We start from the raw sequence: 54,822 nt of genomic DNA on the forward strand, positions 1-54,822 counted from the left end.
GCGTGCTGCTGGTCAACCTTCGCAGCTTCTCGCTGTACGAGTTCATTGCGAGGTCGCAGCGCGACGCGCTGCCCACCGCCGCCTGGGATCGCGCGCTTTCACTGGCGATGGAGCTGCTGGTCGACGCGAAGTCGATCACCCTCTTCACCCTGCTCTTCGGCGTGGGCTTCGCAATGCGGTCGATCCGCCTCGCCGGCAACACCAACACCGACGGCATGCGCCTGCACGTGCGGCGCATGCTGGTGCTGCTGGCCATCGGCCTGGTGCACGCGTACCTCTTCTGGTGGGGCGACATCCTGCGCTACTACGCGGTGTTCGGCCTGCTGCTGCTGGCGTTCACCCGGCTGCCGGCGCGCACGCTGGCCGTGCTCGGCGTGTGCGTGGCCGTGGTGCTGCCGGTGCTGCTGCAACCGCTGGTGCCCGGCCTGCTGCCGGCGCAGGCCGGCAAGGCCCAGGCCTCGGCCGCCGCATGGAGCGCCTTCGTCAGCGGCGACTGGGCCACGATGCTCCAGGGCAACCTGGCGCGCGACATGCGCATGCGCATCGCCGTGTGGTCGCTGCCGCTGTTCGTGTTCGGCCGGTTGCTGCTCGGCATGGCCATCGGCCGCGCGGGCGTGCTGCGGGAATCGGTCGCGCACCGGCGTTTCTGGGTACGGCTGCTGCGCGCGAGCTTCGCCGTTGCGGTTGCCGCTTCCGCATTGCTGATGCTGCGGGACCATGGCGGCACCGGCGGCACAGGCGGCACCGCCCTGGTGGCCAGTTGGCTGGGTGAAGGCGCGGGCCTCCACGCGACGCGCCTGCTGCGGGAGCTTGCACCGCTGGCGCAAGGCGTGTTCTACATGGCCGCCTTCGTGCTGCTGTTCCAGCATGCGGCGTGGCGGCACTGGCTGCGCAAGCTCGCGCCGATGGGCCGCATGGCACTGACCAACTACCTCGCGCAGACGCTCTTCGGCCTCGGCCTGTTCTACGGCATCGGCCTGGGCCTCGGGCCGCAGTTCGGGATCGTGGGCGTGGTGATCTGCGGCGCCGCGATCTTCGCGCTGCAGGCGCTGTTCAGTTGCTGGTGGCTGGCGCGCTTTCGCTTCGGGCCGGCCGAATGGCTGTGGCGCAGCCTGGCCTACGGCAAGGCCCAGCCGATGCGCCTGCAGGCCACGGCCTGAGGCGCACCGGCGCAGCCCTTCAGGGCAGGACCGTGAGGCGGTCGGTGGCCGGTGGCGCCAAGGGGCTGCCGGCCTTGATGTAGGCCTCCAGGGCGTCCACGTCCTGGTCGCCGCCGAGCGAATCTGTCCCCTGGTTGAAGACGGTGAAGTTGTCGCCGCCCGTCGCCAGGAAGCTGTTCATCGTCACGCGGTAGGTCGTGGCGTCGACCATCGCGGTGCCGTTGAGCGACAGGCCGCTGATGCGCGAGCCGGCGGGCGCCGAGAGGCTGTAGCTGTAGGTGAGGCCCTTGGACGGCAGCAGCACCTTCGGCGCGGCCGCGGTGTTGGCGCCGCTGTTGAACTGCTGCTCCAGCACGGCCTTGATCTGCGCCCCCGTCATCGTCTTCACCACCAGGCTGTTGCCGAAGGGCTGCACCGCGAAGATCTGGCCGTAGGTGACGCTGCCGTCGCCGGCAGGCGCGAGGTCGGCGCGCACGCCGCCCGGGTTCATGAAGGCGATCTGCGCCGCGCCCTTGCCCACCGGGCTGGTGGCGGCGAGTTGCGCGTCGGCGATCAGGTTGCCCAGCACGCTTTCCTTCGACGCGGTCTGCGTGCGCGTGGCCGTGGCGGTCAGCGAGCCCACCACACGCTGCACCAGCGGCCCCGCGATGGTGAGGTACTGGCTGATGAGCGCGGCCACCTCCTGGTTCTTGCCGAAGGTGGGGTACTGGTCGGTCAGCGCGACGGTGGTGGCGCCGCTGGTGTAAGCCTCGCCCTGCACGATCACGTTGTCGGCCGCCTTGGCCGTGACCTTGCGCGTGCGCGTGTCGATGGTCAGGTTGATGTCGGTCAGCAGCGTGCCGTACTGGCCGGCGCTGGTCAGCAGGAAAGGCTTGGCCGGGTTGGTCTTGCCGTAGTCGCACACGTAGGAGCGGTGTGTGTGGCCCGAGATCACGATGTCGACCGAGGCGTCTAGCTTGTCGAGGATCGGCAGGATGTCGCCGCTCAGGCCCGCGCAGCTCTTGTCGTTGTAGCCCACGGTGGTGGTGCCGCCTTCGTGGATCACGACCACGACGGCATCGGCGCCCTGCGCCTTCAGCTGCGGGATCAGCGCGTTGGCCGTGTCCGCCTCGTCCTTGAAGCTCAGGCCCGCAACGCCGGCGGGCGTGACGATGTTGGGCGTGCCCTTCAGCGTCATGCCGATGAAGGCCACCTTCACCGTGGCGCCGTCCTTGGTGAAGGTCTTCATGCCGGTGGCCGGGAACAGCGTGTTGCCGTCGCCCTTCACCGTGTTGGCCGCCAGGAAGCCGAAGTTGGCGCCCGGGAAGCTCTTGTTGACGCGGCAGGGCTCGAGCGCGGTGTTCTTCGCGCAGCCGCCGTTCTTCATGCGCAGCAGTTCGGTCTGGCCCTTGTCGAACTCGTGGTTGCCGACCGCGTTGAAGTCGATCTTCATCGCGTTCACCGCTTCGATGGTCGACTCGTCGAGGAACAGCGCCGACACCAGCGGCGAGGCACCGATCATGTCGCCGGCCGACACCACGGCGTTGTTCGGGTTCTTCGCCTTGAGGTCGGCGATGGCCGAGGCCAGGTAAGCGGCGCCGCCGGCGGGCACCGCCACCGTACCGCCGGCCTTGGCGGGCGCGGTGATCGACAGCTTGGGCGGCTCGAGGTTGCCATGCAGGTCGTTGAAGGCGATGAGCTTCACGTCCACGGTGGCGGGCGCCGGGGCCGGCGGGTTCGACGCGGGAGGCGGCGCGGCGATCGGCAGGAAGCCGTTCGTGTTGTTGCTGCCGCCACAGGCGGTGAGCATGGCCAGGACCGCGCCGGCCAGGGCGGCGTGTTTCGACGATGGATGCATGAACCTCTCCTCTGCTTTGGAATCCAGCGGATGCTGGCCACGGCAGATGACGATGCCGTGACCCCCTCAAGCCCTCTGGGGGTGATCTGCCAGGCGGTCAGGGAAGAAGCACGAGGCGCGTCGCCACACCTTGGCCGAAGGCCGCCTGCAGCAGGGCCCTGGCTTGCGCGCCTTCTGCTTCGCCCAGCTTCGGCAAGTGCGGCACGGCCAGCCAGCCCTCGGCGGGCCGGCGCTGCAGCTGCCAGCCTTCCTGGCCCAGACGGATGAGTTGCGCGAGCGCCGCGGGGTCGGCGACGGCCAGCGCGTCGGGTGTGATGTCGAGCCAGTCGACGACCTGCTCGGTCTCGCCGCCAAGGCGTGCGGCGGCGCCCTCGGCGAGCGCGCGCTGCGTGACGGCGTCGCGCACGGCGCCTTGCAGGATGATCCCGCCGCCGTGCCAGCGGATTTCGAGCGCGGGCGCCGCGGCGGCTTGCGTGGCCTGTGCAACGGGTGCCGCCTGCGCGACCTGCGCGACCTGCGCGTCTTGCACGGACAGCGACCGCCAGGCGGTTGCCGCGGCGACGGACATGACCAACAGGCAGATGGCCGTGATTGCGAGGGTCGTGGATCGCTTCATCGCGCGGAGCATCTTTTCGATCGGCGGGAGGAGAAACAGGAAGGACTGCGAGCGTGCCACGCGGCGCATGACGCCGATGTGACCGCTGCCGGGCACGACGTTGAACAGACCTACACACATCGCCGCAGCGCGATGACCCCGCGCCGCCGCAGGCCGTGTAAGCTGGCATCGAGAACCTGATCCCCCCGACCACTCAACCCGAGGAACGCACCCATGCCAGCGAATGCGAAAGTGACCGGAGATGTCGAATACCGAGCCGGCGACGGCCCCCTGATCCTCATTCCCAGAGGCCCGATCGAAATCGAGCTGGCGCCCGACAGCGCCGTGCTCAGCTGGGGCGATGGCGGCAGCGCGCAGACGACCGCGATCCCGATCGCCGAGTACCAGCGTTATCTGGGCGAAGGCGTGATCGAGCCCGATTGAGATCTGGCTAGACGCTGCCGCTTGCGCAGCGCCCATAAAAAAACGGCCCCGAGGGGCCGTTTTTCTTTGGTGCATGCGCGGCTGCAGGAGCCGCGTCACGTCACTGTCTGCTTACTTCTTCTTGGCTGCTGCTGCCTTCTTGGCGGGAGCGGCCTTCTTGGCGGGTGCAGCCTTCTTTGCTGCAGCCTTGGCGGTCGGCTTGGCGGCGGGCTTGGCGGCGGGCTTGGCTGCGACAGCCTTGCCGTCGGCCTTGCGCTTTGCAGCCTTCGGGTCCACGGCGGCCTTGAAGGCAGCGCCCGGCACGAACTTCGGCACCTTCTGTGCGGCGATCTTGATCTTGGTGCCAGCGCTGGGGTTGAAACCCGAGCGTGCAGCGCGCGCGACTTGCTTGAACGTGCCGAAGCCGACGATCTGCACGGGGTCACCCTTCTTCACTGCGGCGACGATCGAGCTGGTGACAGTCTCGAGGATGCGCGCGGCTTCTGCCTTGCTGACGTTGTGGGCGGTGACGATTTTTTCGACGAGTTCGATGCGGTTCAACTGAGTTTCCTGATAGGTTTGATTTCGCCATGTTGCCTATGGCGGCGCAGCACGATACAAGCTGCAAGCGGTCCGGAGTTTATTCGACTGCGAGAGCCCGGATGTAACGCGGTCGCTTCGGGCCTTCATTGAAGTTGCTCGCCATCAGTCTGCAGCGAGCCCTTCGGCCTCCATCGCGGCACGCACGGCGGGCCTTTCAGTGACCACTTCCATGTACGCGCCGATGGAGGGCCACGCCGAGAAATCGAGTCCTGCCAACCGGCCAAGGCAAAGGATGGGATAGAGGTATGCATCCACGACCGTGAAGCCTTCGCCGAGGATGTACGGCGCCGGCCGCACCATCGATGCGATGCGTTCGAAGATACGCGTGTCGGCGATCGGCTTGCGCTTGTAGCTGGCGGGCACGTCGGGATCGAACATGGGTGCGAAGCCTTTGTGCAGGTCGCTTGCGATGACGCTCGATGCCTCGGCGAGACGATGGCGCGCCATGCTGCCCGCGAGCGGTGCGAGTTGCGACGACCGCGCCAGGTCGGGGAGGTCCTGCAGCACGGCGAGGCCCTCCGTGAGCACTTCGCCGTCGTCGAGTTCGAGCGCGGGCACCTTGCCCATCGCGGTGACCTGGAGGTAGCTGCGACCCGTGGCAAGCAGCGTCTTGCTCTCGAGATCGACGCGAACCAGCTCGGCCCGCAGGCCCGCTTCGCGCAGGACGATGTGGGCAGGCAATGAACAAGCTCGGGGGCTATAGAAGAGTTTCATGATCGGCTCCTGTCGATGGATCACGTTGCGTTGCGAGACGTTGTGCACGTGATGCATGGCGGATGCGAGGAGCTTCATGCAAAAGCAGGTTGGCGGCACAAGACCGATGAACCGCACTCACGAGTTGCCGATCTCGGAGGCGGATGCACGCGTGTTCGTGACCGTGGCCGACGCCGGCAGCTTCACCGCGGCCGCGGCGCTGCATGCGATGACGCCCTCGGCGGTGAGCAAGTCGATCGGCCGGCTCGAGAGCGATCTTGGCGTGCGGTTGCTGGTGCGCACGACGCGGGCGTTGCATCTCACGGAAGAAGGCGCGGCGTTTCACGAACAATGCGCGCGCGCGTTCGAGATGCTGGCCGAGGCCGCGCAGGAAGCGGGCGCGGACACGCATGCGGTGGCCGGCACGGTGCGCGTCGGATTGCCGTCGCTCTTCGGCACTTGCCTGCTCGCACCGCGATTGCCCGCGTTGCTTGCGCGGCATCCGAAGCTGCGCGTCTAGATCGTGTCGACGATGCAGCTGTCCGACGTGTTCGACCGCGACCTCGACGTCGCGATTGCCGCCGGTGCGTTGCCCGACTCGAGCCTCGTCGCACGTCCGCTGGGCCATGGACAGTTCGTGACGGTGGCCGCGCCGGCCTGCTTCGGCGAGATGCCAAGACCTTCTCGACCCGATGAACTTCACAGCCACCGATGCGTGACGTACACGCGACCCGACGGCAGAGAAGAACCGTGGAATTTCGAAACGCAGGAAGGGCCCGTGCAGATCGAGCCGCACGCGTCGCTGCGTTCGGATGACATGCATCACATCATCGCGATGGCCGTCGCCGGATTGGGCATCGCGCAACTTCCGATGTTCGTGATCGCAGCGCATCTGGCTGATGGACGACTCGAACGTTTGTTGCGCGCATGCGAGCTACGCCAAAGCTTGCATCGCTCGTGTACCCCGCCGCTCGCGCGATGCCGCGACGCGTTCGCGTCTTCATCGAGCACTTGCAAGCGGACGAACAGGCACAGCAACTCGCAGGCGTGACACGCGCGAGCGATCGCATCTAAAGACGTCGTGTGGAGGGAAGAGAAAGAAGCCGAGCCAGAAAGTGAAAAGCCCTTGCAACTCTAGAGCTGCAAGGGCTTCTGACTGGCGGAGTGGACGGGACTCGAACCCGCGACCCCCGGCGTGACAGGCCGGTATTCTAACCAACTGAACTACCACTCCTGGTAGACAACGTTCGCTTCTTGCGAAGCCGAGTGTTGACAACTCGTGCCTGCTTCACTTGCGTGAAACTGGCGACCCTACGGGGATTCGAACCCCGGTAGCCACCGTGAAAGGGTGGTGTCCTAGGCCTCTAGACGATAGGGTCAAAACCTTAGGAACCGTGCTGCGATCAGCACTTATCTTCTTCTCTCGACACTTAATGGTGGAGGTAAACGGGATCGAACCGATGACCTCTTGCATGCCATGCAAGCGCTCTCCCAGCTGAGCTATACCCCCTGTGGGTGTCGAGCCTCGAATTATAGCCCGTTTATCAGGCCTTTTTCAATCTTTCGAGAACTTTTTCTTTTGAAAAAATCTCGAGGACTGAATCGAGGGACGGTGTCTGCGATGTTCCCATCACAAGCACTCGTACTGGCATCGCTAACACTGGCATTTTTAATGCGTGTGTCGCAAGCACTTCCTTGATGATACCTGCGATTGAGGGCTTATCCCATGTCGCAGTCATCAATTTTTCTGCAAGCGTTGCAATTGCGGGCTTCACTGCATCGGTGATGTGTTGTGCGCGATCCGCATCGCTCACTTGGATGTCCGCATAGAACGCAGTGGCCCAGTCGGCGAGTGCCACCGTGGTGTCGCAGCGGTCCTTGAACAACGCGCAGATAGCAGGCAAGCGCTCGTCGGCAACGATGCCGCGCTTTTGCAACTGTGCTGCAACAAGCGGCGCGAGCTCGTCACCGCTCTTCGCCTTGATGTACTGCGCATTCACCCACGCAAGCTTCGCAGCGTCCCACTGCGCGGGGCTCTTCGAGAGATGCGAGCCGTCGAACCAGCTCACCATCTGCTCGCGCGTGAACAGCTCGTCGTCGCCGTGGCTCCAGCCCAGGCGCGCGAGGTAGTTCAGCATGGCCTCCGGCAGGTAGCCGTTGTCTTCGTAGGCAGTGACGCTCACGGCGCCGCGGCGCTTCGAGAGCTTCTGACCGTCGTCGCCAAGAATCACCGGCACGTGGCCGAACTCGGGCAGCGATGCACCGAGCGCGCGGAAGATGTTGATCTGCCACGGCGTGTTGTTGATGTGCTCGTCGCCGCGGAACACGTGCGTGATGTTCATGTCCCAGTCGTCGACCACCACCGCGAAGTTGTACGTGGGCACACCGTCGGGTCGCAGGATGATCAGGTCGTCGATCTCGCGGTTGTTGATGGTGATCTCGCCCTTCACGAGGTCGTTCCAGGTCACGTCGCCTTCGGGCGGATTGCAGAAGCGCACCACCGGCGGCACGCCTTCGGGCACGGGCGGCAACGCCTTGCCCGGCTCGGGACGCCAGCGGCGGTCGTACAGCGTCTTCTCGCCGCGCGCGCGTTGTGCCTCGCGCATTTCGTCGAGCTCGGCCGGCGTGCAGTAGCAGTGGTACGCCGTGCCGGCCTTCAACATTTGCGCGATGACTTCGCGGTAGCGCTCCAGGCGCTGCATCTGGTAGATCGGGCCTTCGTTGTAGTCGAGGCCGAGCCAGTGCATCGACGCGAGGATCTGGTCGGTCGAGTCCTGCGTGGAGCGGGCTACGTCGGTGTCCTCGATACGCAAAACGAACTCACCACCGTAGTGGCGTGCGTAAGCCCACGAATACAGCGCGGTGCGCGCCGTGCCGAGGTGAAGGAAACCCGTGGGGGACGGTGCGATGCGGGTGCGTACTTTGCCGGTCATTTTTTATATGGAATTCAGGGTGCCCAGGCCGCGCGCGAGGTCGGCCTTGATGTCTTCGGCATGCTCGAGGCCGACCGCGAGGCGGATCAGTCCCTGGCCGATGCCGGCGGCCTGGCGCTGCGCCTCGGTCAGGCGGCCGTGCGAGGTGGTGCCAGGGTGCGTGATGATGGTCTTCACGTCGCCGAGGTTGGTGGCAACGCTCACCACGCGCGTGCTGTTGATCACGTGGAACGCGTTGGCGCGCGCGGTTTCGGGCGTGTCGCCGACCACGTCGAACGACACCACCGCCCCGCCCTGCCCCGACTGCTGCTGCATGGCCAGTTCATGCTGCGCATGCGAGGCCAGGCCGGGGTAGTACACACGGGCGATGCCGGGCTGCTTTTCGAGCCACTGCGCCACGTCGAGCGCATTGGCGCAATGCGCCTTCATGCGCACGCCGAGCGTTTCGATGCCCTTGAGCACGACCCACGCATTGAACGGCGCCAGCGCCATGCCGGCGGTGCGCACCACGGGGCCGAACACGTCGACGATGAGTTTCGAAGGCCCGCAGATCGCGCCCGCCATCACGCGGCCCTGGCCGTCGAGGTGCTTGGTGCCCGAGTGGATGACGAGGTCGGCGCCCAGCGACGCCGGGCGTTGCAGGATCGGCGTGCAGAAGCAGTTGTCGACCGCCAGCAGCGCGCCCGCGGCGTGCGCCACGTCGGCCAGCGCGCGGATGTCGCAGACCTCGGTCAGCGGGTTGGTCGGCGTCTCGGCGAACAACAGCTTGGTGCTGGGCTTGACGGCCGCGCGCCATTCGGCCACGTCGGTCTGCGACACGAAGGTGGTCTCGACGCCGAACTTGGCGAACTCCTTGCCGAACAGGTTCAGCGTGGAGCCGAACACCGAGCGCGAGCAGATCACGTGGTCACCGGCCTTCAGCAGGCCCATGCACATCATGAGGATCGCGCCCATGCCGGTCGACGCGGCAATTGCCGCCTCGGTGCCTTCGAGCGCCGCAATGCGCTGCTCGAAGCTGGTCACAGTCGGGTTCGAGGTGCGCGAATAGGTGAAGCCCGGCTCCGTGCCCGCAAAGCGGCGCATCGAGGTCTCGGCGTCGGGCTGCACGAAACCGCTGGTCAGGAACAGCGCGTCGGAATGCTCGCCGTACTGGCTGGGCGCGAGGCCGGTGCGCAACGCGAGCGTGTCGGGATGCAGGCCGGGCGGCAGGGTGCGTTCGTCGCTCACAGGTGTTCTCTCCCGGAGTTCATTCGCTGGGGTTGGGCAGCGCGAGACGCGAAGAATCTTCCTCGGTCTCTTCGATGCGGGGGCGGTTGCCGTTCATGCGCGAGATGGCCTCGGTGTCGATGTCGCCCGTCACGTACACGCCGTCGAAGCACGAGGCGTCGAAGCCGGCGAGCTTGGGGTTGAGCGAGCCGATGGCGCGCTTCATGGCGTCGACGTCCTGGTAGATCAGCGCGTCGCAGCCGATGAGTTCGCGGATCTGTTCCACCGTACGGTCGTGCGCGACCAGCTCGCCCTTGGTCGGCATGTCGATGCCGTAGACGTTGGGGTAGCGCACCGGCGGCGCGGCGCTGGCCAGGTAGACCTTGCGGGCACCGGCGTCACGCGCCATCTGCACGATTTCCTGGCTGGTGGTGCCGCGCACGATCGAGTCGTCGACCAGCAGCACGTTGCGGCCCTTGAACTCGCTCGCGATGGCGTTGAGCTTCTGGCGCACCGACTTCTTGCGCACGCCCTGCCCCGGCATGATGAAGGTGCGGCCCACGTAGCGGTTCTTCACGAAGCCTTCGCGGTACGGCACACCCAGCAGGTGCGCGAGCTGCGTGGCGCTCGGGCGGCTGGACTCGGGAATCGGGATGATCACGTCGATCTGGTTCGGCGGCACGGTCGAGACTACGCGCTTGGCCAGCGTTTCGCCCAGGTTCAGGCGCGCCTGGTAGACCGAGATGCCGTCGAGCACCGAGTCCGGGCGCGCGAGGTACACGAACTCGAAGATGCAGGGGTTGAGGCTGGGCGACTCGGCGCACTGCATCGAATGCACCTTGCCTTGCAGGTCGACGAACACGGCTTCGCCGGGCTCGATGTTGCGCTCGAACACATGGCCCGAGCCTTCGAGCGCCACCGATTCGCTGGCGATCATCACGGTGCCGTCGGCCGGATTGCGGCCCATGCACAGCGGGCGGATGCCGTACGGGTCGCGGAAGGCCAGCAGGCCGTGGCCCGCGATGAGCGACACCACGGCATACGAGCCGCGCAGGCGCTTGTGCATGCTCTTCACCGACTCGAAGATCTCGGCCGGATGCAGCGGCACGCCGCGCGACGAGCGCTCGAGTTCGTGCGCCAGCACGTTGAGCAGCACTTCGGAGTCGCTCTCGGTGTTGGTGTGGCGGTGGTCGGTGGACGACAGCTCGTCGCGCAGCGCGTGCGCGTTGGTGAGGTTGCCGTTGTGCACGAGCACGATGCCGAACGGCGCGTTCACGTAGAAGGGCTGCGCCTCTTCTTCGCTGTAGGCATTGCCGGCGGTCGGGTAGCGCACCTGGCCCAGGCCCACGTTGCCCGGCAGCGCGCGCATGTTGCGCGTGCGGAACACGTCGCGCACCATGCCCTTGGCCTTGTGCATGAAGAACTTGCGTTCCAGCAAGGTCACGATGCCGGCCGCATCCTGGCCGCGATGCTGCAACAGCAGCAGTGCGTCATAGAGCAACTGGTTGACGGGTGCGTTGCTGACAACGCCGACGATTCCACACATGAACGATTCCTCTCAGGGCAGGTAGCTTGCCAACTTTTCAGGCAGCGCGGGTTTCAAGCCCTGCAGTGCCGCATCGAGAACAACGGCGCTGCGCGATTCGTGCCACCAGGCACTGTCGCTCAACACCAGCAAATGAACAACGACGGCCAGCACGAGCAGGGCCACCGCACCCCGCGCCGCTCCGAACGCCGCTCCCAAAATCCGGTCCACCGGCCGCAGACCCACGACCGTGATCAACTTGCGCGTCAGCGCGGCCACCAGGCCCACGCCGAACACCACCGCCACGAACACCAGCACGAAGGCCAGCGGGTAACGCCATGCCGCCTGCGGATCGCCGAACGGCAGCCATGCCGCCACGCCGGAAGCCAGCCACTGGGCGGCGACGAATGCGGCCACCCAGCCGATCAGCGAGATCACCTCGAACACCAGCCCGCGCATCAGGCCGAACAGCATCGACACCCCGATGAGCGCGACGGCGATCCAGTCGAGCAAGGCCACGGCGACAGGCAGCGGTACTTACAACGTGAGGATCGCGGCCGACAAAGACAAGCCCTTGACCTTTTCCGCCGCGCGGTCGGCCTCGGCACGCGAGCTGAACGGGCCGACACGCACACGCGTGCGTTCGCCGTCGGCCGTCTTGGCCACGTGCACATAGGTCTTGAGACCGGCGCGCTCGAGCTTCTGGCGCACTTCGCGCGCCTTGTCGGCATCGGCGAAGGCACCGACCTGCACGACGAAGCGCCCGGCAGCGTCGTCGGAAGCCTTGGGGGCCGCGGCGGCTGCGTTGATGGGCTTGCCTTCGAGCAGTGCGCGGGCACGCGCGCCGTCGTCCGCGGAAGCCGTCTTGGGCTTCTGTTCGGGCTTGGGTTCCTTGGATTCCTTGGGTTCAGGCTTCGGCTTGGCCTCGGGCTTCGGCTCAGGCTTGTGCTCGACCTTCGCTTCGGGCTTGGGCTCGGGCTTGGCCTGCGGCTTGGGTTCGGGCTTCGGCTCCGGCTTGCGCTCGGCGGGCGGCGGCGTGGTGGCGGCCGGCTTGCCGGACTCGATCTCCGTGCCGTCGGCGCTCTCGGTGATCATGCCGCCGCTCGACGAGGCCGAGGCCACGCGCGAGCCGGTGTCGGGCGCAGCGGGCGCGCTGCTGGTCGCGGGGGCCGGCGTGGCGGGCACGGGCAGCGGCTTGACCTTGTTGCGGTCGGGAATCTCGATCGGGATGTCGACCGCCACGGGGCGCGGTTGTGTATCGAAGAGCAACGGAAACCCGATCACGCCGAGCAGCACCAGCACCGCGGCGCCGAGCAGCCGGTGGCGCGCACGCCGACGCATGGATTCGACACTTTCCGCCGGCACTGCAGCCGGGGCGCTGCGTCCTTCGTTGCCTTGTGGGCCGCGCGTGCGGAACTTGAAAAACGCCATGAAGTTCGATCCCTGAAGGAGTGCAGCGAGGTGGTGCCCGATGTGCCGGATGGGTGTGTGGACAGCCCGACGATCAGCCGCCTGGCAGCAGGTGTTTGGCTTGCAGCCGGGGGGTGCCGTTTTCGAGCACGCCACCCACGGTGAAGAACGATCCGAAGACGACGATTCTATCAGTGGGGTCCGCGTGCTCGATGGCTGCGCGCAACGCGTCCATGGGGTTCGCATGCACGCTGCCCGAGGCGTCCGTGCGCGTGTTCTGCGCCTGCCAGGCGGCCAGCAGATCGGCCCCCTTGGCGGCGCGCGGCGTGGGCAGGTCGGTGAAGTACCAGCGGTCGATCAGCGGCCCGATGCGCGCCAGAATGGGTGCCAGGTCCTTGTCCGCCATGACGCCGAACACGCCGTGCGTGGTGGGGAAGAAGCCCATCGCGTCGAGGTTCTCGGCCAGCGCGGCGACGGCATGCGCGTTGTGCGCCACGTCGAGCACCAGCGAGGGTTCGCCCGGCACGATCTGGAAGCGGCCCGGCAGCTCGACCATGGCCAGCCCGTTGCGCACGGCCTGCGCCGTGATCGGCAGTTGCGGGCGCACCGCTTCGAGCGCCGCGAGCACGCCCGCCGCGTTGATGAGCTGGTTGGCACCGCGCAGCGCCGGGTATGCCAGCCCGCTGTAGCGCCGGCCGCGGCCCGACCAGCCCCACTGCTGCTTGTCGCCGGAGACGTTGAAATCGTGTCCGAAGCGCCAGAGATCGGCGCCGATGGCGGTGGCGTGGTCGATGACGCTCTGCGGCGGCATCGGGTCGCTCACGATGGCGGGCTTGCCGGCGCGCATGATGCCGGCCTTCTCGAAGCCGATGCTCTCGCGGTCGGGGCCGAGGTATTCCATGTGGTCGAGGTCGATGCTGGTGATGACCGCGCAGTCGGCGTCGATGATGTTCACCGCGTCGAGGCGGCCGCCCAGGCCGACTTCGAGGATCGCCACGTCGGGCTTCTGCTCGATCATGCAATGCAGGATGCCGAGCGTCGTGAACTCGAAGTACGTGAGGCTCAGGTCACCGCGCACCTTCTCCACCACTTCGAAGCTTGCTATCAATTTGGCAGCATCGACCGCTTCGCCCTGCAGCCGCAGCCGCTCTTCGAAGCGCACCAGGTGGGGCGAGGTGAACACCGCCGTGCGGTAGCCGGCATGCGTCAGGATCGATTCGAGCATGGCGCAGGTCGAGCCCTTGCCGTTGGTGCCCGCCACCGTGATGACGGGGCAGTCGAAGCGCAGGCCGAGGCGCTGCGCCATCTCTTTGGCACGCTCGAGTCCCAGCTCGATGTTCTTGGGATGGAGTTGCTCGGCGCGCGCGAGCCAGTCGTTAAGGGTTTCCATGGAGGCGGGCATTGTCGCCGACCTGCCGGCCGGGGCATCATCGCGGCCATGACAACCCTATACGGCATTCCGAACTGCGACACCGTCAAGCGCGCCCGCACCTGGCTCGACGAGCATGGCGTCGCCTACACCTTCCACGATTTCAAGAAACAGGGCGTGCCCGAGGCCGAGCTCGACCAGTGGCTGAAGAAGCCCGGCTGGGAGGCCCTGGTCAACCGCAAGGGCACGACCTGGCGCAAGCTCGAAGAGACCACCCGCGAGGGCGTGGTCGACGCCGCCTCCGCCCGCCCGGTGCTGCTGGCGAACCCCAGCCTCATCAAGCGCCCGGTGGTCGACTGGGGCCCTAAAAAGCCCGTGACCACCGGATTCGACGCCGACGCCTGGGCTGTCAACGCCGTGTAAACCCTGGAACCCGCCCTGTCGGCGGGCGTCAAACCGCCATCTGCAGGAGAGACACACCATGAACAAACACGTTTTTCGCACCCTGGCCGGCCTTTGCGTGACCGGCGCGCTGGCGGCGGGCACCGGGCTCGTGCATGCCCAACAGAACCAGGTGGTTCAGGCCCGCGTGATTTCCGCCACCCCGATCCGCGAAACGACCGGCAGCGACGTCAACTACAACGTCACCTACGAATTCAACGGGCGCCAGTACACCACCCGCATGAACAGCCGGCCCGGCGCGACCATTGCGATCCAGGCCAGCACCTACGGCGTCACCGCCGGCGCGACCGCCTTGCCCGTGGCGCCGCAGTCTCGGGTGCAGACCTACCCGGTCGAGGCCGGCGGCGGCTATCCCCAGCAACCAAGCGGCTCGCCCTGGGACAACGTGGTGCCCGAGCCGGGCGTGGTGGTCTCCAACGCACCCGCGCCGGTCTACCAGCAGGCGCCTGTGTACGCCGCCCCGGTGTACGTGCAACCCGCCTACAGCTACCCGTATGCCTATCCGTACGCCTACCCGCCGGTGGGCATTTCGCTGAACCTCGGCTACTCGCGGGGCTGGGGCGGCGGCGGCTACTACGGCCGTGGCGGCTGGGGTGGCGGCTACCGCGGCTGGCACCGCTGAGCACCGGCCGGCGGCGCGCGCCGGCCAAGCCCCTAAAATCGAGGACTTTTCCAACCCTTGACGGGTGCGCCGCTGGTGCGGTGCGTCCTCGATTCGCCGACCGCCAGCGCGCCGGCGCCACCCAATGACGACGACTACCGACACAATCAACAGCGCCGCAGTGGCCACCAAGGCCAATGTGTACTTCGACGGCAAGTGCGTGAGCCACGGCCTCACGCTCGCGGACGGCACCAAGAAATCGGTCGGCGTGATCATGCCGTCCACCCTCACCTTCAACACCGGCGCCCCTGAAATCATGGAAGGCGCCGGCGGCAGCTGCGAATACCAGCTCGCGGGCACCACCGAGTGGATCGCCTCGGGCCCCGGCCAGAAGTTCAGCATTCCCGGCAACTCGAGTTTCCAGATCCGCGTGAGCGGCGAGCCCTACAGCTACATCTGCCATTTTGGGTAAACCCCCAGGCTTCGCGCACTTCGTGTCGCTTCTCCAAACCCCTTGCAGGGGGCGATACCGGTGGCCCGGCGAAGCCAATTTCACGGCATCCACGGTATCCACGGCACAGAGTCGTGCCACGAATGTCATGAACCATTGAATCGCGCCACCACCAACGGAACTCTCACCATGTCGACCATTCTCCAAAACGTTCCCGCCGGCCAGAAGGTCGGCATCGCCTTCTCGGGCGGCCTGGACACCAGCGCGGCGCTCCACTGGATGCGCAACAAGGGCGCGATTCCCTACGCCTACACCGCCAACCTCGGCCAGCCCGACGAGCCCGACTACGACGAGATCCCGCGCAAGGCGATGCTCTACGGCGCCGAGAACGCCCGCCTGATCGACTGCCGCGTGCAGCTGGCCAACGAAGGCATCGCCGCCCTGCAGGCCGGCGCCTTCCACGTGACCACCGCCGGCGTCACCTACTTCAACACCACGCCGCTGGGCCGTGCCGTGACCGGCACGATGCTGGTGTCGGCCATGAAGGAAGACGACGTCCACATCTGGGGCGACGGCAGCACCTACAAGGGCAACGACATCGAGCGCTTCTACCGCTACGGCCTGCTGACCAACCCCAACCTGAAGATCTACAAGCCCTGGCTCGACCAGGTCTTCATCGACGAACTGGGCGGGCGCGCCGAAATGTCGGCGTTCATGCAGCAGGCCGGCTTCGCCTACAAGATGTCGTCCGAGAAGGCCTACTCGACCGACTCGAACATGCTCGGCGCCACGCACGAGGCCAAGGATCTCGAGCATCTGAACAGCGGCATCCAGATCGTGCAGCCCATCATGGGCGTGGCGTTCTGGAAGGACGAAGTCGAAGTGAAGCGCGAAACCGTGTCGGTGCGCTTCGAAGAAGGCGTACCGGTGGCGCTGAACGGCGTGCGCTACACGAACCTGGTGGAGCTCATTCTGGAAGCCAACCGCATCGGCGGGCGCCACGGCCTGGGCATGAGCGACCAGATCGAGAACCGCATCATCGAAGCCAAGAGCCGCGGCATCTACGAAGCCCCCGGCCTCGCGCTGCTGTTCATCGCCTACGAGCGCCTGGTCACCGGCATCCACAACGAAGACACCATCGAGCAGTACCGCGACAACGGCCGCCGCCTGGGCCGCCTGCTGTACCAGGGCCGCTGGTTCGACCCCCAGGCCATCATGCTGCGCGAGACGGCGCAACGCTGGGTGGCGCGCGCCATCACCGGCGAAGTGACCGTCGAGCTGCGCCGCGGCAACGACTACTCGATCATGAACACCGAGTCGGCCAACCTGACCTACAAGCCCGAGCGCCTGAGCATGGAAAAGGTCGAGGGCGCGTTCACGCCGCTGGACCGCATCGGCCAGCTCACGATGCGCAACCTGGACATCGTCGACACGCGCGAGAAGCTGGCGATCTACACGCAGGTCGGCCTGCTGTCGTCGAACGAAGGCGCTTCGCTGCCGAAGCTCACGAACGACGGCGACGCGAGCTGATCGCGCACCCTGCCCTTCCGGGCAGATGCGAATGACAACGGGCCCCTCGGGGCCCGTTTTCTTTGTGGATGCTGCTGCGCGTGCTGTGAATGCGGCGCGGCGTCAGTCCCCGCCGCCACCGCCGCAGCCGCCGCCGCACCCACCGCCGCCATCCGACGAACCGCCACCATCGCTGGAGCCGCCGTCACCGCCGCCGCTGGAGCTGCTCGATTCGCTGCCGCCGAACCCGCCCGCATCGCCCGCGCTGCCGCCGTCCGACGAAGACGAATCGCCGAAGCTGGTGCCGCAATGCGCGTCGGAGCCGATGTGGCGCTCGACCGCGTTGCAGTCGGGCACGTACTGGAAACCGCCCGCCACGGCGAACTTGATGTCCAGCGCGAACAGCAGCGGCAGCCGCGCCGGCTTGCGCGGATCGATGCTCTCTTCCTTGCAGGCCCAGTACCACGTGCGGCGCAGGCCGTCGTTGCGCTTCGGGTCGCGCCCCAGCACCTCGGCCGGGCTGTGGTGCAGCATGCCGCCGAAGGCCGCGTTGCACCAGTTCTGGTAGCCCTGCGTGTGCAGGATGAACTCGTGCCACGCCGTGTCGACCACCTTCGAGGGCATGGCCACGAACTTGCGGTCGCTGCGCAGGTGGGCCATGAAGAATTGCCGCAGGCCGCGCAGCACCAGTTCGGCGTCGCGCCGGCTCAGTTGCGGGTGCGCCTCGCGCAGCTTGCCGATGAGGAAGGGCGGCAGCCGCGCCTCGCGGATGAACTGGCGCCGCAGGCTGGTCTCGAGAAACTTGAGCACCGCCGAGAACAGCAGCGCCACCACGACCACGGCCACCACCGAGCCCCAGCGGCGCGATCCCAGGAACAGCGCGAGCAGCGCCACCAGCGGCACCGCGCGGCGGGCCCACACCAGCGCGCCGATGCGGCGGCGGAAATTCAGCGGCAGGAAGTCGAGATCCATGCCGTCAGACGACCACCGGTTCCGGCTCCAGCCGGATGCCGAAGCGCTCGTACACGCTGGTCTGGATCGCCTTGGCCAGGGTCATCACCTCGCCGCCCGTGACCGGGTTCTCGCGGCCGCCGCGGTTCACCAGCACCAGCGCCTGGCGCTCGTACACACCGGCGTTGCCCACCGACTTGCCCTTCCAGCCGCAGGCGTCGATGAGCCAGCCGGCCGCCAGCTTGATGGTGCCGTCGTCCATCGGGTAGTGAACGATCTTGGGGTCGCGCGCGATGATGTCGGCGCACTGCTCGGGCGTGACCGTCGGGTTCTTGAAGAAGCTGCCGGCATTGCCCAGCACGCGCCAGTCGGGCAGCTTGGCACGGCGGATGGCGCAGATCCAGTCGAAGATGTCCTGCGCGTCCGGCGTGAAGTTGCCGGTTTCTTCCATCTTGCGTTCCAGGTCGAGGTAGCCGACCACGGCCTTCCACGGCTTGGGCAGGCGGAACCGCACGCGGGTGATCACCGCCCGGCCCGCGAGGCCGAAATCGTTCGGGCCGCTGCGCACGTGCTTGAAGACCGAATCGCGGTAGCCGAAGGCGCATTGCGCGGCGTCGAGCGTGAAGCTGCGGCCGGTTTCCAGGTCGTAGGCGTCGAGCGACTCGAAGCGGTCCTGCAATTCGACCCCGTAGGCACCGATGTTCTGCACCGGCGCGCCGCCCACGGTGCCCGGGATCAGGGCCAGGTTTTCGAGGCCCGGACAGCCGTTGCGCACCATCCATTCGACGGCGTCGTGCCAGATCTCGCCGGCGCCGGCCTCGACGATCCAGGCGCGCGGGGTTTCTTCCACCAGCCGCAGGCCCTTGATCTCGATCTTCAGCACCAGTTGCTTGACGTCGCCCGTGATCACGATGTTGCTGCCGCCGCCCAGCACGAAACGCGGCGCGTCGTGCCAGGTTGCGTCGGCGTGCAGCGCGACAAGGTCGGCCTCGCTGGCGATGCGCGCCAGATGCTGCGCACGCGCGACGATGCCGAAGCTGTTGTAGGGCTGCAGCGGGACGTTGGACTCCACGATCATGGGAGAATTGTCGCATCCAGCACCAGTGAATTCAGGAGAGAGTCCATGCCGTCCTTCGATACCGTCTGCGAGCCCAATCTGCCCGAAGTGAAGAATGCGGTCGAGAACACCGCCAAGGAAATCGGCACGCGCTTCGATTTCAAGGGCACGGCCGCCGCCGTCGAGCTCAAGGACAAGGAGATCACCATGATCGGTGACGCCGAGTTCCAGCTCGTGCAGGTCGAAGACATCCTGCGCAGCAAGCTCACCAAGCGCAGCGTCGACGTGCGCTTCCTCGACAAGGGCGACGTCCAGAAGATGGGCGGCGACAAGGTCAAGCAGGTCATCAAGGTCAAGAGCGGCATCGAGAGCGAACAGGCCAAGAAGATCACCCGCATCGTCAAGGACAGCAAGCTCAAGGTGCAGGCCGCGATCCAGGGCGACGCGGTGCGCATCACCGGCGCCAAGCGCGACGACCTGCAGGCCGCCATGGCCCTGATCAAGAAGGACGTGCCGGACATGCCGCTCACGTTCAACAACTTCCGCGACTGAGCCCCGGCGCATGAAAGCGTTCGCCGCGGCGAAGCATCTGCGGATTGCTGCTGTCGCAGTGCAACTGCTGGCCGCCGCAGCCGCGGTGCATGCCGCCAGCTCGGTCACCCTGACCGGCAGCATCGGCAGCCGCGCGATCCTGATCGTGAACGACAACCCGCCCAAGACGGTGGCTGTCGGCGAGACCTACCAGGGCGTGAAACTCGTGTCGCTGCAGTCCGAGCAGGCCGTGGTCGAACTCGAGGGCAAGCGCGTCAACCTGCGCATGGACACACCGGTCAGCATCGGCGGCGGCGTCAGCCTGGGCGGTGGCGGCAGCCGCGTGGTGCTTTCGGCGGACAGCCGCGGGCACTTCATGACGCAAGGCGCCATCAACGGCCGCCCGGTCACCTTCATGCTCGACACGGGTGCAACCGCGATTGCGCTGTCGGCCGACGACGCCCAGCGCATCGGCCTCGACTACAGCAAGGGCCAGCGTGTCGTGATGAACACCGCCAACGGGCAGGCGCCGGGCTACCGGCTGCGCCTGCAGTCGGTGCGCGTGGGCGATGTGGAGGTCTACGACGTCGACGCCATCGTCTCGCCGCAGGCCATGCCCTTCGTGCTGCTGGGCAACAGCTTCATCAACCGCTTCTCCATGCGCCGCGACGCGGACCAGATGGTCCTCGAAAAGCGGTACTGAGCTTTTCCGGCCGCCTTCTTGCGGCGGCCTTCCGGTGAATCAGGCCTGCGCGGCCGTCACCACGATCTCGATCTTGTAGGCCGCGTTGGCCATCTTGGCCTGCACGGTCGCGCGCGGCGGCGTGTTGCCGGCCGGAATCCACGCGTCCCACACCTCGTTCATGGCCGTGATGTCGCCGATGTCGGCCAGGAAGATCTGCGTCATGAGAATGCGCGACTTGTCGCTGCCGGCCTCGGCCAGCAGGCGGTCGACCATGGCGAGCACCTGCGCGGTCTGGCCACGGATGTCTTCCGTGGTGTCGTCGGGCACCTGCCCGGCAAGGTAGACGGTGCCGTTGTGCACGGCCGTTTCCGAGAGGCGCGGGCCGACGTGGTAGCGGGTGATGGAAGCCATGGTGTTTCTTTCTTTCAGTCTTGTTTCTTCTTGGCGCCGAGCTTCGACTCGGTGCCGGCCGCGAGCCGGCGGATGTTTTCGCGGTGCCGCCAGAACAGCAGCAGGCTCATGACGATGAGGGCGATGAGCACCGTGCGGTCGAGCGGCCAGGCGATGCCGCCGCCGATCAGATAGTAGGCCGGTGCAAAGAAGGCGGCCACCAGCGACGACAGCGACGAATAGCGGAAGAAGACCGCGATGATCAGCCAGGTCACGCCGGTCGCCAGCCCCAGCAGCGGCGCAATGCCCACCAGCACGCCGGCCGCCGTGGCCACGCCCTTGCCGCCCTGGAAACCGAAGAACACCGGGTACAGGTGGCCGAGAAACGCCGCCAGGCCCGCGAGCGCGGCCACGCCCGCCCCCAGGCCCCACTGCGCGCCGAACTGGTGAATCAGGAACACCGGCACCCAGCCCTTGAGCGCGTCGAGCAGCAGCGTGGCCAGCGCCGCGCCCTTGTTGCCCGAGCGCAGCACGTTGGTGGCGCCGGGGTTCTTGCTGCCGTAGCTGCGCGGGTCGGCCATGCCGAGCGTCTTGCTCACGATGACCGCGAAGGACAGCGAGCCGATCAGGTACGACACCACGATGGCGATGAGGGAAGGCAAGGTGAAACTCAAGACGGCACTCCGCGGGGGGAAAGTTGTTCTTATTCGGCGACGACCGCCTGGGGCGGCGATTGGATCACAACATACTGCTTGCGAAACTCGAAGCCGCGGTCGGGCCACTGTGTCACATAGGCGCGCAGCGCATCGGCGCCGGCCGGCCAGTCTTCGCCGTCGACGCGGCAGTCGGCCTGCACCTGGCCCTGCGAATCGCGCGCGGCGTACAGGCGCACGCCGTACACGGCGTCCGATTCGATCTGCGGCCTGAAGGCGTCCCAGGTGTTGGTGAACAGGCAGCAGGGGCAAAACGGATGCTCTTCGTTCGCCTCGATCTCGGGGTGGGCCATGCGGTGCGCCACGGGGCCGAACAGCACGCGCCGCGCGCGGCCTTCCTGCCAGTTCATCTCCATCGACGTGCAATGGCCGAGCTCCTTGCGCAGCGCGTCCTGGTACACGACCAGGTCCACCTGGGCCCACAGGTCGAAACCGCTGGCCAAGGTATCGGTGGCGTTGCCGCCCGCGGAATGCTGGAACTCGAAGGTGCCGCGCGGCAGCAGTTGCTGGTGCGCCACCTCGATGGTGGTCGAGCTGGTCGCCTTGTCGCCGGACTCGACCGACAGGCTCAGTATCTGCGGCAGCAGCCACAGCCCGTCGGACAGCACGACCCAGCCCTCGCGCTCCAGCCGGCCTTCATGGCCGCGCGCCGCGAGCGTCTCGAGCAGCATGGCCGACAGGTCGACCGGCTCGCTCCAGCTGCGCTCGTCGTTGCGGTACGACATCTCGAACGACGCGCCCTGGCCCGGGTTGCCGGCCAGCCGCGAAGGAAAGTAGTCGGAAGACGGGAATGTCATGGCGCCGGCTATTCTGCCAGCGCACATTGAACGGGCGTGGCGCCCAGCAGCGCCACGCACACCTGCGGATCGATGCCGATCAGGTAGCCGCGCCGCCCGCCGTTGAGCACGATCCGCGGCAGCTCGAGCACGGTCGCCTCCACGTACACCGGCATCTCGCGCCGCGTGCCGAACGGCGAGGTGCCGCCCACCATGTACCCGCTGTGGCGCTGCGCCACCTCGGGCTTGCACGGCTCGACCGACTTGGCGCCGATCTGCCGCGCCAGGTTCTTGGTCGACACCGTGCGGTTGCCGTGCATCAGCACGATGAGCGGTTTGGCGTCCTGGTCCTGCATCACCAGCGTCTTGATGACGGTGAACGGGTCGAGCCCCAGCATCTCGGCGCCGCGCTGCGCGCCGCCGTGTTCCATGTACTCGTAGGGATGCTCGGTGAACGCGACCTTGTTCGCCCGCAACAGCTGGGTTGCGGGCGTTTCCGAGACGTGGGTCTTCTTGCTCATTGAAGTAGCTTCGTGCTTCGCACTCCGGTATGCGCTTGCTCGGGGCGGCCCGGCGCTGCGCTCACGCCGCAGGGTCGCGGATTTCCAGGCGGATCTTGTCGATTTCCGCCAGCACTTCCGGCGACAAGGTGGTGCCGTACACGTCCAGGTCTTCTTCCAGCTGCGCCACCGAGGTCACGCCGATGATGGTGCTCGCCACCTGCCACTTGGTGTAGCAGAAGGCCAGCGCCAGCTGCGTGGGCGTCAGGCCGTTGTCGCGCGCGAGCTGGTTGTAGCGCTTGGCGGCGCGCAGCGAATCGGGCTTGCCCCAGCGCTGCTTGCGCACCGACTCGTAGCTCGAAATGCGCGCGCCCTTCGGGGCGTCGGGGCCGTCGATGCCGCTCTGGTCGTACTTGCCCGTCAACAGGCCGAAGGCCAGCGGCGAATAGGCCAGCAGCGACACATTCAGGCGGTGCATGGTCTCGTCCAGGCCGTTTTCGTGGGCCCGGCTGACCAGGCTGTACACGTTCTGCACCGTGGCCACACGCGGCAGGCCGTGTTGTTCGGCCAGGCGCACGAACTCGTGCACGCCGTAGGGCGTTTCGTTAGACAGGCCGATGGCGCGCACCTTGCCGGCCTTCACCAGCTTGCCCAGCGCCTCGAGTTGCTCGTGGATCGGCGTCTTCGACGTTTCCTTGGCCGGGTCGTAGTACATGTTGCCGAACAGCGGCACGTGGCGCTCGGGCCAGTGAATCTGGTAGAGGTCGATCACATCGGTCTTCAGGCGCTTGAGGCTGGCGTTGCACGAGGCCTCGATGTCGGCGGCCGTCATGCCCGAGCCTTCGCGCACCCATGGCATGTTGCGCGACGGGCCGGCCACCTTGGTGGCCACCACCAGCTTCTCGCGCGCGCCGGGGTTGGCGGCGAACCAGTTGCCGATGATGGTCTCGGTGACGCTGTAGGTTTCCTTGCGCGTGGGCACCGAGTACATCTCGGCGGTGTCGATGAAATCGACGCCGCGCTCGAGCGAGCGGCTCAGGATGGCATGGGAGGTGGGCTCGTCGACCTGTTCGCCGAAGGTCATGGTGCCGAGGCAGATCGGGGTGACGTGCAGGTCGCTTTGACCGAGTTGGATCTTTTTCATGCGCGGGATGCTACCGCCCTCCCCGGCAAGCTGCTGGCGGCCGGCGCAAAACCTGAGCGCCCATGTCCACGCCGCACGCGCCGGCTGTCGTGTGCCGGACTGCGTCAGCCCAAAGGCCTCTTTATCATCGGGCGCCATGTACCAAGCCCTCCGCCCCTCCCGCAGTGAATTCGTGCCCGTGCGCAACCTCAGCTACCACGTGCGCCTGTGGGGCCAGCCCTCCGACGCGCGCCCTCCCCTGGTGCTGGTGCACGGCTGGATGGACGTGGCGGCGTCGTGGCAGTTCGTGGTCGACGCCATGGAAGAAGACCGCTTCATCGTCGCGCCCGACTGGCGCGGCTTCGGCCTGACCGACGGCGGCGGCGTCGACAACTACTGGCTGGCCGACTACCTGGCCGACCTCGAATGGCTGCTCGACCACTATGCGGGCGAAGGCGACAACGCACGCCAGGTCGACCTGGTCGGCCACAGCATGGGCGGCAACGTCGCCATGCACTACGCCGGCGTGCGGCCCGGGCGCATTCGCCGCCTGGTCAACCTCGAAGGCTTCGGCATGCCCGCGCGCAAGCCGGAGGAAGCGCCCGCGCGCTACGGCCAGTGGATCGACGAACTCAAGCGCCTGCACCGCGGCGAGATGGCGCTGGCCGGCTACTCGGCCGTGGACGGCGTGGCGCGCCGCCTCATGAAGACCAACCCGCGCCTCACGCCCGACAAGGCCAACTGGCTCGCCAGCCACTGGTCGGTGAACCATGGACAGCCCGACGGCGCCGAGCGCTGGCAGATCCTGGGCGACGCGGCGCACAAGATCGTCAACGCGCACATCTTCCGGGTCGACGAGACGCTGGCGCTCTACGCGCGCATCACCGCGCCGCTGCTGATGGTCGAGGCCTCCGACGACAGCCTGCACGGCTGGTGGAAGAACCGCTACACGCTCGACGAATTCCACGAGCGCCTGAAGTCCGCGCCCGCCGCGCGCATCGAGCGCCTGGCCGACGCGGGCCACATGCTGCACCACGACCAGCCGCAGCGCGTGGCGCGGATGATCGAAGAGTTCCTGGCCGGCTGAGCCGGCCCTGCGTCAAGCCCGGCCCGGCTCGCTGTCCAGGCTCGCCATCTGCGCCGCGGCATAGCGCTCACCGGCGGCGGCGCCCTTTGGCACCGCGCGCTCGATGGCCGCCAGGTCGTCGGCGCCCAGCGTCAGGTTCAACGCGCCCAGCGCCTCGGCCAGCCGCGAGCGTTGGCGCGCGCCCACCAGCGGCACGATGTCGTCGCCCTGCGCCGCGACCCATGCAATGGCGATCTGCGCCACCGTCACGCCCTTGGCATCGGCAATGTGGCGCAGCGCCTCCACCAGCGCGAGGTTGCGGTCCGCGTTCTCGCCCTGGAAGCGCGGCGTGTGCATGCGGTAGTCGGTGGCGCTCGCGGCGTCCTTCTTCCAGTGACCGCTGATGAGCCCGCGCGCAAGCACGCCGTACGCGGTGATGCCGATGCCCAGTTCGCGGCAGGTCGCGAGGATGTCGTCCTCGATGCCCCGCGAGATCAGTGAATACTCGATCTGCAGATCGCAGATCGGGTGCACCGCCGCCGCCCTGCGAATGGTCTGCGAGCCCACTTCCGACAGGCCGATGTGGCGCACATAGCCCGCCTTCACCAGGTCGGCGATGGCGCCCACCGTGTCCTCGATCGGCACGTTCGGGTCGAGCCGCGCCGGGCGGTAGATGTCGAGGTGGTCCACGCCCAGGCGCTGCAGCGAGTAGGTGGCAAAGTTCTTCACCGCCGCGGGCCGCGCGTCGTAGCCGATCCAGCCGCCGGCGGGGTCGCGCATGGCGCCGAACTTCACGCTCACCAGCGCCGCGTCGCGCTGCGAACCCTTCAGGCCCTTGAGCGCCTCGCCGATCAGCATCTCGTTGTGGCCGTTGCCGTAGAAGTCGCCGGTGTCGAGCAGCGTGACGCCCGCGTCCATTGCAGCGTGGATGGTGGCGATGCTCTCCGCGCGGTCCGACGGGCCGTACACGCCCGACATGCCCATGCAGCCGAGCCCGATGGCGGAGACCTTGGGGCCGTTCATGCCCTTGGTGCCGAGTTGAAGTGTGTTCATGGCGCGTGTCCTTTCAGGGGTTTCAGAAGGTGCCGCGGGCAGGTTGCGAGCGGCATGGCTGTAGTCTGGAACGAAGCGCTGCGTTCGATAATCCGCCCAGCGCCGCACAGGTTGTGCGCAAAACCGCACAATCACTCCATGACGGACCCCGACCTTTCCGACCTCGGCGCCTTCGTGGCGGTCACGCGGGCCCGCGGCTTTCGCGGTGCGGCCGCCCTGCGCGGCGTGTCGCCCTCCTCGCTCAGCGAGGCCATGCGCCGGCTCGAGGCGCAACTGGGCGTGCGCCTGCTGAACCGCACCACGCGCAGCGTGACGCCGACCGAGGCCGGCCAGCGCCTGCTCGAGCGCATCTCCCCCGCGCTGGACGACATTGCCGGCGCGCTCGACACGCTCAACAGCTTTCGCGACAGCCCCACCGGCACCTTGCGGCTGAACGTGCCCATGGTGGTGGCGCAGCGCGTGCTGCCGCCGCTGGCCTGCCGCTTCCTGCACGCGCACCCGGGCATCACGCTGGAGCTGACGACCGACGACAGCTTCATCGACGTGCTCGCGGCGGGCTTCGACGCCGGCATCCGCTACGACGAGAGCATTGCGCGCGACATGATCGCCGTGCCCCTGGGCCCGCGCACGCAGCGCTTCGTGGCCGCGGCGTCGCCCGCGTACCTGGCCGCGCACGGCGTGCCCAAGCACCCGACCGACCTGCTGAAGCACGCCTGCATCGGCCACCGCTTCCCCAGCGGCGTGCTCGCGCCCTGGGGCTTCGTGCGAAAAGGCAAGGCCGTCAAGATCACGCCGACCGGCCCGCTCATCGCGTCGATGCCCGACGTGGAAGTGCACGCCGCCGTTTCGGGGCTGGGCCTGATCTACCTCTTCGAGGAGTACCTGCGCCCCGCGCTCGACAGCGGCGCGCTGGTGCCGGTGCTGGAAGACTGGTGGCAGAGCTTCTCGGGGCCGTTCCTGTACTACCCGAGCCGCACGCACATGCCGGCGCCGCTGCGGGCGTTCGTCGATTTCCTGAAGCGCGAAGGCTAGGCCCGGACAGGGAGGCCCACAGAGGCCCAAAAGAGGCCCAAAGAGCCACCACCAGGACGCCGCGATATTCGCCGAGCGGATATCCAAGCGCACGAATCTTCGTTCGCACCACCGGCACCGCGTCCTAGAGTGCGCAGCTCCCTTGTCTCCCCGGAGTTGCCTGTCATGCGTCTTTCCTCGCGCTCCTTCCTGCGCGCGCCGTTGCATTTGCTCGGCGGCCTTGCCCTCGGCCTGCTGCTGCAGGTGTCCGCCCACGCCGCCGACCTGCGCGTGGGCTTCATGCCCGGCCCGTACCGCGACGCCTTCACCCACGGCATCGAGCCCCAGCTGAAGAAGCTGGGCTACACCGTCAAGTACGTCGAGTTCAGCCAGGGCGTGCAGCCCAACGACGCGGTGGAGCGCGGGCAGATCGACGCCAACATCTTCCAGCACTCGCTGTACCTCGACGCCACCAACAAGCAGCAGGGCTTCGACCTGGTGCCCGTGGTGCACGTGCCCACGCCGCCGATGGGCCTGTACTCGCAGCGCCACAAGTCGCTCGACTCGGTGCCCGACGGCGCCACCGTCACGCTGCCGGCCGATCCGGTGAACGCGGCGCGCGCGCTGAACATCCTCTCAGCCATCGGCTGGGTCACGCTGAAGCCGGGCGTGAGCCCGCTGAGCGTGTCGGAGCGCGACATCTCGAGCAACCCCAAGCGCCTGAAGCTGGTGCCGCTCGAAGCCGCGCAGGCGCCGCGCTCGCTGGCCGATGCCGACATTGCCGCCGTGCAGGGCAATTTCGCGGTGGCCTCGGGCCTGAAGCTCACCGAGGCGCTGAAGCTGGAGGACATGACCCTGCCCTACGTGAACGTGGTGGCGGTCAAGCGCAGCAACGAGAACGCGAAGTTCGCGAAAGACATTGCCGCGGCCTACCAGTCGCCCGAGTTCCAGCGCTTCTTCAAGGCCAACCCGACCTGGGCCGGCTACCGGCTGCCCGACTACTTCTCCCAATGAGCCATCCGACAACGACGACCAAGCCCCGCCAGCTGCACCTGAACGTCAACATCCTGCATTCGGGCTTCGTGCCCTCGGCCTGGCGCCTGCCGCAGAGCGACCCGGGGGCCTTTGCCGACATCGGGCACTACATCCGCACGGCCCAGATTGCCGAGGCGGGCAAGCTCGACGCGGTGTTCCTCGCGGACAACGCGGCCATCGTCGACCAGATCCACTTTCGCCCGATCACCGCGCTGGAGCCCACCATAGTGCTGGCCTGCGTGGCCGCGGCCACCACGCACATCGGGCTGATCGCCACGGCGTCGACCAGCTACAACGAGCCCTACAACATCGCCCGGCGCTTCGCCACGCTCGACCATGTGAGCAACGGCCGCGCGGGCTGGAACGTGGTGACCACGGCCGACCTGCCCTCTGCGCGCAACTTCGGCCTGGACGCCACGCCCGACCACGCGAAGCGCTATGCGCGCGCCTCGGAGTTCACCGACATCGTGAAGGCGCTGTGGGACAGCTGGGAAGACGATGCCTTCATCGGCGACAAGGCCGGCGGCCGCTTCATCGACCCGGCCAAGGTGCACGCCATTGCGCACCGCGGCGAGCACTTCGCGGTGCAGGGGCCGCTGAACCTGCCGCGCCCGCCGCAGGGGCACCCGGTGCTGGTGCAGGCCGGCGCGTCGGCCGACGGGCGCGAGCTGGCGTCGCGCCATGCGGAAGCGGTGTTTTCGGCCTCGCAGTCTCTCGAGGAATCGCTGGCCTATGCGCACGCGCTGAAGACCCGCGCCGCGGAGCTGGGCCGCGGGCCCGACGCCGTGAAGGTGCTCGCGGGCCTGACCACCATCGTCGGCAGCACCGAGGCCGAAGCGCGCCGCCGGCGCGACGAGTTGGTCGACCTGATTCCGTGGGACTACAGCCTCACGCGCATTGCCGGCACGCTGGGCATCGCGCCCGACCGGCTGAAGCTCGACGAGCGCCTGCCCGACGACTTGCCGCTGCCCGGCAATGGCAACGGCAACCACACCTTCTTCAACGCGGTGGTGGCCGCGGGCCGCACGCACGGCTACACGGTGCGCCAGCTGATCCGCGAGCTCGCGGGCGGCGGCGGCCACCGCGTGATCGTGGGCACGCCGGAGCAGATTGCGGACGACATCGAGCGCTGGTTCAAGGCCGGCGCGGCGGACGGGTTCAACCTGATGCCCGATGCGCTGCCGCACGGGCTGCAGGACTTTGTCGACGGCGTGGTGCCGATCCTGCAGAAGCGCGGGCTCTTTCGCACGGAATACGAGGGGCGCACGCTGCGGGACCATCTCGGGTTGGCGCGGCCTGGCGGAAGGGCTGCGCAGAGACTGGCTGCCTGAAGGGCGGCGCCTGCGATCTGGTGTTTGGGGAGCGCTGTTCGGGGTGCGCTCATGCCGACGGGGTACCTGGCTCCGCGAATGTCCCCCGGGCTTCGCCCTCCTCCTTTATTTCGCTGCGCAAGGCACCCCATCGACCTGAGCGTTTTCAGGGCCGGGGTTGATCAGCGTTGCGCCAGCGGCGTGCCCAGATGCACAGGGCGTCGGGTGCTCCCCGCAGCGAAATAAAGGGGGAGCCCGAAGGGCGGAGGACATTCGCGGAGGGGAGTACCCGGCGGCCTGTGCATGCGCCCTGAACAAGAGCACTCACACAGCACACAGCCCACTCATCGCCTACTCGTCGTCGGCGTCGTTCCCAGTCAGGGAAAGAACCTCTTCGACAAAGGCCTCGAAGAGCGGCAACGAAGCAGGCAAGGCCTCGAAAGACGCCACCTCGCCTGCGTCGAAGAAATGCGGCTTGCCGGCCGGCACCGACACCCACTCGCCGGCCTCCACAAGCAGGCCCAGGTAACCGTCGGCGGTCGGCACATAGAACAGCCCGGCGCTGTCGAGCACCTGCTGCCCCTTCTTCTTGCCGCGGCCCCAGCTCACGCCCTGCCCGGCCAGGTGTTCGGTGATCCAGCCGTCGCACACGTGGGTGTCGCGCCAGCTTCCTTGGGCATCGAATACGGCCAGAACGGGCATGGGGAATCCTTTTTCAGGAAAGAGAGTTACTGCAGGAAGCTGGGCTTGGCGTAGCCCTGGAACTTGCTGTCGACCACGGCCTTGAACTCCTTGGAGCGGTAGGCTTCGGCGATGTCCTTGGCCCACTGCGTGTTCTTGTCGGCGTTCTTCACGGCGACCACATTCAGGTAGTACTCGGGCGTCTTCTCGAGCACCACGGCCTCGGTGAGCTTCAGGCCCGACGAGATCGCGAAGTTGCCGTTGACGATGGCGTACTCGGTGTCGCCCAGCGAACGCGGCAGCTGCGCGGCTTCCAGCGGAATGAACTTCAGCTTCTTCGGGTTCTCGGCCACGTCACGCTCGGTGGAGCGCAGCGCATCGATGCCGGGCTTGAGCGTGATCAGCTTGTTCTGCTCCAGCAGCACCAGCGCGCGGGCCAGGTTGCTCGGGTCGTTCGGCAGCGTCACGCGGTCGCCTTCCTTCACGTCGGCCAGCGTCTTGCGCTTGGTCGAGTACACGCCCATGGGCGCGATCGGGCCTTGCACCAGCTCGGTGATGTCCAGCTTCTGGTCGGCGGCGAACTTCTTCAGGTAGACCTGGTGCTGGAAGAAGTTGGCGTCGAGCGAGCCCTGGGCCAGCGCGAGGTTGGGCTGCACGTAATCGTTGAATTCGACCAGCTTCACCTTGTAGCCCTTCTTCTCGAGGATCGGCACGATGCCTTGCTTGAGCTGGTCGGTGTTGGAGCCGGCGGTGCCGCCGATCACCAGGTTCTTCTTGGCGGGGTCTTGCGCATGGGCCTGCAGCGACAGGCCGCCGAGCGACAGCGCGGCCAGGGACAGGGACAGGGCAAGAACGGAACGGCGCAGGAAAACGGTCTTCATGAGATAGGAAAGCAGCTAGGAGAAAAAGAAAAAATCAACGCTTGTCGAGCCTGCTTGCCGTGGTGTTGCCCACGAACTGCAGGATCTGTACCAGCACCACGAGCAGCGCCACGGTGAGCACCATCACGTCGGTCTGGAAACGGTAGTAGCCGTAGCGGATGGCCAGGTCGCCAATGCCGCCGCCGCCCACCACGCCGGCCACCGCCGAGTAAGAGAGAAAGCTCACGGCCAGCACCGTCAGCGCCAGCACCAGGCCCGAACGCGCCTCCACCAGCAGCACGCGCCAGACGATCTGCAGCTCCGAGGCGCCCATGGCGTGCGCCGCCTCGATCACGCCGCGCGGCACTTCGCGCAGGCATTGGTCGACCAGGCGCGCCAGGTACGGAATGGCGGCGAACGACAGCGGCACGGCCGCGGCCAGCGGGCCGATCGACGTGCCCGCGATCACCCGCGTGAACGGCACCAGCGCCACCAGCAGGATGATGAAAGGGAACGAGCGCACCGTGTTCACGATCCAGTTGAGCACCAGGAACGCCGGCTTGTTCTCCAGCGACTGGCCGGGGCCCAGCAGGAACAGCAGGATGCCCAGCGGCCCGCCGATGAGCACCGCGGCCGTGAGGCCGATGGCCAGCATCATGAAGGTCTGGCCCGTGGCCACCCACAGCTCGGGAAGGATGGGGGCGATGTTTTCAAACATGAGCGGGCTCCTGGGCGTTGAGGTCCGGCGCAACGCGCAGGGTGGCGACGCCGTTGCCGGCCTCGCGCAATTCGCGCAACTCGCGCGACTCACGCTCCCGGCGGCGCACCAGTTCGTCGATTTCGCGGCCCAGCGCGGTCTTGCGCTCGGCCTTGGGCGCGTCCTCGACCGCGAACTGCTCCACCAGCCGGCCCTTCTCGAGGATGGCCACGTTGCGGCACAGCACCTCGACCACCGACAGCTCGTGCGTCACGATGACGATGGTCACGCCGATCTTCTGGTTGATGTCGCGCAGCGTTTCCAGCAGCGAGCGCGTGGTTTCGGAGTCGAGCGCCGAGGTGGGCTCGTCGCACAGCAGCACCTGCGGGCGCGACGCCAGCGCGCGCGCAATGGCCACGCGCTGCTTCTGGCCGCCGGACAGCTGTGCCGGGTAGGTGTCGATCTTCTCGGCCAGGCCCACCAGGGCCAGGCACTCGCGCACCCGCGCGTCGATCTCGGCCTTGGAGTGGTGGCCGTGGATCTTCAGCGGGAAGGCCACGTTGCCGAACACCGTGGCGTTCTGCAGCAGGTTGAACTGCTGGAAGATCATGCCGATGTTCTGGCGCGTGTCGCGCAGCTCGCGGCGCGAGAGCGTGGTGAGGTCGCGCCCGCCGACGAAGACCTTGCCCGCATCGGGCCGCTCCAGCAGGTTGATGAGGCGCAGCAACGTCGACTTGCCGGCGCCGCTCTTGCCGATCAGGCCGAACACGTCGCCCTGCTGGATGTCGAGCGACAGCGACTGCACGGCGTCGAACACCTCGCCGCTGGGCAAGGCGAAGGACTTCTGCACCGATTGGAGACGGATGACCGGCTGCGCGTTGTCGCGGGCCGCATCAGGCGTGGGGTGGGTCATGGAAAGAAGGCGCGGCCGGCATCGAAGCCGGGCGCGCAGGTTCGCAAAAAGGTGCCGAGTATGAAAAGAAAAGAGCCGAAAGGGAACGAACAAATCGGCTGCTGCTTATATTGGAAACGAGATAAGAAACCCCTGCAGTCCAAGGCCAAGCCATATCGATATGCCGATTGGTTCGTTCCCTTGGGGGCCGGACGATGCCACATTCGCGCCTTCATTTTTGATTTCGCGACAACAACATGCACACCCTCTTGCGCCGCCGCAGCCTGATCCTCGCCACCCTGGCCGCCGCCCTCTTCGGCGGCAATGCCGCCTTTGCACAGGACAAGAACACCCTCAAGGTCGGCGTGTCCGTCGGCAGCGCCGAGCAGATCTTCGAAGTGGTGAAGAAGGTCGCCGCCAAGGACGGCCTGAACATCCAGCTCGTGGTGTTCAATGACTACCAGTTGCCCAACGCCGCGCTGGCCTCGGGCGACCTGGACGCCAACGCCTTCCAGCACCAGCCCTTCCTGGACAACCAGAACAAGGCGCGCGGCTTCGACATCGTGCCCGTGGGCCTGACCATCACCGCGCCGCTGGGCTTCTACTCGCGCAAGCTCAAGTCGATCGACCAGCTGCCCGACGGCGCCGCCGTGGGCATCCAGAACGACCCGTCCAACGGCAACCGCGCGCTGTTGCTGCTGCAGCAGGCCGGCCTGATCACGCTGAAGCCCGAGGCCGTGAAGAACAACACCGCCACCCCGCTGGACGTGGTGACCAACCCCAAGAAACTGAAGCTGGTGGCGCTGGACGCCGCCCAGCTGCCGCGCTCGCTCGACGACCTGGCCATTGCGGCCATCAACAACGACTACGCCGAGAAGGCCGGCCTGTCGCTCGCCAAGGACGCCGTGATCAAGGAAGCGCCCAAGGGCCCCTACGCCAACCTGATCGCCGTGCGCCGCGCCGACAAGGACAAGCCCTGGGCCAAGCGCCTGGTGGCGGCCTACCAGTCGGCGGAGGTGAAGAGCTACATCGAGACCCAGTTCAAGGGCTCGCTCGTCCCCGCGTTCTGATTTCGGTCTTTCTCCCTCCCCTCCCGGGGAGGGCTGGGGTGGGGGCACGCGGCGTTCGATGAAGCAATGCGCCGAACAGATGCCGCTTGCCCCCATCCCAGCCTTCCCCCGGAAGGGGAAGGAGCAATACAGGCGCGCTGCTGGACGGGTTTGCGGACCGTGAGAAAATGCCCGGTTTCCCCGAACACAGTCAGGACACCCCATGGACGCAGAACAGATCAACCAAATCGGCGCAATGCTCGCGGACCTGAGCGTCCGTACGGTCGATTTACGGAGGTATCTTTGACTACGATGCCAAAGCTGAACGACTGAGGACAGTCAACGCATCGCTCGAAGACCCCAACGTCTGGAACGACCCGAAGAAGGCCCAGGAACTGGGCAAAGAGAAGAAGTCGCTCGACGACGTGGTCGTCACGCTCGACAAGCTCACCAACGGGCTGTCGGACAACACCGAGCTCTTCGAAATGTCGAAGGAAGACGGCGACATGGACGGCCTGCAGGCCATTTCCGATGACGCCGCCACGCTCGAAGCCGACATCAAGCAGCTCGAATTCCGCCGGATGTTCAACAACCCGGCCGACCCGCTGAACGCCTTCGTCGACATCCAGGCCGGCGCCGGCGGCACCGAGGCCTGCGACTGGGCCAGCATGCTGCTGCGCCAGTACCTGAAGTACGCCGAGCGCAAGGGCTTCAAGACGCAGATCGAAGACGAGACGCCCGGCGACACCGCCGGCATCAAGGGCGCGACCATCAAGGTCGAGGGCGACTACGCCTTCGGCCTGCTGCGCACCGAGACCGGCGTGCACCGCCTGGTGCGCAAGTCGCCGTTCGACTCGTCGGGCGGGCGCCACACCAGCTTCGCCAGCATCTTCGTGTACCCGGAAATCGACGACTCGATCGAGATCGAGATCAACCCTTCCGACGTGCGCACCGACACCTTCCGTGCCAGCGGCGCGGGCGGCCAGCACATCAACAAGACCGACTCGGCCGTGCGCCTCACGCACATTCCGACCGGCATCGTGGTGCAGTGCCAGGACGGCCGAAGCCAGCACAGCAACCGCGACGTGGCGTGGAAGCGCCTGCGTTCGCGCCTGTACGACCACGAGATGCGCAAGCGCCAGGAAGAGCAGCAAAAGCTCGAGGACAGCAAGACCGACGTGGGCTGGGGCCACCAGATCCGCAGCTACGTGCTGGACAACAGCCGCATCAAGGACCTGCGCACCAACGTCGAAGTCTCGGCCACCCAGAAGGTGCTGGACGGCGACCTGGACGTGTTCATCGAAGCCTCCCTGAAGCAAGGCGTGTAACCCCCATGAGCCTGACGAGCCTGAACGACGGCAAGGTCGAAGCCCTCATCTTCGACATGGACGGCACCATGATCGACTCCATGCCCTGGCATGCGCGGTCGTGGGTCGAGTTCGTGGCGCGCCACGGACTGAAGCTCGACGTGAGCGACATCCTCGCGCGCACCACGGGCCGCACCGGCACCGAGTGCATGCGCGAGCTGTTCGAGCGCGACCTGTCCGACGAGGAATGCCAGGCCATGGTCCACGAGAAGGAAGAGATCTACCGCGCCCTCTTCCACGACAACTTCACCGAAGTGGCGGGCTTCACGGCCTTTGCCAAGGCGGCCGTGGCGCGCGGGCTCAAGGTGGCCGTGGGCACCGCCGGCGACAAGGGCAACATCGAGTTCGCCATGTCGCGCCTGAAGATGGACCCGCTGCCGCTGGCCATCGTGGGCGGGGACGAGGGCTTCAGCGGCAAGCCCACGCCCGCCATCTTCCTGGAAGCCGCGCGGCGCATCGGCATTGCGCCGGAGCGCTGCATCGTCTTCGAAGACGCGCCCTTCGGCATCGAAGCCGCGCGCCGCGGCGGCATGCGTGCCGTGGCTGTGTGCAGCACCCATACCGCCGCCGAGCTGGCCGGCCCCCATGTGATTGCCGCGGTTCGTGACTACAACGAACTCGCCCATTCGAATTTTCTGGAGACCCTCGATGCTGTTGCCTGATGTTCGCGGTGCCCAAGGGCAACCCATTGCCATTCGCCGCGAAGACTATGCCGCCCCGGCGTACTGGATCGACACCGTCGACCTCACCTTCGACCTCGACCCCGCCAAGACCCGCGTGCTCAACCGCATGCAGATGCGCCGCAACCCCGAGGTGCCGGTGCAGCCGCTGCGCCTGCACGGCGACGAGCTGAACCTGGCGCGCGTGCTGGTGAACGGCCAGGGCGCGTCGTTCCGCATGGAAGGCGACCAGCTCGTCATCGACAGCCTGCCCGACGCCTTCGAGCTCGAGATCTTCACCACCTGCTGCCCCATCAAGAACACCAAGCTGATGGGCCTGTTCGTGAGCGAAGACACCTTCTTCACGCAGTGCGAGGCCGAGGGCTTCCGCCGCATCACCTATTTCCTGGACCGTCCGGACGTGATGGCCATGTACACCGTCACGCTGCGCGCCGCCAAGGCCGCGTACCCGGTGCTGCTGTCCAACGGCAACCTGGTCGACCAGGGCGAGCTGCCCGAAGGCCGCCACTTCGCCAAGTGGGTCGACCCCTTCAAGAAACCCAGCTACCTGTTCGCCCTGGTGGCGGGCAAGCTGGTGGCACGCGAGCAGCGCATCAAGGCGCGCAGCGGCAAAGACCACCTGCTGCAGGTGTACGTGCGCGCCGGCGACCTCGACAAGACCGAGCACGCGATGAACTCGCTCATCAACTCCGTGCTGTGGGACGAGGCGCGCTTCGGCCTGCCACTGGACCTCGACCGCTTCATGATCGTGGCCACCAGCGACTTCAACATGGGCGCCATGGAGAACAAGGGCCTGAACATCTTCAACACGAAGTACGTTCTGGCCAACCAGGCCACCGCCACCGACGCCGACTACAGCAACATCGAAAGCGTGGTCGGCCACGAGTACTTTCACAACTGGAGCGGCGACCGCGTGACCTGCCGCGACTGGTTCCAGCTGTCGCTGAAGGAAGGCCTCACCGTCTTCCGTGACCAGGAATTCAGCCAGGACCTGTGCGCCGACGCGTCGGCGCGCGCCGTGAAGCGCATCGAGGACGTGCGCGTGCTGCGCACCGCCCAGTTCCCCGAAGACGCCGGCCCCATGGCCCACCCGGTGCGGCCCGACAGCTACATCGAGATCAGCAACTTCTACACCGTCACCATCTATGAAAAGGGTGCCGAGGTGGTCCGCATGATGCAGACGCTGGTCGGGCGCAAGGGCTTCGAGAAGGGCATCACCCTTTACTTCGAACGCCACGACGGCCAGGCCGTGACCTGCGACGACTTCGCCCAGGCCATTGCCGACGCCAACCCCGACTCCGAACTGGCCCGCCTGCTGCCCCAGTTCAAGCGCTGGTACAGCCAGGCCGGCACGCCCCGCCTGGCCGCGCACGGCGTGTACGACGCGCAGAACCGCAGCTACACCCTGAGCGTGGTGCAGAGCTGCCCGCCCACCCCGGGCCAGCCGGCCAAGGAACCCTTCGTCATTCCGCTGAACATCGGCCTGCTCGATGCCGGCGGCCGCGAACTGCCGATGCAGATCGAAGGCGAGAGCGACGTCACGCGCGGCACCCGCACCCTGGTGCTGTCGCGCGCCGGCGAGCAGATCACCTTCGTGGGCCTGGACGCCGAGCCCGTGCCTTCCATCCTGCGCGGCTTCAGCGCACCGGTGATCCTCGACTTCGAATACACCGACGCCCAGCTGCTCACCCTGCTGGCCAACGACCCCGACCCGTTCAACCGCTGGGAAGCCGGCCAGCGCCTGGGCCTGCGCGCCGCGCTGCAGGGCATTGCCGCCCTGGCCGCCGACGCCGCCCTGGTGCTGAACGACGCCTACATCGAGGCCATGCGCAGCGTGCTGCGCAACCCGCAGCTGGACGCCGCCTTCAAGGAGCTGGTGCTCACCCTGCCGTCGGAAACCTACATTGCCGAGCAGCTCGACGTGGTCGACCCGCAGCGCGTGCACCTGGTGCGCGAAGCCATGCGCGCCCAGCTGGCCACCGCCCTGTTCAGCGACTGGGAGCAGGTGTACGAAGCCAACAAGGACACCGGCGCCTACAGCCCCGACCCCACGTCGTCGGGCCGCCGCGCGCTGGCCGGCATGGCGCTCAACTTCCTGTGCCTGGCGGCGCGCGCCTCCGGCGACGCCGTGTGGCCGGGCAAGACCCTGCAGCGCTTCAAGGACGCGGGCAACATGACCGACCGCTTCAACGCGCTCAACGCGCTGGTGTCGTCGGGCCACACCCTGGCGGCCCAGGCGCTGGCGCGTTTCCACGCCATCTTCAAGGACGAGGCACTGGTCATCGACAAGTGGTTCTCGCTGCAGGCCGGCGCCAGCGACCGCGGCGGCGACATCCTGCCGCTGGTGAAGCAGCTCATGAAGCACCCCGACTTCTCGCTGAAGAACCCCAACCGCGCGCGCAGCGTGATCTTCAGCTACTGCAGCGCCAACCCGGGCGCGTTCCACCGCCCCGACGCGGCCGGCTACGTGTTCTGGAGCGAGCGCGTGATCGAGCTCGACGCCATCAACCCCCAGGTGGCCGCCCGCCTTGCGCGCGCGCTCGACCGCTGGAGCAAGCTGGCCGAGCCCTACCGCAGCGCCGCGCGCGAAGCCATCGCCCGCGTGGCCGCCAAGCCCGACCTGAGCAAGGACACCCATGAGGTGGTGACCCGCGCCCTGGCCGGAAACTAAGCCTGCAACCAAGCAAGAGACTGAACACAAAGCATATGGCTCAACAAAAGATTTCCCTCACCCGCTACCTCGTCGAACAGCAACGCGCCGACGGCCTCATTCCGGGCCAGCTGCGCCTGCTGCTCGAAGTGGTGGCCCGCGCCTGCAAGAGCATCAGCCAGGCCGTGAACAAGGGCGCGCTGGGCGGCGTGCTGGGCACGGCCGAGAGCGAGAACGTGCAGGGCGAGATCCAGAAGAAGCTGGACATCATTGCCAACGAAGTGCTCATCGAAGCCAACGAATGGGGCGGCCACCTGGCGGCCATGGCCAGCGAGGAGATGGAATCCATCCACGTGGTGCCCAATCGCTACCCGCAGGGCGAATACCTGCTCATGTTCGACCCGCTGGACGGCAGCAGCAACATCGACGTGAACGTGAGCATCGGCACCATCTTCAGCGTGCTGAAGAAGCCCGACGACCACCCCGGCGTGCAGGAAAACGACTTTCTGCAGCCCGGCACCCAGCAGGTGGCGGCCGGCTACTGCATCTACGGCCCGCAGACCACCCTGGTGCTGACCGTGGGCAACGGCGTGGCCATGTTCACGCTCGACCGCGAGCAAGGCAGCTTCGTGCTGACGCAGGAAGACATCCAGATTCCGGCCGACACCAAGGAATTTGCCATCAACATGAGCAACATGCGCCACTGGGACGAGCCCGTGAAGCGCTACATCGACGAGTGCCTGGCCGGCAAGGAAGGCCCGCGCGGCAAGGACTTCAACATGCGCTGGATTGCCAGCATGGTGGCCGACGTGCACCGCATCCTGATGCGCGGCGGCGTCTTCATGTACCCGTGGGACAAGCGCGAGCCCGAGAAGGCCGGCAAGCTGCGCCTGATGTACGAGGCCAACCCCATGAGCTGGCTGGTGGAGCAGGCCGGCGGCGCCGCCACCAACGGCAAGCAGCGCATTCTTGACCTGCAACCCACCAAGCTGCACGAGCGCGTGAGCGTACTGTTGGGTTCACGAAACGAAGTTGAGCGTTTGACGCAGTACCACGCTGAGAAGGCCTGATTTCGTGGCTATAATCTGAGGCTTCGCCGGTGTAGCTCAGTCGGTAGAGCAGCTCATTCGTAATGAGAAGGTCGGGTGTTCGATTCATCTCTCCGGCACCATTTTTACAGGCGTATTCATGAGAGTACCCGTCTACCTTTAATAGGTATCAGCCAAATCGCCAAATGGTGATTTGGCTAGATTTTAAAAGCCACCCTTGGGTGGCTTTTTCTTTGCTCGAAAGGTTGGTATGAAGCCGGAATCCTCTCTACTTCCGATAACGGTCATCGCAGCGATTGCTCTGTTTATGATCAAGGAAGTCGTTGAATGGATTCGCCGACATCGCAACGAAAATCGGACGAAAGCCGCTCTACGCACACTTCTCGCGTATGAGTGCGAGCGGAACAATTGGGCCCTAAAGACGCTTCAATCGATCTTTGAGACGGTCCTCTCTGAACGAGCCGAAAACCAAAAAACGATATTTGAAGTTTTTTTCCCAAAAAACGGGCGAATCACATTCAAATATCTAAATCCAGACAGTGGGAGCGCCGGCAGCAGTCCGCTTCCGGAAGTGCATCGAGACACCATGAGCAAGCAATTGCTAGGGGTAGCTATCGCAGACCCAAAGTTGTACACCCTGCTGCAGTCAGCCTTCGACGCGACTGGAGAGCTTGAACATCTGCGCGTCAGCATCATTCACATCGCTGACCCTCAGGATGACGAAGTTTTCGGAGGCGACTTTGAGGGGCTAGCCGACTACGGCCTTGAGGAACTCGCTCGCAGCTACGTCCAGCTAGATGCGCTCTATCGAGAATGCACGGGCAAGCGACTTGAAGGTCACCGCATGCGCTAGGCCGAAAAATTGGAACCTTTCACTTTTCTTTTCTCAGGACCGTCGAATGGACCCGTTGAAAATTTCCCTTGTAGCGCTATTCGTTTCAGTGGTAAGTCTTGGTTTCTCGACGTACTTCGGACTACGTGACCGTGCGGTATTGCGGACGAGCAGCTCATACAGTGGGGGGTGGGAAGGTGGATCAGCTTCCGTCACGGTATCGGTAGTCAATGCAGGACGTCGTCCTATCGTCATTCGAATGTGGGCGGGTGCGGAGAATGACAAAAACTGGGTCGGGACGTACATAGGCGCCGAACAGCGTGGCCTTCGGCTCGGAGAGCACGAACGATTCGACCTAACGCTACGTAGCCACGACCTTTACGCCACGACTCCCGAAGATGATTTCTGGATAGCCGACCTTTGGTTCGAAGACACGTTGGGGAGACGGCACAAAGTCAAAGACGCGAAGGCCAACATCCGTAAGCTTCGAGCATCCTGACCAGCAGCCCCACAGACAACGAATCACGCAAAAACCACTGGCCAAATCCACAGTACCGAACTAAGATCGGCGCACTCCTTCACGTTTTTTTGCAGCATGCCTCCTCGCGTAATTTCTCTTTTCAGTGGTGCCGGTGGCATGGACTTCGGCTCCCATGCGGCCGGTTTTGAAACCGTACTGGCACTTGACAACTTTCCTGCGGCAACCGAGACGTTTGCCTGCCACTTCCCTGAGGCTGATGTGGTAACTGGGGACATCTACGAGTTCAATGAGTCCAAGAAGAACCCGTACCCCAAGGCCGACGTTCTGACAGGCGGCTATCCGTGTCAGTCGTTCTCAATGGGCGGCGTTCGTAATCCGAGCAAGGACGACCGCTCGAATCTTTTTTTGGGCTTTGCGGCAGCAGTGAATAAGATCAAGCCCAAGGTCTTCATCGCAGAAAACGTCTCCGGCTTGGCAAAGCTCAACAAAGGCGAATGGTTCCACAAGCAGCTTGCGGTTTACGAGAACGAGCTATCTGCTAAGTATCACGTACACACCATGCTGCTCAATGCGGCCGACTATGGTGTGCCGCAATTCCGGAAGCGTGTTCTGATTGTTGGTGTTCGTGACGATGTTAGCGATAGTTTCGAATTTCCTGACCCGACCCATACCAAACCTAAGCTCGCGGAAAAGGCCGGCCTACTTCCGCACGCCTCGCATGGTGAAGCAATCAAGCATCTACCACCCCATCCAGCAGGCGAATACTACGAGCGCCCCCACGACCCCGAAGGCAACTTCGCCTGGTATTTCATGTCTCGGAACAGACGCCATCGATGGGATAGCCCCGCCTTCACGGTGGTCGCCAATTTTCGGCATATAACCCTCCATCCCGCGTCGCCAAAGATGGAACTTGAATGGAGCGATTTAGCAAATGGTTGGAAGCAGAAGTGGCGTTTTACTACTGAATACGATCACCTCAAGTTCAGTCCGAAGTTTCCTAGCCTTCAGCCGCGCCGGCTGTCTTGGCGTGAGGCCGCTGCGATCCAAACCTTCCCAGCTACATTTTCCCCAGGGGGAAATCTCGAAGAGAAGTTCGAGCAAATCGGCAACGCAGTTCCACCACTTCTAATGGAACAGATCATGAAACAAGTGAAGAAGCTTATCTAGTCGCCGAAGAGTCGACTAACTTTTGCACGAAGGTCTTCGACTGCCGGGATCGGCACGTCGAACAGATCTGTTCCGGATGTCCTAGCGCTCAGCAAAGGGTAGTACTTGAACTGACTCCCCGACAACGCATACCATTCGTACAAAACGCCTCCCTCGGCATCCTCGCCAACCAGCGCCCTCTTCCTGAATGACCACTTGTATGGCTTCGGCAAAAGCACAGAAAACGAAGAGATAAGCCAGCCTCTCTGCGTCTTTGTGACAGGCGAATACAACACCGAAATAAACACGCTGTCCTTCGCGATGAATGTCCGCTTGGCTCCGCTGTTGGCCGCCAAGTAGGACTTCTCACTCGACTCGCGATCAGCAGTCTGGCGATCAAGAATGACTCGGCCGAATTCATCAGCATTCTTGTGATCTCGAAAGTCTTGCTCTGTGAGTCCACGTTCACCGCATAGGGCCCAATCCTTGGCATGGGCATTGGAGATTTCGAGGTGCGAGCGCATGAGTGCTCTTAGCGCAGGCTTCTTGTAGTCCTGAAGCTTCGTGATCTCTTTGGACTTGATCGACGTGCCGCGCACGGCAATCCCACCGCTCTCATTCGATTCGATCACGAAATCGTAAAAGTGCTTGTTCTCGGTTGTTCGCCCATGCAGCAGCTCTGCAAGGCATCGCTCGATCTGGCGCGAATCGGCACGCGAGGTGCCGTCATCTTCTCTGTTGTTCCCACTCCCATCCCGGTAAGAACCGATGAACTTTTGCAGCAATGCCAGTTCAGCAGCGGTTGGATTTCTTGTCAGAAATGCGCGTTCCATAGATCGATTTTTGTTTGGAGTCGGACGCTCCTGTTCGAGCGCTCAGCACGCTAATGTAATCGGATGCGTTAACAATGTTTAGCATTGATTGCGGCGCTACCCAGTGCTCCCACACATTCGCACTCTTGGCATCGCGATAGGAGACCGAAAGTGAAAGCACCAGCTTTTCCGGCTGGTGAATTCCCGGCTTTGATCTACCCCAAAAAATTTGGTCGGACTTCAAGGGATTTCATGCCCAGCGCGAACCAGAGCTCAAAACCAAGGTCGCCAAGAACTCGATACGGTTGACGGCGTCGCAAAGTTGCTGGATTTGATCTGTGCTCGATGAGCAGGTTGGGATCTGGGTCAATCAGCACTGGCTATGTGGCACTGACGGCTAACATCCCGAGCGCAGCGCCTACATCACCCAGTTCCAGCGAGAGGCGCTGGTGTATCAGGACCATGGTCAGTTGTCGAATCAGCAGAGTCTGCGGTCTGCGGTCTGCGGTCTGCGGTCTGCGGTCTGCGGTCTGCGGTCTGCGGTCTGCGGTCTGCGGTCTGCGGTCTGCGGTCTGCGGCATCCTAGGCACGTCGTGGCCTAACGGCGCAACCTCGATACTACCGTGAGTTGCAGCATTCGAAGGTAGGTACCAAGAGCGTCCCGCCATTCGCAAAGAGAATGCTCGTTTGCGCCGCCAAAGCACGCATGGTCTTCGGATTGAGGTGAGACCAAAAGTTGGCAGTCCTGCTACAGATGGCAGGCATTGCCCACAGCACTTTTTGCTACCAGTGCTAGGCGATGCAGAGTACCAACAAGCACGGCGACAAGAAGACCCAGATCTTCGCCGCCTACAACGATCTCAAGGGACACCAACCACAGACGAACTGCTGCGGCGAAGTGCAACTTCATGGCACCGTCAGTCAACCAAAAGCACATGCAGCGTCTGATACGACAAGTGGGACTGCTTTCGCTGATTTTTGCTGAGAGGCTACAGGCATGGTCACGCCTACGCGCCATGCATGCGCCCAACGCCTTAAAGCGCGACTTTTACTCGACGGCCCCCAGCCAGAAAGTGTGCGCCCGGCATTGCCGAGTTCAAGGTGAAGGGGCAAAAGCTCTCGCTGTCCGCCCGCGTTGATCTGTGCAACGGCGACATCATCGCGCACCGAACGGGGACGCGCCTCGTGTTCAACCTGGAGGCCTGCACGATTCGGGCAGCGTTTCACCAGCTTCATCCACCGATGGCTCAGTCGTGCACTCCACTAGGGCTGCTAGCACAAGATGTCACCATACCGGTCGATGCGTACGCATCGCGGCGTCACGCAAGCATGAGCCAAAGGGGTGATTATTTTTTGGCAACGCGGCGGTCGATGACAGTGTTGCGCAGTCACCCCTCGCCACGCTCACGTGGGCGCCGACAACTCCACCTCGTTGAGCCGCATCAGCACCTGCTGCGAAAGCGCCGCGACTTCATCGGCAAGGTCTGACGCGATCCACATCACGCTGTCGCGGTTCACCTTGCCTATCGCGTCGAACCATACGCTGCAGTCCCCGTAGCAACATTTCAGCAATGATTGCAATTGAGTCGACTTTTTCTCAAGAAGGTCGGCCGCGTCGGTGGGGGCGGTTGCGCCGCGGGATGTGGGCGTGGCTTGCCCGGCGATAATTTCATCAGCCATTTGGTGTGCGCTCTTTCGAAGTTGTTGCACGTTGATTGGTCAGACGGCCAGGGTGTTAGCGCACCTTGGCCGTCGCCTTTTGTGCCTCACATAGCCATCGCTGCGGTGTGCATTTCGATGTCCCGCCGTGAGGCGCGGCGGTCGTTCAAATGTAAGAACAGAAGCGTCAAAGCGGGGCTGCAATGCGGCGAACAAACCGCGCATCAAGCCAACTTTTCCCACATCGGCGAGCCAAAGAAATGCGCTGCCGACAATGCCGACAACAGCACGTGTCGCACCGAGCGCCCTTCACAATCAGGCGCTCCGCAAGATTCGGCTCGGTGGAAGATGAGAGGCAATGACTGGGCCGAGCACATCGTGTTCGGCGCACTGACGATGGCTCTCGATTGCTTCTCGCGCTGGCCATTGCGCGGCATCTTTCAGGCCATGTCGACCGCCCGCCCAGACAACTTCGAACAACAACGCACGCCCTCTGCAATGAACCGCTTTCTCGCCACCCTGGCCCCGGCACTCTTCGCGTCGATCGCCACCGCCAAGACCCTGCCCTACGACCCCGCCGTCGTCACCCTGCAAGGCACGCTGCTCTCCGGTGACGGCATGACACCCGACGGCAAGAAGCTCAAGTTCCCGGCGATACGGCTCGCCGAGCCGATCTCCGTTCCGGAAGACGAGCCGCGCGACTGGTCCGCTGAAAAAGGCGTGGTGCTGCTGCACATGGCGCTCGACGAAAAGAACATGGCGGCGTTCAAGCGCCTGAAGGGAAAGCCGGTGAAGGTCACCGGCAAGCTCTTTCATTCGGACAACGGCAACCACCAGACGAACTTGCTGATCTTTCCTGTGTCGATCACGCCGATCAAGTAGCCCGCATCTCTCGGCGCGGCGAAGGTCTTGAGTTTCTGGATCGCCGGTCCAATGACAGCTCGCGGGGCAAGTCAAACGATGTCGGCGAACAGGCTCTCGAACACGGTCGCGGGCAGTCCGTCGAGCTGCGTGGTGCAGGCCGGTGCAGGCAAGAAGAAGTACGCGTGCGCCACTTCCTGCGGACCCTGGACGCCAAGCACCGCCTGCCCCGCGTTGATCAAAGCTCTGGCCACTTCGGGCAGCCGCGCCGGATCGATCGGGTGATTGACCGTGCCTCGCTCGACCGTGCCCCACTTCCTGTCGAAGCAGTAGACGGCGAACAGCGGTGTCTTGGACGAGATGTAGAAGCGAATGACGGCAGTGCAGGCGTCTTCGGCTCAAGGTGCCGGAGCATCAGTCGCAGAACGCCGCGAGCCCCATGCCTTGTGCCACTGCGCGGGTCAAGATCGCGTGCATCGACTTGAAGGCCGCAATCTGCCCGCGTTGAGCGCCAGGTTCGGGGGCGCTGGTGGTGAATATCTCGAGCATGGTCACCACCTGCTCGGCACGCAGCAGCGAATCGTCGAAGTACTTGAGGTTCGCGCCTTCCCGGATGCACTTGTCGAACAGCGCTGCAAGCGAGCGATGCGCGTCAAGATCGACGCAGCCCGCATGCTCCAGGCCGCTGGGGTCTTTCGGCAAGTGCCGGCGTGCCGGTTCGACAAAGTAGATGTCGAGCATTCGGCACCGCTATCGAGGCATCCGCTTCGCCAGTTCGGCGCGGGTCAGGTCCAGGCCGTCGGCATACGGAGTCAACGGCATCCCCAACTTCTGCTCCAGGGACTTGAGCCACTGGAAGAAATCGACGGCTTGCGCTTCTTCGGCCTCACCCATCTCGAAGATTCCATTGTCTGCGTGCGACGTTTGGACGAGCTCGATGAGCGACGTGAACGACGCCAGGTCTTTTGCTATGTCGGCCAGATCCAGCGCCCTGATGCCGCGGATCAAGCTCAACTCTTCGTCGAGCGACGCGACGGTAGGCAACCTTGCGGCAGCCTCCAGTAGTTCTTTCGGGGTCATGGGCACTAGAAGGGCGAGTTGATGAGCGGAATGTGCGCCCCATTGGGGTTAGACCCGAAAGTACCCCAAGTTCCATCGGTTCGGAAGTTCCCGCTCGGTCCCTTGATGCTGACGGTGGGCCCCAGCGCCGCGTTGGAGGTCGGCCAGTTGCTGACCGCCGTCGGGTTGGCGCCGTGGCCGTGCGCCGAATACGGCGCTGATTCGTACTTGAAGCCCCCCGACGGAAACTTGGTCGCGTTCGGGATCCAGTTGTTCGGTAGTCGGTTCTGGTTGGCCCACGCGGCCAGGTCGCCGTAATCGACCTTGCCGTTGCGAACGAGGTCCGCCGGATTGCTGGGCCGCGATGTGAAGCGTCCCGTCTCGTTGTTTCTCCATCTGTTGGTTTTGCTGTTGAAGCTGCAGCTCAGCCCCCACGGGTCGACCCAGGCGATCGGGTTTGGCGCGTACCCGTGCAGGTTGAAGCCCCCAGCCAAGCCGATCGGATCAGGCTGAATGAACCGCCCGATGTCCGGGTCATAAAACCGGAAGGTGTTGTAGTGCAGCCCCGTGTCCCGGTCCAGGTACTGCCCCTGGAAGCGCAGGTTCTGCTCGACGGCCTGGGGCGCTGCATCGACGGATGCGGCCGGGCGGCCATTCAGCGCCGTGACTTCCCATTGCTCGGCAACGGTCGCGCCCCACGTCCTGTAGCTCGCGCGCCAGCACAGGTTGCCTTCGCTGCTGCTCAGTTCTTCCGGCAGGCCGGCCGGGTCGTTGTGAAAGTGAAAGACCTGCGCCACGGCCGATGCCTGGGCCGGCTCGGCCTTCGCGTCGAGCCGCGCCATCGGCACATGGCCGTCGGGCTCGTACACATAGCTCACCACCTGCGCGCCCCGCCGCTCCTCGATCAGCCGCATTCCCTCCCAGACGAACCGCGTGCTGCCGAACGCATCGTGCTTGGCCACGCGCCGCCCCATGGCGTCGTAGTCGAAGCGCGTGACCTGCGTGGTGGCCTCGGGCGTGTGCGGGCGCCGCGTGGTGTGCACCGCCACAAGCCGGCTCTCGTCGTCCCACTCGAAGCGCTGCTCGGTGTGCTTGCCCGCCCGCTTGCGCACCAGCCGGCCGTGGCCGTCGTAGCTGTAGCGCTTGTCCTCGAACACGCGCACGAGGTTGTCGCGCACGTAGCCGGGTGCGGCGCCTGAAGCCGCGCCGCCGATCGGCGCGTCGAGCAGGTTGCCCGCGGGGTCGTAGGCAAAGCGTTCCTGGTTGGCCGCGCCGGTAGCGCCGGTAGCGCCGGTAGCGCCAGCAGCGCCAGCAGCGCCAGCAGCACTGGCAGCACCGGCAACGCCCGTGCGCGCGGTCGCTTCGATGCGCCCCGTGGCGTCGTAGCGGTGCGCCGTGGCGCCCTGGAGCGAATGCCGGCTCTGGCGCAGTTCGCCCACGGCGTCGTAGCTGTATTCCTTCATCAACCCGTCGAGCAGGTGCGCCTGCGGCGTGCCGCTGTGGTCGATGGCCTGGCGCCACGCGGCGTCGCGTGGCGAGAAGGCGGTGTTCAACGAACCGGGCCGGCACCACGCGGCGGCGCGACGGCCCAGCGGGTCGAGCGCGAAGCGGGTCGACAGCGCGCCCTGGCTGCGCGCCACCTCGCGGTGCAGGTCGTCGCGCTCGATGTCGCTGATGAGCTGGTGCACCGCGGGCGCGTCGCCGCGCTGCTGCGACAGGTTGACCTGGTGCAGGTGGCCGGAGCCGTAGTACAGGTAGCTCAGCGCGCGCTGCACGCCCGGCTGCCCCGCCATGGCGGGCAGCAGGGTCTGCGTGCGGTTGCCGAGTTCGTCGTGCGTGTGACCCAGGCTGTGCGTTTCGCCGGTGAGCTCGTCGACGGCGGTTTCGCCGACCAGGCGGCCGAGCTTGTCGTAGGCGAACGCGGTGCGATGCAGGGCGCGCAGCTCGTCGCCCGCGCCGGGTTGCACCACCTCGAGCTTGACGGCCTCCGTCAAGCGGTCGAGCGCGTCGTAGCGGTAGCGGTAGTGGTGGCTCGCGGTGCGCTTCTCGACGAGCCGGCCCACGGCGTCGCGCAGCAGCTCGGTGCGCAGGGGCCGGGCCGCGCGCCGCGGCTCGGCGCTGTCGCGCAGTTCGAGGTCTTCGTCGCCGATGCCCGGCACATGGGTGATGCACACCGGCCAGCCGTTGGCGTCGTATGCCACCTGCACGCGCGTGCCGCCCACGCGGCGCTCTTCGACCACCCTGTCGGCGGCGTCGCGCACAAACTCGAAGTGCAGCCCGTTCTCGTTGACGAGCGACTGCAGGCGCTGGGCGCTGTCGCAGTGCCACGCAATGCGGCGGCCCTCGGCGTCCTGCCGCACCTGCGGCTGGCCGCGCAGGCCGAGCGCGAACTGGGTGACGCGGCTCAGCGCATCGGTGGCGGCCACGATGCGGCCGGCCGCGTCGTGCCTGAAAGACCGGTGGCTGTTGTCGGGCTGCGATACCGACAGCAGCCGGCCCATGGCGTCGTGGGTCAGGCGCGTGCGCTGGCCCGCGGCGTCGGTCACGACCTGCAGGTGGCCCCAGCCGTCGTAGGCGTAGCGCGTGGTCTTGCCGGAGCAGTCGGTCAGCGAGACCAGTTGCGCGCACGCGTTCCAGGCCATGCGGTGGGTGCCGCCCTTGGCGTCGGTCGTCGCGATGGGCAGGCCGCGCCGGTCGTAGCTGTATTCGGTGACCTGGCCCAGCGGATCGGTCTCGCGCACCAGGTTGCCTTGGTCGCTGTAGGCATAGGTCCACGCGCTGCCGTCGGGCAGGGTTTGCCGCCAGGGCAGGCCGAGCTCGGTCCAGCCGATGCTGCGGGTGCGCCCGAGCGCGTCGGTGCGGCTGGCCAGGAGCCCCATGGGGTCGTATGCGCAACGGGTGACGGCGCCGCCGGGCTCGGTGATGGCCACGAGCTGGCGAAGCGCGTTGTAATGCGCGTGCCAGTGCTGCCCCATGGCGTCGATGTAATCGGTGACCTGGTGGTCGGCGTTCCAGTGCCACGCAAACTCGCGGCCGAGCTGGTCGACCACCAGCGTCTGGCCCAGGGCCAGCGCGTCGTCCGCGGGGGGCGGCATGCGGCGCACGGTGTAGCGCTCGCCGTCGTTGGTCCAATGGCGGACCACGTGCGCCCCGCTGCCCGCGCCGTGCCATTCGTAGTGGCACTCCAGCCCCGCAGCATCGGCGTGGAAGTGCATGAGGCCTTGCGCGTCGTAGCCGAAGCGTCGCACCACCTCGCCGTTGCGGTGGGTCACGTCGAGCAGGCGGCCTTCGGCGTCATGCCGGTAGGCCACCAGCAAGTCCGGCGATTCGCCCTGCGCGCCCGCTGCGAGCCGCACGGCGCCCAGGCGCCGGCTGTCGCCCGCGTAGTCGAGCGCGAGCAGGCGGCCGGTGCTGTCGGTCAGCTCGCTCAGCCGCCCCAGCGCGTCGTGGCGCAGGTCGATGAAGTTGCCGTTGCGGTCTTCCAGCCGCGCGAGCTTCAGCGTCTGCGCGCGCGGCGGCTCGTCGCGCGGTGCTTCGAACACGAAGAACAGCCCGCCCGGCACATGAATGAAGTAATGGCCGCTCTCGGTGCGGCACAGGTCCAGCCCGTCGCGCAGGCTGTACTGGCGCTCGCCGGGCTCGATGTCGGGCAGCTCGATCGGCCTGCCCTGCTCGTCGATGAGCGTGACCACGCGTTCGCCCGCGGCGCCGGTGCCCAGCCGCAGTTCCATCGCGTAGGGCAGGCTCCAGCCCTGCCCCAGCGCGCCGTCCTGGCGCAGGTCGTGGCTGCTGTAGAAGCGCTGCCACGCAATGGGCAGCGGGCCCGGCAGCGAGAAGTCGAGCTCGCTCTCGCCGCCCAGAAACTTGCCGCCCGTGGCCGCATGCACCGGGTTGCCGAAGGAGCTCACCATGCCGTGGATGCCCATGCCCAGCCCCACCGCGCCTTCGATCAAGCACGGCAGCGCGTTCTTGCCTTGCCGCGCGAGCTTGGGCAGGCAGCGCAGGCCGCGGTAGATCATGACCACGTTGAAGATGGTCACCAGCACCTTGGAGATCAGCGGCACCTCGTCGGCCACCTCGCGCACGCGCGCGGTCGGCCCGCCGATGAAGACGCTGGGCGAGCCTTCGCTGACCTTGGCGCCGCACTCGGTCTGGTCGTCCTTGCGCGAGGCCACGCCCCTGTTGATGAAGACGGTCTCCGCGCCCTCGGCCAGCAATATCTGCGGCGAGTCTTTCGAACAGCTCACGGTGTCCATCGGCAGGTCGGGCGAGGCGCGCGCGGCGCCTATGGCCTTGCTGTCGATGAACACGTCCGACGATCCGCTGGTGATCATGCCGGTGACGGTGAGGGTCTCGGGCACCAGCGCATCGGCAATCGATTCGCCCAGGCTCGCGCCAAGGTAGCCGCCGGCCATGCGCGCGCCCACCACCACCGCACCCGCCACCAGGGGCCCCGCAAGGCCGCCGGTGCCCACCACCGCGGCGGCCGCCACGCCCACCGCAAAGCCCACGGCAATGCCACCGATCAGCCCGCCCGCGAACTTGGCCCAGAAGCGCGCGTGCGCGTTGGTGTGGGCAATGGGGTCGTGCAGCCGCGCGGCGGGTTTACCGGCCATGGTGTGCGCGCGGCGTCAGGCCGCCCTGGGCTGGAAGCTCGCGAGGGTGCGCTGCCAGAGCGCCAGCGCCTCGGCGTCGAAGGGCACGGGGCTGCTGGCCGTGAGCACCAGCACCGCGGGGCTGCCTGGGCGTTGCTGGAACACGGCCTGGCGCTGGTACAGCGCCTGCCCGTTCTGCTTGAACTGGGTTGCGAGCTCGATGCCGCGCAGGTTGTGCACGGGCGAGCCGATGGCGACGTCGCCGCGCGACAACTCCTTCAGCTGGCTCACCTGCCGCGTGAGGTCGGCCATTTGCCGCGTGACGAACTGCGGCAGGCTCTCCTGCGCCTGCAGTGCGTCGCGGCTCACGATGAGCGTGGTGCCCGAGCCGTCGGGCATGGCCAGCACGTTCATCGAGCGGTCGATGCGGCCGTCGTCGGGCGCGTCGAACTGGCCTTCGTTGATGTGGTACCTCATGGGGCTGCTTTCCGGGTGTGCTGTCTATACGGGGTCGGCTGCTTACGCGGGATCGAAGGCCACATGGGCCAGGCAGTCGGGGTTGCGCTGCGCGAAGCCGAACGACAGCCGGCCCCAGCCGAGCGCGGCGGTGTAGCTGGTCGATTCGTCGAGCGAGCGGCCGCGCGGCACGTCGCTGAGGTCCAGCGCGGCGTAGTGCTGGCGCACCTCGGTCATCGGCACGCAGCGGCCTTGCAGGTCCAGCACCAGAAAGCCCGGGTGCGCGCCCTCGCGCTTGATGCGCAGGTCGATGCGCGACAGCTCGGTGCCGTCGGCCAGTCGCACCGGCGTGCCCTCGAAGAAGCGGAACACTTCAGCGCCCTCGGCATGCGTGTCGCTCAGGGTGGTGCGAAGCGTGCGGCCCACGCCCTGCATGGAAAACGGCAGCTGCGCGGCCAGCGCTTCGATGGCCTGCCACAGCGTGAGGGCGGTGTTCTCGGTCATGGCGGCCTGGTTCATGGGTGGCGTCTCCTGGAGGGCATGGCTCAGTGCTTGCCGCCATGGCTCTTGTCGTACGAATTGCCGTAGTACTGCGTGTACTGCTCGCCGGTGGTCGACGTGTGGAGCGTGCCGTAATACTCGCCGGCGGCGGCCCGCGCGGCCTCCCGGGTGCCGCCCTTCACCATGCCGTTGTAGGCCTCGTTGAAGGCAGCCACGTTGGTGGGGTTCGCGCCCTTCAGGATGTCGACCTTGGCCGCGCGCCAGACCTCGCGCTGCACCTGGATCTGGTTGAGCGCGGCCTCGCCCTCGGAGCTCAGCATGCTGGTGACGAAGGCGGACTTCGACGACACGTTGGGCTTGAAGCGGTACGAATAGACCGCGTGCCCGACCTCGTGCGACAGCGAGGCCGCGCTCCTGTAGGGGTCGCTCGCGTCCTTGCTGTCGATCACGATCTTCTTGACGCCCGAATTGGTGTTGGCGTACGTGCCGCCGCCCGCGGGGCCGTAGCCGATCTTCCATCCCTGGCCCTGCAGGAACTTGAGCTGGCGCTGCAACGTGGGCGACCGCGCGGCGATGGCATCGACGTCGCGGCCCAGCCCGGTCCTGGCGTAGCCGGAGCGCGTGGCCGCGGGCACGCCGCGCTGGCTGGCCTCGGCCGACGTGGCGGCCGCCGCGGGCTCCACCGGTGCCATGGGCACGGCGTCTTCCATCGCGGCTTCCTCGCTCTGGCTGCCCACGGGCGCCTCGCAGTTCAGGAAGATCTTGCCGCCGCGCTGGTCGAGGTCGCCGGTGAAGTTGACTAGGCCCTTCACGCCGTTGATCTTCACGGTGCCGTCAGCCAGCAGCACGATGGACGACTTGCCGCAGATCAGCGAAATGCTGGTCTTGCCGGTGACGAACACGTCCTGCTCGGCCGCCTGGATCACCACCGACTTGCGGCCGGTGACCGTGGCGTTGCTGTCGGTGGATGTGACGGAGGCGTCGGTCTTCGACACCAGGTTGATGGCGCCCGCGCTCGCATGCGAGACGATGTCGCCGCCCGACACCACGTTGACCTGCCCGCCCTCGCTCACCTGCGTGAGCATGCCGCCGGCCACCAGCTGCGTGAGTTGCGCGCCGGTGGTCAGGGTCATGGCGGAGGTGGAGCGCATCGACACGCTCTGCCCCGAGCTCACGACGATCGGCTTGGGGCTGATCATGGTCTGCCCTTCGGGGCTCACGATGGAGACCACGGGCTTGTCGATCTTGCGCGACAGGTCGAGCATCTGCTGCGCGTCGGCCATGGCCGGGTCGGGGTTGTCCGACACACCCGCCTCGGGCGCGCCGCCCGCGGCCAGCGCCGCGATGGCCTGCGTCACGCCGCCGGCCGACTGCACGCCCTGCACCAGCCCCATGAGCTGCTGGTTCTTGCCCTGCGCCATGGAACTCACCAGCGCCTTGGTGGACGCCAGCGCCTGCCCCGCGGCCTGCATGAGCGCGTTGCTCTGGGCCAGCGTGGCGCCCATGTGCTCATGGCCGTCGGGGTTGTCGCGCGAGACTTTCTGCGCGTGGTCCTGCGTGTAGGTGGTCAGCAGCAGGCCCTTGTCGGCGCGAATGGAACCCCACTCGTTGGTGCGCAGCTCGAAGCCGTAGCTGCGCTGCACGCCCGAGCCCTGGTTCATCAGGTAGCCCATGTGCAGGTGCGTGTTGCCGTGGTCGGTCGACAGCTCGATGTGCTCGTTGCCGCGGGCGTCCTCGAAGCGCAGCATGTGCTTGCCGCCGCCGCCCTTGCTCCAGTGGGTCTGGAAGCCGGTCTGCGTCTTGTGGCGCGGCAGCTCCCATGGCGGCATCTGCGCGGCGTTGTACACGCAGCCGGTGACGATGGGGTGGTCGGGGTCGCCGTTCAGAAAATCGACGATCACTTCCTGGCCGATGCGCGGGATGTGCATGGCGCCGTAGTTGCTGCCGGCCCAGGTCTGCGACACGCGGATCCAGCACGACGAGTTCTCGTCGCGCCGGCCGTAGCGGTCCCAGTGGAACTGCACCTTGATGCGGCCGTACTCGTCGGTGTGGATCTCTTCGCCTTCCGGGCCCACCACCACGGCCGTCTGCGGGCCGGTGGTGCGGGGCCGGGGCGTGGCGCGCTCGGGGCGGTAGGGTGCGCTGTCGGGCAGCACGTCGAAGGTCTGCCGGTAGCTCGTGCTGCTGGTCGATTCGCTGTAGGCCGCGTCCGCCGCGCCCGCCACGCGCAAGGCGTTCTCCTGGAAGTCGTGGCTCACCGCCTCGATCAGGTAGCGCCGGTTGTCCTCGGCGTTCGGGTGGCGCGCCAGCTCGAACAGGTAGCCCGGCGCCATGTGGCGCAGGTTGCCTTCGGCGGTGACGAGCTCGCGCCGCCCGGCCAGTTGCTCCAGCCGCAGGCGCGCGTAGTTCTCGCCGTCGCCCAGCTCGGTGTAGCCGCCGGGCCAGTCGTACCGCTCGAAGCTGTCGCGGCTGTGGCCGGCCGGCTGGCGGCGCAGGGTGTCGATCTCGGCGTTGGGCTTCTTGAAGTCGTAGTCGTCGGCCGCGAAGTTGCCCGGCGCAATGTCTTCGCCGTGGCTCCAGCTGTCGATGAAGTCCTGCTCCAGGATCTGCGCCGCGAGCACGCCCGCGTGGTACGGCACCTTCACCGGGCCGGCGGGCAGCGGCGCGTGCGAGTCGGGGCCGTCGCACAGCACCAGCTGGTGGCTGCCCATGGCGTGCGAGAAGTAGTAGTAGATGCCCTCCTGCTCCATGAGCCGGCTGACAAAGTTGAAGTCGGTCTCGGCGTACTGCACGCAGTACTCCCAGGTGCGGTAGTTGCCGCCGAGCTTCGCGTCGATCGCGAAGCCGTAGGGCGCCAGCACCTCCTGCAGGATCTGCGGCGCCGTCTTGAACTGGAAGATCCTGAAGTCGGAGCGGCGCGTGGCGTACCAGAGCCACGGGCGCAGCGTGGCCTCGTACACGCACATGTCGCCGTCGTCCTTGCCCACGCAGGCAAAGCGCGTGACCTGGCCGCTGATGAAGCGGGTGCCCGGCCCGCCGAGTTCGGTGGCCAGGTTGACCTCGACGGTCATGTCTTCGCCGAGCATGCGCTTGGGCGCGATGCCGGCCATGTCGCTCACGAGCCGCACGCGCGACTCGAACAGGGTGGAAATGCGCTCGTGCCCCGTCATCGAACGGAACTTGAGGCGCTCGCCCAGCGCACTGTGGGCGATGAAGCTGCGGGTCATCGGCCGGTATCGGCGGTACGGGGCGGTGCGCCGGCGGGCCTCACGCTTCCTTGTTTTCCTTGATGTTCCAGCCCAGCACCGTCTCGGCGCCCTTGCCGCCCTTGTCGGTCTGCTCCCAGTACTGCTGCTTCACCTTGGCGGCCTGGAAGGCGTACTGCACGAACACCACGTCGGAGCCCTGCTCGGCCGTGTACTGCACCGAGGTGACCAGCACTTCCTCGAGCGTGACGCGGGTGTATTCGATCTGCGAGCCGCCGGCCTTGCAGACCGACACCTCGACCTTGGCCAGG

At 66.1% G+C, this 54,822-nt stretch carries 55 protein-coding genes, 4 tRNA genes and 1 pseudogene (2 of these 60 running past the window's edge); 23 read left to right on the plus strand and 37 right to left on the minus strand.

Features of this window, described 5'->3' with window-relative positions; genetic code table 11:
- Positions 1-1,160: the 3' portion of a DUF418 domain-containing protein gene (locus BM004_RS09385; protein WP_093212763.1), read on the plus strand. It extends 163 nt beyond the left edge of the window; the window shows 1,160 of its 1,323 coding nt (coding positions 164-1,323); its start codon lies beyond the left edge, outside the window; it ends in the stop codon at positions 1,158-1,160.
- A 19-nt stretch (positions 1,161-1,179) separates the two neighbouring features.
- Here BM004_RS09385 and BM004_RS09390 read toward each other — a convergent pair whose 3' ends face one another.
- Both BM004_RS09390 and BM004_RS09395 read right to left on the minus strand, forming a co-directional pair.
- Positions 1,180-2,997: a bifunctional metallophosphatase/5'-nucleotidase gene (locus tag BM004_RS09390; protein WP_093212765.1), complete on the minus strand. Its 1,818-nt coding sequence runs from the start codon at positions 2,995-2,997 to the stop codon at positions 1,180-1,182.
- A 97-nt stretch (positions 2,998-3,094) separates the two neighbouring features.
- Entirely contained in the window at positions 3,095-3,613 is a 519-nt protein-coding gene (locus tag BM004_RS09395; RefSeq protein WP_093213080.1) for a hypothetical protein, read from the minus strand.
- 213 nt (positions 3,614-3,826) lie between these two features.
- On the opposite strand from BM004_RS09395, the gene BM004_RS09400 reads away from it, so the two are divergent.
- On the plus strand, positions 3,827-4,036 hold the full coding sequence (locus tag BM004_RS09400; RefSeq protein WP_093135790.1) for a hypothetical protein: 210 nt from the start codon (positions 3,827-3,829) through the stop codon (positions 4,034-4,036).
- Between the two features lie 111 nt (positions 4,037-4,147).
- Here BM004_RS09400 and BM004_RS09405 read toward each other — a convergent pair.
- Together BM004_RS09405 and BM004_RS09410 are read right to left on the minus strand one after the other, a co-directional pair.
- Positions 4,148-4,582 (minus strand): annotated as a pseudogene (locus BM004_RS09405) (HU family DNA-binding protein); the annotation flags it as partial.
- Positions 4,583-4,720: 138 nt separating this feature from the next.
- Positions 4,721-5,410, minus strand: a complete 690-nt coding sequence (locus BM004_RS09410) for a glutathione S-transferase N-terminal domain-containing protein (protein WP_143072416.1) — start codon at positions 5,408-5,410, stop codon at positions 4,721-4,723.
- Between the two features lie 28 nt (positions 5,411-5,438).
- Between BM004_RS09410 and BM004_RS09415 the strand changes: the two genes are divergently transcribed.
- Together BM004_RS09415 and BM004_RS09420 are read left to right on the plus strand one after the other, a co-directional pair.
- On the plus strand, positions 5,439-5,831 hold the full coding sequence (locus BM004_RS09415; RefSeq protein WP_177206449.1) for a LysR family transcriptional regulator: 393 nt from the start codon (positions 5,439-5,441) through the stop codon (positions 5,829-5,831).
- Between the two features lie 12 nt (positions 5,832-5,843).
- Positions 5,844-6,362, plus strand: a complete 519-nt coding sequence (locus BM004_RS09420; protein ID WP_093212773.1) for a substrate binding domain-containing protein — start codon at positions 5,844-5,846, stop codon at positions 6,360-6,362.
- Between the two features lie 106 nt (positions 6,363-6,468).
- On the opposite strand, the gene BM004_RS09425 is transcribed toward BM004_RS09420, so the two are convergent.
- From BM004_RS09425 to folC, 9 genes are all read right to left on the minus strand, one after another.
- Positions 6,469-6,545, minus strand: a tRNA-Asp gene (locus tag BM004_RS09425).
- A gap of 69 nt (positions 6,546-6,614) precedes the next feature.
- Positions 6,615-6,690 (minus strand) — tRNA-Glu (locus tag BM004_RS09430).
- 55 nt (positions 6,691-6,745) lie between these two features.
- A tRNA-Ala gene (locus tag BM004_RS09435) sits at positions 6,746-6,821 on the minus strand.
- Between the two features lie 34 nt (positions 6,822-6,855).
- Entirely contained in the window at positions 6,856-8,244 is a 1,389-nt protein-coding gene (gene gltX, locus BM004_RS09440; protein WP_093135782.1) for a glutamate--tRNA ligase, read from the minus strand.
- A gap of 3 nt (positions 8,245-8,247) precedes the next feature.
- On the minus strand, positions 8,248-9,471 hold the full coding sequence (locus BM004_RS09445) for an O-succinylhomoserine sulfhydrylase (RefSeq protein WP_093135779.1): 1,224 nt from the start codon (positions 9,469-9,471) through the stop codon (positions 8,248-8,250).
- A gap of 19 nt (positions 9,472-9,490) precedes the next feature.
- On the minus strand, positions 9,491-10,996 hold the full coding sequence (gene purF, locus BM004_RS09450; protein ID WP_093135776.1) for an amidophosphoribosyltransferase: 1,506 nt from the start codon (positions 10,994-10,996) through the stop codon (positions 9,491-9,493).
- A gap of 12 nt (positions 10,997-11,008) precedes the next feature.
- On the minus strand, positions 11,009-11,494 hold the full coding sequence (locus BM004_RS09455; protein WP_093135773.1) for a CvpA family protein: 486 nt from the start codon (positions 11,492-11,494) through the stop codon (positions 11,009-11,011).
- Positions 11,495-11,512: 18 nt separating this feature from the next.
- Positions 11,513-12,406 (minus strand): SPOR domain-containing protein, encoded by an 894-nt coding sequence (locus tag BM004_RS09460; protein ID WP_093212775.1) that lies wholly within the window; start codon positions 12,404-12,406, stop codon positions 11,513-11,515.
- A gap of 73 nt (positions 12,407-12,479) precedes the next feature.
- Entirely contained in the window at positions 12,480-13,787 is a 1,308-nt protein-coding gene (folC, locus tag BM004_RS09465) for a bifunctional tetrahydrofolate synthase/dihydrofolate synthase (protein WP_093212777.1), read from the minus strand.
- 36 nt (positions 13,788-13,823) lie between these two features.
- Between folC and BM004_RS09470 the strand changes: the two genes are divergently transcribed.
- The 4 genes from BM004_RS09470 (at position 13,824) to argG (ending at position 16,798) form a co-directional block, all read left to right on the plus strand.
- Positions 13,824-14,177 carry an ArsC family reductase gene (locus BM004_RS09470; protein ID WP_093212779.1) on the plus strand — a complete coding sequence of 118 codons (354 nt, stop codon included), beginning with the start codon at positions 13,824-13,826 and terminating at the stop codon, positions 14,175-14,177.
- A gap of 58 nt (positions 14,178-14,235) precedes the next feature.
- Complete coding sequence (locus tag BM004_RS09475; RefSeq protein WP_093212781.1) at positions 14,236-14,838, plus strand: glycine zipper 2TM domain-containing protein; 603 nt, start codon at positions 14,236-14,238, stop codon at positions 14,836-14,838.
- A 124-nt stretch (positions 14,839-14,962) separates the two neighbouring features.
- Positions 14,963-15,289, plus strand: coding sequence for a pyrimidine/purine nucleoside phosphorylase (locus BM004_RS09480; protein ID WP_093135761.1), 327 nt, complete (start codon positions 14,963-14,965; stop codon positions 15,287-15,289).
- A gap of 168 nt (positions 15,290-15,457) precedes the next feature.
- The gene (gene argG / locus BM004_RS09485) at positions 15,458-16,798 is read left to right on the plus strand and encodes an argininosuccinate synthase (RefSeq protein ID WP_093135759.1); all 1,341 of its coding nucleotides are present in this window, start codon (positions 15,458-15,460) and stop codon (positions 16,796-16,798) included.
- 102 nt (positions 16,799-16,900) lie between these two features.
- Here the strand turns inward: argG and BM004_RS09490 are convergent, their stop codons facing one another.
- Both BM004_RS09490 and murB read right to left on the minus strand, forming a co-directional pair.
- Positions 16,901-17,749, minus strand: coding sequence for a glycine-rich domain-containing protein (locus BM004_RS09490; protein ID WP_093212783.1), 849 nt, complete (start codon positions 17,747-17,749; stop codon positions 16,901-16,903).
- Positions 17,750-17,753: 4 nt separating this feature from the next.
- The gene (murB, locus tag BM004_RS09495) at positions 17,754-18,806 is read right to left on the minus strand and encodes a UDP-N-acetylmuramate dehydrogenase (protein ID WP_093135755.1); all 1,053 of its coding nucleotides are present in this window, start codon (positions 18,804-18,806) and stop codon (positions 17,754-17,756) included.
- A 45-nt stretch (positions 18,807-18,851) separates the two neighbouring features.
- On the opposite strand from murB, the gene BM004_RS09500 reads away from it, so the two are divergent.
- Positions 18,852-19,337, plus strand: coding sequence for a YajQ family cyclic di-GMP-binding protein (locus BM004_RS09500; protein ID WP_093051716.1), 486 nt, complete (start codon positions 18,852-18,854; stop codon positions 19,335-19,337).
- Between the two features lie 10 nt (positions 19,338-19,347).
- A complete protein-coding gene (locus BM004_RS09505) occupies positions 19,348-20,019 on the plus strand; it encodes a retropepsin-like aspartic protease family protein (protein ID WP_371269031.1) in 672 nt (223 codons plus the stop codon).
- Positions 20,020-20,058: 39 nt separating this feature from the next.
- Here the strand turns inward: BM004_RS09505 and BM004_RS09510 are convergent, their stop codons facing one another.
- From BM004_RS09510 to BM004_RS09530, 5 genes are all read right to left on the minus strand, one after another.
- Complete coding sequence (locus BM004_RS09510) at positions 20,059-20,412, minus strand: RidA family protein (RefSeq protein ID WP_093212785.1); 354 nt, start codon at positions 20,410-20,412, stop codon at positions 20,059-20,061.
- A gap of 14 nt (positions 20,413-20,426) precedes the next feature.
- The gene (gene plsY / locus BM004_RS09515) at positions 20,427-21,065 is read right to left on the minus strand and encodes a glycerol-3-phosphate 1-O-acyltransferase PlsY (protein WP_093135750.1); all 639 of its coding nucleotides are present in this window, start codon (positions 21,063-21,065) and stop codon (positions 20,427-20,429) included.
- Between the two features lie 29 nt (positions 21,066-21,094).
- Positions 21,095-21,901 (minus strand): DUF6348 family protein, encoded by an 807-nt coding sequence (locus BM004_RS09520; protein WP_093212787.1) that lies wholly within the window; start codon positions 21,899-21,901, stop codon positions 21,095-21,097.
- Positions 21,902-21,909: 8 nt separating this feature from the next.
- A complete protein-coding gene (locus BM004_RS09525; RefSeq protein WP_093212789.1) occupies positions 21,910-22,401 on the minus strand; it encodes an aminoacyl-tRNA deacylase in 492 nt (163 codons plus the stop codon).
- Positions 22,402-22,462: 61 nt separating this feature from the next.
- A complete protein-coding gene (locus tag BM004_RS09530; RefSeq protein ID WP_093212791.1) occupies positions 22,463-23,524 on the minus strand; it encodes an aldo/keto reductase in 1,062 nt (353 codons plus the stop codon).
- A gap of 136 nt (positions 23,525-23,660) precedes the next feature.
- Between BM004_RS09530 and BM004_RS09535 the strand changes: the two genes are divergently transcribed.
- Positions 23,661-24,590: an alpha/beta fold hydrolase gene (locus tag BM004_RS09535; RefSeq protein ID WP_093212793.1), complete on the plus strand. Its 930-nt coding sequence runs from the start codon at positions 23,661-23,663 to the stop codon at positions 24,588-24,590.
- 12 nt (positions 24,591-24,602) lie between these two features.
- Here BM004_RS09535 and BM004_RS09540 read toward each other — a convergent pair whose 3' ends face one another.
- On the minus strand, positions 24,603-25,622 hold the full coding sequence (locus tag BM004_RS09540; protein ID WP_093212795.1) for an aldo/keto reductase: 1,020 nt from the start codon (positions 25,620-25,622) through the stop codon (positions 24,603-24,605).
- 138 nt (positions 25,623-25,760) lie between these two features.
- Here BM004_RS09540 and BM004_RS09545 point away from each other — a divergent pair, with 138 nt between their 5' ends.
- The 3 genes from BM004_RS09545 (at position 25,761) to BM004_RS09555 (ending at position 28,999) form a co-directional block, all read left to right on the plus strand.
- Positions 25,761-26,654, plus strand: a complete 894-nt coding sequence (locus tag BM004_RS09545) for a LysR family transcriptional regulator (RefSeq protein WP_093212797.1) — start codon at positions 25,761-25,763, stop codon at positions 26,652-26,654.
- Positions 26,655-26,819: 165 nt separating this feature from the next.
- A complete protein-coding gene (locus tag BM004_RS09550; protein WP_093212799.1) occupies positions 26,820-27,647 on the plus strand; it encodes a MetQ/NlpA family ABC transporter substrate-binding protein in 828 nt (275 codons plus the stop codon).
- Positions 27,644-28,999: an LLM class flavin-dependent oxidoreductase gene (locus BM004_RS09555; RefSeq protein WP_093212801.1), complete on the plus strand. Its 1,356-nt coding sequence runs from the start codon at positions 27,644-27,646 to the stop codon at positions 28,997-28,999. The genes BM004_RS09550 and BM004_RS09555 overlap by 4 nt, the downstream gene beginning before the upstream one ends.
- Before the next feature lie 330 nt (positions 29,000-29,329).
- Here the strand turns inward: BM004_RS09555 and BM004_RS09560 are convergent, their stop codons facing one another.
- Genes BM004_RS09560 through BM004_RS09575 form a run of 4 tightly spaced genes read right to left on the minus strand, consistent with a single transcriptional unit; the run spans position 29,330 to position 32,129 of the window.
- Positions 29,330-29,680, minus strand: coding sequence for a cupin domain-containing protein (locus BM004_RS09560; protein ID WP_093212803.1), 351 nt, complete (start codon positions 29,678-29,680; stop codon positions 29,330-29,332).
- Between the two features lie 26 nt (positions 29,681-29,706).
- Entirely contained in the window at positions 29,707-30,540 is an 834-nt protein-coding gene (locus BM004_RS09565; protein ID WP_093212805.1) for a MetQ/NlpA family ABC transporter substrate-binding protein, read from the minus strand.
- A 34-nt stretch (positions 30,541-30,574) separates the two neighbouring features.
- Complete coding sequence (locus BM004_RS09570) at positions 30,575-31,237, minus strand: methionine ABC transporter permease (RefSeq protein WP_093135722.1); 663 nt, start codon at positions 31,235-31,237, stop codon at positions 30,575-30,577.
- Positions 31,230-32,129: a methionine ABC transporter ATP-binding protein gene (locus BM004_RS09575; protein ID WP_256219842.1), complete on the minus strand. Its 900-nt coding sequence runs from the start codon at positions 32,127-32,129 to the stop codon at positions 31,230-31,232. The genes BM004_RS09570 and BM004_RS09575 overlap by 8 nt, the downstream gene beginning before the upstream one ends.
- Positions 32,130-32,365: 236 nt before the next feature.
- On the opposite strand from BM004_RS09575, the gene BM004_RS09580 reads away from it, so the two are divergent.
- The 8 genes from BM004_RS09580 to BM004_RS09615 all read left to right on the plus strand — a co-directional run bounded on the left by BM004_RS09580 (position 32,366) and on the right by BM004_RS09615 (position 41,383).
- Positions 32,366-33,178, plus strand: a complete 813-nt coding sequence (locus tag BM004_RS09580) for a MetQ/NlpA family ABC transporter substrate-binding protein (protein WP_093135717.1) — start codon at positions 32,366-32,368, stop codon at positions 33,176-33,178.
- 202 nt (positions 33,179-33,380) lie between these two features.
- A protein-coding gene (prfB, locus tag BM004_RS09585) for a peptide chain release factor 2 (RefSeq protein ID WP_143072417.1) occupies positions 33,381-34,485 on the plus strand; the annotation gives its coding sequence in 2 pieces (ribosomal slippage) (positions 33,381-33,461 and positions 33,463-34,485; 1,104 coding nt in all).
- Positions 34,486-34,490: 5 nt separating this feature from the next.
- Positions 34,491-35,186: an HAD family hydrolase gene (locus BM004_RS09590; RefSeq protein WP_093135715.1), complete on the plus strand. Its 696-nt coding sequence runs from the start codon at positions 34,491-34,493 to the stop codon at positions 35,184-35,186.
- A complete protein-coding gene (gene pepN / locus BM004_RS09595; RefSeq protein ID WP_093212806.1) occupies positions 35,173-37,875 on the plus strand; it encodes an aminopeptidase N in 2,703 nt (900 codons plus the stop codon). Before BM004_RS09590 ends, pepN begins: the two co-directional genes overlap by 14 nt.
- A 35-nt stretch (positions 37,876-37,910) precedes the next feature.
- Entirely contained in the window at positions 37,911-38,924 is a 1,014-nt protein-coding gene (locus BM004_RS09600) for a class 1 fructose-bisphosphatase (RefSeq protein ID WP_093135710.1), read from the plus strand.
- Positions 38,925-38,949: 25 nt separating this feature from the next.
- Positions 38,950-39,025: transfer RNA gene (locus tag BM004_RS09605), tRNA-Thr, on the plus strand.
- A gap of 128 nt (positions 39,026-39,153) precedes the next feature.
- Complete coding sequence (locus BM004_RS40630) at positions 39,154-39,756, plus strand: hypothetical protein (protein ID WP_143072418.1); 603 nt, start codon at positions 39,154-39,156, stop codon at positions 39,754-39,756.
- A gap of 574 nt (positions 39,757-40,330) precedes the next feature.
- Positions 40,331-41,383, plus strand: coding sequence for a DNA cytosine methyltransferase (locus BM004_RS09615; protein ID WP_093212810.1), 1,053 nt, complete (start codon positions 40,331-40,333; stop codon positions 41,381-41,383).
- Here the strand turns inward: BM004_RS09615 and BM004_RS09620 are convergent.
- The 4 genes from BM004_RS09620 to BM004_RS09630 all read right to left on the minus strand — a co-directional run bounded on the left by BM004_RS09620 (position 41,380) and on the right by BM004_RS09630 (position 43,854).
- The gene (locus BM004_RS09620; protein ID WP_143072419.1) at positions 41,380-42,195 is read right to left on the minus strand and encodes a hypothetical protein; all 816 of its coding nucleotides are present in this window, start codon (positions 42,193-42,195) and stop codon (positions 41,380-41,382) included. The two genes, BM004_RS09615 and BM004_RS09620, sit on opposite strands and share 4 nt — an antisense overlap.
- Positions 42,155-42,418, minus strand: coding sequence for a hypothetical protein (locus BM004_RS41375; protein ID WP_177206452.1), 264 nt, complete (start codon positions 42,416-42,418; stop codon positions 42,155-42,157). Before BM004_RS41375 ends, BM004_RS09620 begins: the two co-directional genes overlap by 41 nt.
- 504 nt (positions 42,419-42,922) lie before the next feature.
- Positions 42,923-43,084, minus strand: a complete 162-nt coding sequence (locus BM004_RS41380) for a hypothetical protein (protein WP_177206454.1) — start codon at positions 43,082-43,084, stop codon at positions 42,923-42,925.
- A gap of 494 nt (positions 43,085-43,578) precedes the next feature.
- Complete coding sequence (locus tag BM004_RS09630) at positions 43,579-43,854, minus strand: hypothetical protein (RefSeq protein ID WP_093212815.1); 276 nt, start codon at positions 43,852-43,854, stop codon at positions 43,579-43,581.
- Between the two features lie 117 nt (positions 43,855-43,971).
- Here BM004_RS09630 and BM004_RS09635 point away from each other — a divergent pair, with 117 nt between their 5' ends.
- A complete protein-coding gene (locus tag BM004_RS09635) occupies positions 43,972-44,715 on the plus strand; it encodes a DUF4431 domain-containing protein (RefSeq protein WP_093212817.1) in 744 nt (247 codons plus the stop codon).
- A gap of 71 nt (positions 44,716-44,786) precedes the next feature.
- Here BM004_RS09635 and BM004_RS41775 read toward each other — a convergent pair whose 3' ends face one another.
- The 8 genes from BM004_RS41775 to BM004_RS09675 form a co-directional block, all read right to left on the minus strand.
- Positions 44,787-44,948 carry a hypothetical protein gene (locus BM004_RS41775; RefSeq protein WP_218152680.1) on the minus strand — a complete coding sequence of 54 codons (162 nt, stop codon included), beginning with the start codon at positions 44,946-44,948 and terminating at the stop codon, positions 44,787-44,789.
- Between the two features lie 160 nt (positions 44,949-45,108).
- A complete protein-coding gene (locus BM004_RS09645) occupies positions 45,109-45,435 on the minus strand; it encodes a hypothetical protein (RefSeq protein ID WP_093212821.1) in 327 nt (108 codons plus the stop codon).
- Positions 45,436-45,444: 9 nt separating this feature from the next.
- Entirely contained in the window at positions 45,445-45,774 is a 330-nt protein-coding gene (locus tag BM004_RS09650) for a hypothetical protein (RefSeq protein ID WP_093212823.1), read from the minus strand.
- A gap of 5 nt (positions 45,775-45,779) precedes the next feature.
- Positions 45,780-50,369 (minus strand): RHS repeat-associated core domain-containing protein, encoded by a 4,590-nt coding sequence (locus BM004_RS09655; RefSeq protein ID WP_093212824.1) that lies wholly within the window; start codon positions 50,367-50,369, stop codon positions 45,780-45,782.
- Positions 50,370-50,384: 15 nt separating this feature from the next.
- Positions 50,385-50,825 carry a DcrB-related protein gene (locus BM004_RS09660; RefSeq protein ID WP_093212826.1) on the minus strand — a complete coding sequence of 147 codons (441 nt, stop codon included), beginning with the start codon at positions 50,823-50,825 and terminating at the stop codon, positions 50,385-50,387.
- 42 nt (positions 50,826-50,867) lie between these two features.
- Entirely contained in the window at positions 50,868-51,323 is a 456-nt protein-coding gene (locus tag BM004_RS09665) for a hypothetical protein (RefSeq protein ID WP_256219843.1), read from the minus strand.
- 26 nt (positions 51,324-51,349) lie between these two features.
- The gene (locus BM004_RS09670; RefSeq protein WP_093212828.1) at positions 51,350-54,532 is read right to left on the minus strand and encodes a type VI secretion system Vgr family protein; all 3,183 of its coding nucleotides are present in this window, start codon (positions 54,530-54,532) and stop codon (positions 51,350-51,352) included.
- A 40-nt stretch (positions 54,533-54,572) separates the two neighbouring features.
- Positions 54,573-54,822 carry the 3' portion of an Hcp family type VI secretion system effector gene (locus tag BM004_RS09675; protein ID WP_093133462.1) on the minus strand. Its footprint extends 233 nt past the window's final position, so the window shows 250 of its 483 coding nt (coding positions 234-483); the start codon falls outside the window, past its right edge — the gene reads right to left on this strand; the stop codon is at positions 54,573-54,575.

It is taken from the genome of Variovorax sp. OK212 (genome assembly GCF_900112425.1).
GTDB lineage: Bacteria > Pseudomonadota > Gammaproteobacteria > Burkholderiales > Burkholderiaceae_C > Variovorax.

Excerpts from the sequence above, each read along its gene's own strand:
- BM004_RS09390 (WP_093212765.1), bottom strand. The coding sequence starts at position 2,997 with ATGCATCCATCGTCGAAACACGCCGCCCTGGCCGGCGCGGTCCTGGCC.
- BM004_RS09395 (WP_093213080.1), bottom strand. The coding sequence starts at position 3,613 with ATGAAGCGATCCACGACCCTCGCAATCACGGCCATCTGCCTGTTGGTC.
- BM004_RS09400 (WP_093135790.1), top strand. The coding sequence starts at position 3,827 with ATGCCAGCGAATGCGAAAGTGACCGGAGATGTCGAATACCGAGCCGGC.
- BM004_RS09410 (WP_143072416.1), bottom strand. The coding sequence starts at position 5,410 with ATGAAGCTCCTCGCATCCGCCATGCATCACGTGCACAACGTCTCGCAA.
- BM004_RS09415 (WP_177206449.1), top strand. The coding sequence starts at position 5,439 with ATGAACCGCACTCACGAGTTGCCGATCTCGGAGGCGGATGCACGCGTG.
- BM004_RS09420 (WP_093212773.1), top strand. The coding sequence starts at position 5,844 with ATGCAGCTGTCCGACGTGTTCGACCGCGACCTCGACGTCGCGATTGCC.
- gltX (WP_093135782.1), bottom strand. The coding sequence starts at position 8,244 with ATGACCGGCAAAGTACGCACCCGCATCGCACCGTCCCCCACGGGTTTC.
- purF (WP_093135776.1), bottom strand. The coding sequence starts at position 10,996 with ATGTGTGGAATCGTCGGCGTTGTCAGCAACGCACCCGTCAACCAGTTG.
- BM004_RS09460 (WP_093212775.1), bottom strand. The coding sequence starts at position 12,406 with ATGGCGTTTTTCAAGTTCCGCACGCGCGGCCCACAAGGCAACGAAGGA.
- folC (WP_093212777.1), bottom strand. The coding sequence starts at position 13,787 with ATGCCCGCCTCCATGGAAACCCTTAACGACTGGCTCGCGCGCGCCGAG.
- BM004_RS09470 (WP_093212779.1), top strand. The coding sequence starts at position 13,824 with ATGACAACCCTATACGGCATTCCGAACTGCGACACCGTCAAGCGCGCC.
- BM004_RS09475 (WP_093212781.1), top strand. The coding sequence starts at position 14,236 with ATGAACAAACACGTTTTTCGCACCCTGGCCGGCCTTTGCGTGACCGGC.
- BM004_RS09480 (WP_093135761.1), top strand. The coding sequence starts at position 14,963 with ATGACGACGACTACCGACACAATCAACAGCGCCGCAGTGGCCACCAAG.
- argG (WP_093135759.1), top strand. The coding sequence starts at position 15,458 with ATGTCGACCATTCTCCAAAACGTTCCCGCCGGCCAGAAGGTCGGCATC.
- BM004_RS09490 (WP_093212783.1), bottom strand. The coding sequence starts at position 17,749 with ATGGATCTCGACTTCCTGCCGCTGAATTTCCGCCGCCGCATCGGCGCG.
- murB (WP_093135755.1), bottom strand. The coding sequence starts at position 18,806 with ATGATCGTGGAGTCCAACGTCCCGCTGCAGCCCTACAACAGCTTCGGC.
- BM004_RS09500 (WP_093051716.1), top strand. The coding sequence starts at position 18,852 with ATGCCGTCCTTCGATACCGTCTGCGAGCCCAATCTGCCCGAAGTGAAG.
- BM004_RS09505 (WP_371269031.1), top strand. The coding sequence starts at position 19,348 with ATGAAAGCGTTCGCCGCGGCGAAGCATCTGCGGATTGCTGCTGTCGCA.
- BM004_RS09510 (WP_093212785.1), bottom strand. The coding sequence starts at position 20,412 with ATGGCTTCCATCACCCGCTACCACGTCGGCCCGCGCCTCTCGGAAACG.
- BM004_RS09520 (WP_093212787.1), bottom strand. The coding sequence starts at position 21,901 with ATGACATTCCCGTCTTCCGACTACTTTCCTTCGCGGCTGGCCGGCAAC.
- BM004_RS09525 (WP_093212789.1), bottom strand. The coding sequence starts at position 22,401 with ATGAGCAAGAAGACCCACGTCTCGGAAACGCCCGCAACCCAGCTGTTG.
- BM004_RS09530 (WP_093212791.1), bottom strand. The coding sequence starts at position 23,524 with ATGAAAAAGATCCAACTCGGTCAAAGCGACCTGCACGTCACCCCGATC.
- BM004_RS09535 (WP_093212793.1), top strand. The coding sequence starts at position 23,661 with ATGTACCAAGCCCTCCGCCCCTCCCGCAGTGAATTCGTGCCCGTGCGC.
- BM004_RS09540 (WP_093212795.1), bottom strand. The coding sequence starts at position 25,622 with ATGAACACACTTCAACTCGGCACCAAGGGCATGAACGGCCCCAAGGTC.
- BM004_RS09545 (WP_093212797.1), top strand. The coding sequence starts at position 25,761 with ATGACGGACCCCGACCTTTCCGACCTCGGCGCCTTCGTGGCGGTCACG.
- BM004_RS09550 (WP_093212799.1), top strand. The coding sequence starts at position 26,820 with ATGCGTCTTTCCTCGCGCTCCTTCCTGCGCGCGCCGTTGCATTTGCTC.
- BM004_RS09555 (WP_093212801.1), top strand. The coding sequence starts at position 27,644 with ATGAGCCATCCGACAACGACGACCAAGCCCCGCCAGCTGCACCTGAAC.
- BM004_RS09560 (WP_093212803.1), bottom strand. The coding sequence starts at position 29,680 with ATGCCCGTTCTGGCCGTATTCGATGCCCAAGGAAGCTGGCGCGACACC.
- BM004_RS09565 (WP_093212805.1), bottom strand. The coding sequence starts at position 30,540 with ATGAAGACCGTTTTCCTGCGCCGTTCCGTTCTTGCCCTGTCCCTGTCC.
- BM004_RS09570 (WP_093135722.1), bottom strand. The coding sequence starts at position 31,237 with ATGTTTGAAAACATCGCCCCCATCCTTCCCGAGCTGTGGGTGGCCACG.
- BM004_RS09575 (WP_256219842.1), bottom strand. The coding sequence starts at position 32,129 with ATGACCCACCCCACGCCTGATGCGGCCCGCGACAACGCGCAGCCGGTC.
- BM004_RS09580 (WP_093135717.1), top strand. The coding sequence starts at position 32,366 with ATGCACACCCTCTTGCGCCGCCGCAGCCTGATCCTCGCCACCCTGGCC.
- BM004_RS09590 (WP_093135715.1), top strand. The coding sequence starts at position 34,491 with ATGAGCCTGACGAGCCTGAACGACGGCAAGGTCGAAGCCCTCATCTTC.
- pepN (WP_093212806.1), top strand. The coding sequence starts at position 35,173 with ATGCTGTTGCCTGATGTTCGCGGTGCCCAAGGGCAACCCATTGCCATT.
- BM004_RS09600 (WP_093135710.1), top strand. The coding sequence starts at position 37,911 with ATGGCTCAACAAAAGATTTCCCTCACCCGCTACCTCGTCGAACAGCAA.
- BM004_RS40630 (WP_143072418.1), top strand. The coding sequence starts at position 39,154 with ATGAAGCCGGAATCCTCTCTACTTCCGATAACGGTCATCGCAGCGATT.
- BM004_RS09615 (WP_093212810.1), top strand. The coding sequence starts at position 40,331 with ATGCCTCCTCGCGTAATTTCTCTTTTCAGTGGTGCCGGTGGCATGGAC.
- BM004_RS09620 (WP_143072419.1), bottom strand. The coding sequence starts at position 42,195 with ATGGAACGCGCATTTCTGACAAGAAATCCAACCGCTGCTGAACTGGCA.
- BM004_RS41380 (WP_177206454.1), bottom strand. The coding sequence starts at position 43,084 with ATGAAGTTGCACTTCGCCGCAGCAGTTCGTCTGTGGTTGGTGTCCCTT.
- BM004_RS09630 (WP_093212815.1), bottom strand. The coding sequence starts at position 43,854 with ATGGCTGATGAAATTATCGCCGGGCAAGCCACGCCCACATCCCGCGGC.
- BM004_RS09635 (WP_093212817.1), top strand. The coding sequence starts at position 43,972 with ATGTCCCGCCGTGAGGCGCGGCGGTCGTTCAAATGTAAGAACAGAAGC.
- BM004_RS09645 (WP_093212821.1), bottom strand. The coding sequence starts at position 45,435 with ATGCTCGACATCTACTTTGTCGAACCGGCACGCCGGCACTTGCCGAAA.
- BM004_RS09650 (WP_093212823.1), bottom strand. The coding sequence starts at position 45,774 with ATGACCCCGAAAGAACTACTGGAGGCTGCCGCAAGGTTGCCTACCGTC.
- BM004_RS09655 (WP_093212824.1), bottom strand. The coding sequence starts at position 50,369 with ATGGCCGGTAAACCCGCCGCGCGGCTGCACGACCCCATTGCCCACACC.
- BM004_RS09660 (WP_093212826.1), bottom strand. The coding sequence starts at position 50,825 with ATGAGGTACCACATCAACGAAGGCCAGTTCGACGCGCCCGACGACGGC.
- BM004_RS09665 (WP_256219843.1), bottom strand. The coding sequence starts at position 51,323 with ATGAACCAGGCCGCCATGACCGAGAACACCGCCCTCACGCTGTGGCAG.
- BM004_RS09670 (WP_093212828.1), bottom strand. The coding sequence starts at position 54,532 with ATGACCCGCAGCTTCATCGCCCACAGTGCGCTGGGCGAGCGCCTCAAG.